Here is a 55,758-nt window from a genome sequence, read left to right as displayed (position 1 = left end):
TTTGCTGGTGGTATATAACAAAAACTTTCTCCAGGGGGTGCAAAGCGAGTATTCACTCTCCTTTGTGCTGTCGGTTCTGATCTCCTTTACTATCTGTTTGTTTTATATGGCCGACATCTATGCCCGCAGCGACCGCAACAAACGCCGCTGGCGTAGCCAGGCGGAAGAGGATCCGCTGACCGGCTTGCCTAACCTGCGCGCGCTGGAGAGCCATTTACAGAGCTGTCCTCAGCAGGCTATCTGCAGCCTGCGTATTGATAATCTCGACTTTCTCAGTCGGCATTATGGTCTGATGATGGGGGTGGACTGTAAACGGCAGATTATTCGGGCGCTGCAACCGCTGCTGGGAGCGGCGGATAAAGTCTTCCAGGTACCGGGCAGCGAACTGATCCTCGTGCTTGATGGACCGGAGCCGTCGTCCCGCTTGAATCATATGGTCGCGGTCCTCAACCACAAAAAGTTCAGCTGGCACAATCAGCCGCTGGATTTGGAGTTTGGCGCGGCCTGGGGCCGCGATGACGGCCAGGGTGAGGGACTTTACCAGATGCTGGGCCAGCTAAGCTGGCTTTCCGAACAGGCGGGCAGTGAACGTCGGGTGCTGGCGCTGGACGAGGAGCAGGATCTGGTGGTGGATCAAACTACCGAGCAGGTGCGCCTCCTTATGCGCGTCAAGCAAGTGCTCAAAGATCGCGCGCTGATGCTCTATGCGCAACCGATTCAGAATCCGGAGGGGGAGGGTTATCATGAGATCCTCACGCGCATGCGCTGTGGCGATAGCGTCATTATGCCCGACCGATTCATTCCGCTGATTGTGCAGTTTAACCTCAGCCAACGTTTTGACATGCTGGTGCTGGAGACCTTGTTCAGTATGCTCCATAAGCATCCCGGCCAGCGCTTCTCGGTCAACCTGCTGCCTGCAACTCTGATGCAAAAGAACAGCGCAGGGCAGATTATCGCGCTGTTTCAACGCTATAGCGTCTCGCCAGAACTTATAACTATTGAGGTGACCGAAGAGCAGGCCTTCTCTAATGCGGACACCAGTCGGCAAAATCTTGAAGCGTTGCGCGCGTTTGGCTGCGCCATCGCTATTGATGACTTTGGCACCGGCTATGCGAACTATGAACGTCTGAAACATCTACAGGCCGATATCATTAAGATTGACGGCTGCTTCGTCCGCGATATCCTCACGGACCCGCTGGACGCCATCATGGTGAAATCGATTGTCGAGATGGCGCGGGCGAAACAGATGAGCGTGGTGGCGGAATATGTCGAAAGCGAACCGCAAAAAGCGCGCTTGCTGGAGCTGGGCGTGAATTATCTGCAGGGTTATCTGATCGGTAAACCACAGCCTCTGGGTGAATGACGGGCAAAAAAAAGCCGGGCATTGCCCGGCTCAGATGACTGACGTCTGTTACAGAACCAGCGCCGCAATCGAGGCGGACAACACGCTAACCAGCGTGGAGCCGTACACCAGCTTCAGACCGAAGCGAGAAACTACGTTGCCCTGTTCTTCGTTCAGACCTTTGATCGCCCCGGCAATAATACCGATAGAGGAGAAGTTGGCGAAGGAGACCAGGAAGATAGAGATAATGCCTTCCGCGCGCGGGGAGAGCGTCGAGGCAATTTTCTGCAGATCCATCATGGCGACGAATTCATTGGAGACCAGTTTGGTAGCCATAATACTGCCCACCTGCAGCGCTTCGCTTGCCGGCACACCCATCACCCAGGCAACCGGGTAGAAGATATAGCCGAGGATACCCTGGAAGGAAATGCTATAGCCGAACCAACCGGTCACGGTGGCGAACAGGGCATTCAGCGCCGAGATCAGCGCGATGAAGCCGATCAACATCGCCGCCACGATAATCGCGACTTTAAAACCTGCCAGAATATACTCGCCCAGCATCTCGAAGAAGCTCTGACCTTCGTGCAGATTCGACATCTGCAGATTTTCTTCGCTCTCTTCCACGCGGTAAGGGTTAATTAATGACAGAACGATAAAGGTGCTGAACATGTTGAGCACCAGCGCCGCAACGACATACTTTGGCTGCAGCATGGTCATGTAAGCGCCTACGATGGACATGGACACGGTGGACATCGCCGTCGCCGCCATGGTGTACATGCGGTTGCGCGACATTTTGCCGAGAATATCTTTATACGCGATAAAGTTTTCCGACTGGCCGAGGATCAACGAGCTCACGGCGTTGAAGGACTCCAGCTTGCCCATGCCGTTAACTTTCGACAGGACGGTACCGATCGCGCGAATGACAATCGGCAGGATACGAATATGCTGCAAAATGCCGATCAAAGCCGAAATGAAGACGATAGGGCACAAAACCTTGAGGAAGAAGAAGGCCAGGCCTTTATCGTTCATGCCGCCGAACACGAAGTTTGTCCCTTCGTTGGCAAACCCGAGGAGTTTTTCAAACATCTCGGAAAATCCTTTCACAAAACCCAGACCAATATCGGAGTTGAGGAAGAACCAGGCCAGCAGGACTTCAATGACAAGCAGTTGAACAACATAACGAATACGGATCTTTTGGCGGTCATGGCTGACCAACAGGGCCAGTATAGCCACCACAACGATCGCGAGGACAAAATGCAAGACGCGGTCCATAGTTGCTCCAAATATGAGGCAGGTTAAATTTCCGTGCACATTCTATGCAACGGCTTTAAAGAAAACGAGATCAATTGCACACTATTGCAAGGAACTGTGACCAATGGCAAAAATAGTGATCCAACATCCACTTTTGTTATGTTACGTAAAGGTTTTAAAAGTTGCATTCTTGTACTACTCTTAATAGCGGGCTGGATCTCGTTTTCTGACGCCCGTATTTCATTTCCGGCCAGCTATTGTTCCCTTCTATCACAGCAATCATTATCTCCACTCTAAATGAACTTGATAATCATTCGCATTTTGATAGCATGAAACATAGCAAAGGCTATATTTCCAGAGGCAGAAGATGACTAGCAGTCGCGTTGAGAATAGCAGTAGTCGCGCCGCGCGCAAGGTGAAGCTCGCCTTAATGGGCCCGGCTTTCGTCGCTGCCATTGGCTATATCGATCCGGGTAATTTCGCCACTAACATTCAGGCCGGCGCCAGCTTTGGCTACCAGCTGCTGTGGGTCGTGGTGTGGGCTAACCTGATGGCGATGCTGATCCAGGTGCTTTCTGCCAAACTGGGCATTGCCACCGGCAAAAACCTGGCCGAGCAGATCCGCGACCATTACCCGCGTCCTGTTGTCTGGTTTTACTGGGTACAGGCGGAAATTATCGCTATGGCCACCGATCTGGCTGAATTTATCGGCGCCGCGATTGGCTTTAAGCTGGTGCTCGGCGTGTCGCTTCTGCAGGGGGCGGTGCTGACCGGGGTGGCGACTTTTCTGATCCTGATGCTGCAGCGGCGCGGACAAAAACCACTGGAGAAGGTGATCGGTGGATTGTTGCTGTTTGTCGCCGTGGCCTATGTCGTGGAGTTGATCTTTTCCCAGCCCGCGCTGGCTCCTCTGACGAAAGGGCTGGTGATCCCCACACTGCCCAACGGGGAGGCGGTATTCTTAGCCGCCGGGGTACTGGGTGCGACAATCATGCCGCACGTTATCTACTTACATTCCTCGCTTACCCAGCATCTGCATGGCGGAACGCGAAAAGAACGCTATAACGCGACCCGCTGGGATGTGGCGATCGCTATGACCATTGCCGGGTTCGTCAATCTGGCGATGATGGCGACCGCTGCGGCGGCATTCCACTTTAATGGCCATACCGGCGTCGCCGATCTCGATCAGGCCTACATGACGCTGGAGCCGCTGCTGAGCCACGCGGCGGCGACCATCTTTGGCCTCAGCCTGATTGCCGCCGGTTTATCGTCGACCGTGGTGGGCACTCTGGCAGGTCAGGTCGTTATGCAGGGGTTTATCCGCTTTCATATTCCGCTGTGGTTTCGCCGGGCGATCACCATGCTGCCGTCGTTTGTCGTCATTCTGCTGGGGCTGGATCCTACGCGCATCTTGGTAATGAGTCAGGTGTTGCTCAGCTTTGGCATTGCGCTTGCCCTGGTGCCGCTGCTGATATTTACCAGCAATGCGAAGCTGATGGGGGACCTGGTGAATACCCGTTGGGTGAGAGGCATCGGCTGGGCGATAGTCGCTATTGTGGTGAGCCTGAACGGCTGGTTAATTGTGGGGTCGCTGCTCGGGGTGGATTAATTGATTCCTGATGCTGAATAAAGTAAAGGGGAGCCGATGGGCTCCCCTTTTCGTTTGTTAGTGATGGCCATGACCGTGCCCGCCCGGGCCGCGTCCCCAGCCGCCGCGGTGGTCATCGCGGTCGTTCCAGCCAGCACGATAGCCGCGCTCCCAGGCTTTATCTCTGCCTTTGTACCAGCCTTTGTGCCAGCCGTTGTCATGACGATGCCAACGGTTATCACGCCATTCATAGTGACGACGCCAGTAATCACGGTCGCGCCAGCTGCCACCGTCCCAGTAGTTACCGTAATTGTCACGATCGCCTATTTGTAATTTTACCGATGGCAGCAGGGTGATTTCACCAGCGTTAGCGACCAGTGGCCCTGCGGCCAGCAGTACTGCTGCCAGAATCAGTGACCTGAACATACTCTTCTCCTTCACGATCGGGGCCGTAAGCGGCCTGTTAACCTGATATTACGGGCCGGTAAAGACCCGCCGCATCGGACGAACTCCGAAAGCACAGGAAAGAGCACTTTTTGCTAAAGTAACATTTGCTTTACAGCGCAAGGATGGCGTCAATGGCCGCGCACTCCTCGGTGGTGAAATGGCGATTCTGCAGCATGCCGACGGCATCATCCAGTTGCGCGGTTTTGCTGGCGCCGATCAGCACCGAGGTGACTTTCTCTTCGCGCAACACCCAGGCCAGCGCCATCTGCGACAGCTTCTGCCCACGCGCTTCCGCCTGCCTGTTAAGCTGACGAATTTTTTCTAATCGGGCAGGAGTCAGTTGTTCCGGCTGCAGAAAACGACTGCTGCTGGCGGCGCGCGAGTCGGCCGGAATGCCGTTGAGATAGCGGTCGGTAAGTTGCCCGCCGGCCAGCGGTGAAAACGCTATGCTTCCAATCCCTTCCGTCTGCAGAAAATCCAGCAGTCCTTCTTCCACGCCGCGTTCGAACATCGAGTAGCGAGGCTGGTGAATGATGCAGGGGGTGCCGAGGTCGTTAAGGATCTTCACCGCCTCCCGCGCCTGGGCCAGAGGATAGTTGGAGATCCCGACATATAGCGCTTTACCCTGATGAACCAGATGATCGAGCGCACGCATCGTTTCCATCAGCGGCGTCTGTGGATCAGGCCGGTGATGATAAAAAATATCAACGTATTCCAGCCTCATGCGTTTAAGGCTCTGGTTAAGACTGGCTACCAGATATTTTCGCGATCCCCAGTCGCCGTAAGGGCCGTCCCACATCGTGTAACCTGCTTTAGTGGAGATGATTAACTCATCGCGATAAGGCAGGAGCGACTCTTTCAGGATGCGGCCAAAGTTGCTTTCCGCCGAGCCCGGCGGCGGCCCATAGTTGTTGGCCAAATCGAAATGGGTTATACCGAGGTCAAAAGCGTGCAGGAGCATCTGCCGGCTAGTTTCCACTCGCGTTTCATCGCCAAAGTTATGCCACAGGCCAAGGGAAATGGCCGGTAGCTGCAGACCGCTGCGGCCGCAGCGACGGTACTCCATCGTTTGATATCGCGTGGTGCTTGCCTGGTAAACCATTCTTCCTCCGCCGACAAAACAGGTTGTGTATACGTTTACACTAAACAATGTTCTGCGTGGAGTACACTGCTTTTTCTGCGTAATTATTGCTTTACACTGCCATTATCAGCTCCCATCTGGACAGGCGGATCGCTTATTCAATACTCAAATTACACCTGCACCAAAATGAGGATAATGGATATGCAACCGACCTACACTATTGGGGATTATCTGCTGGATCGCCTTGTCGACTGCGGTATTGACCGCTTGTTCGGCGTGCCGGGAGATTACAACTTACAGTTTCTCGATCGCGTCATCGCGCACAGCGCCTTGGGGTGGGTCGGCTGCGCCAACGAGCTGAATGCGGCATATGCCGCTGACGGCTATGCGCGCATCAAAGGGGCCGGTGCGCTGCTGACCACTTACGGCGTCGGCGAATTGAGCGCGCTGAACGGCATTGCGGGTAGCTATGCGGAACATATTCCGGTATTGCATATTGTCGGTGCGCCCTCTACCGGCGCCCAGCAGCGCGGCGAACTGCTGCACCATACCCTCGGCGATGGCGATTTTCGCCATTTCGCCCGCATGAGCGAGCAGATCACCTGTAGCCAGGCGCTGCTGACCGCCGGCAACGCCTGCCATGAAATCGACCGTGTGCTGCGCGATATGTTGACGCATCATCGCCCCGGCTATTTGATGCTGCCAGCCGATGTCGCCAGAGCGGCAGCGATTGCCCCAGCCCAGCGCTTGCTGGTGGAGCCCGCTCCGGCGGATGAAAACCAGCTTGCCGGGTTCTGCGAACATGCCAGCCGCCTGCTGCGGGGCAGCCGACGCATTTCCCTGCTGGCGGACTTCCTGGCGCAACGTTATGGCCTGCAGAAGACGCTCCGGGAGTGGGTGGCGAAAACGCCTGTCGCCCATGCGACGATGCTCATGGGCAAGGGATTGTTTGATGAGCAGCAGAGCGGGTTTGTCGGCACCTACAGCGGGATTGCCAGCGCGCCGCAGACCCGGGAGGCGATTGAAAACGCCGACACCATCATCTGCATTGGCACGCGCTTCACCGACACCATCACCGCAGGATTTACCCAACATCTGGCGCGGGAAAAGACTATTGAGATCCAGCCCTTCGCCGTCAGGGTGGGCGATCACTGGTTCAGCGGGGTGCCGATGGATAAGGCTTTGGCCGCGCTGATGACGCTTTCCGCCCCGCTGGCGGCGGAGTGGGCTACACCTCAGATCGTGGCGCCGGAGGCTGAGGAGGGCGCTGAAGGCGAGTTGACCCAGAAAAATTTCTGGGCGACGGTGCAGGGCGCCCTGCGTCCGGGGGATATTATTCTCGCCGATCAGGGGACGGCCGCCTTTGGCATTGCGGCGCTGAAGCTGCCCTCTGAAGCATCGCTGATCGTCCAGCCGCTGTGGGGCTCGATTGGTTTTACTCTCCCGGCCGCCTATGGCGCACAAACCGCGGCGGCGGAGCGGCGGGTGGTGCTAATTGTCGGCGATGGCGCGGCCCAACTGACCATTCAGGAGATGGGCTCCATGCTGCGTGATAAGCAAAAGCCGCTTATTCTGCTGCTGAATAACGAAGGGTATACCGTGGAACGGGCGATTCATGGTCCAGAGCAGCGCTACAATGACATCGCTCTGTGGGACTGGCAGCGGCTGCCGGAAGCCTTCGCCCCTGACGTTGCTTCGCGCTGCCGGCGGGTCACTCAGACGTCTGAACTGCGGGAGGTGATGACGGAGAGCATCACCTCCGATACACTCACCCTGGTAGAAGTGATGCTGCCGAAAATGGATATCCCCGATTTCCTGCGCGCGGTGACGCAGGCCCTTGAGGAGCGAAACAGCCGCGTTTAATCGGTATGCCGTTTGGCAATCATCAACGGTCTCCCGGCCAGCAACAGCCAGGCCGGGAGCATCACCATACACAACAGCGGCAGCAGAGTCGTATCCGGGACCACCACGGCGGCCATAAACAGGCTCAACCAGCCGTCGCGAGTGACGACCAGCACCATGCCGAGGATCGCGCAGGAAACGGTGATTGCCGCCGGCACCGCGTCAACATGAGCATGCAGCATCAGCCCCAGCGCTACCCCGACGAACACCGCCGGGAAAATTCGCCCGCCGCGAAAGCCGCTGGCTGAGGCAAGAACCAGGGCTGCCAGTTTGACCAGCGCGATAAGCAGAAAATCCGCGGCGGTTAGCGTCTGGCTGAAGGCCAGCTGCTGCATCTCATCCAGCCCTTTAAAGAGCGTTAAGGGCCCGCCTATCGTCCCCACGATCCCCAGCAGCAGCCCGCCGATACCGAGGGTCAGGATTGGATTTTTCAACCGATGCATCAGGGCATGCAGTCGCGGCAGACACCAGACGGCCACCATGCCGACGGCGATAGCGATCAGGGCGACGATAATGCCGCTGAGAATATCAACGAAGCGCATCTGACCATAGTGCGGGATCGGCAGCGAAAAATGGGGATGGAAAAACAGACCCGTCGTCAACGCGCCGGCGGCGGCGGCGAGGAGGGGAGCAAAGAGGCGATCCCACAGTGGCGTATCGTTGCTGCTATTGAGGGTTTGCGAAAAAATCAGCGCGGCGGCAACCGGGGTACCGAAGAGGGCGCCGATGGTGCCTGAGGCCGCGAGGATGGTCCAGTCCAGCGAGCTGACGCGCGGAAACAGTCGGGAGCCGACAGCGACAGCCAGCGCGATATTCACCACCATAATCGGATGCTCCGGGCCGAGGCTGACGCCGCCGGCGAGGCCGAGGATCAGCGCGGCCAGGAGTCCGGGCAGCGCGCCGGTGGCAATGGGAGCGCCGATTAACGACTCGGTCGCTGGATCCGGCCCGGCGTGCCCGGGGCTGTAACGAATGACCAGACCCACCGCGATGCCTGTCGCCGTCAGCATGGCGATGACCCACAGCGGGCTGTCGGCGCTCACCCCCAACTGCGCGGGCAGATTGCTCCACAGCACGCGCTGCAGCAGCGCGGCAACCTTCATCGCCACGATCAGGATCAGGCTGCAGGCGATACCTATCAGGATGGCCGGCACCGACAGGATCAGCATTGTTCTGGCGCGAGGATGGAGCATGGAAATGTCCTTGTAAAAGTGCTGGAGCACTACTTTGCCTTCGTCAGCGGAGACCGTCGATGCAAATGGTGCTGAAACGATAAAGTTAAGGTGACATCTGATATCCGGCGCGTCCTTTACAGGCTACCTTGCATAGATTACAAACTAAATGTGACCTGTGTCGCTAAACAAGGGGCGTCTGCGCGTTGGACGTTGTTGTTAAGCCGCCATGAATTTACAGTGTGCCAAAAGATTTATTTTGACTTTAGCGGAGCCGTAACGGAATGACAAAATTTGCTTTAGTAGGAGATGTCGGGGGGACCAACGCCCGCCTGGCGCTATGTGATCTGGCGAGTGGAGAGATCTCTCGCGCAAAGACCTATTCCGGGCTCGATTACCCCAGTCTGGAGGCAGTGGTGCGCGTCTATCTCGAGGAGCACCAGGTAACGGTCAACGAAGGTTGTATCGCCATCGCATGCCCGATTACCGGCGACTGGGTGGCGATGACCAACCATACCTGGGCTTTCTCTATCGCCGAAATGAAGCGTAACCTCGGCTTTGCCCATCTGGAGATAATTAACGATTTTACCGCTGTTTCAATGGCCATTCCGATGCTGAAAGCTGAGCACCTTATTCAGTTTGGTGGCAGTGCGCCGGTAGAGGGCAAACCGATCGCCGTTTATGGCGCCGGGACCGGGCTCGGCGTGGCGCATCTGGTCCACGTTGATAAGCGTTGGGTCAGCCTGCCGGGCGAAGGCGGTCATGTTGATTTTGCCCCGAACAGCGAAGAAGAAGGGATCATTCTGGAAGAGCTACGCGCCGAGCTGGGGCATGTTTCCGCAGAACGCGTGCTCTCAGGTCCTGGGCTGGTCAACCTGTATCGCGCGATTGTCAAATCGGACGGCCGACTGCCGGAGAATCTGCAGCCGCGTGAGGTGACCGAGCGAGCGCTGGCGGACAGCTGCACTGACTGTCGTCGGGCGCTGTCGCTGTTCTGCGTCATTATGGGACGCTTCGGCGGTAACCTGGCGCTGACCCTCGGGACGTTTGGCGGGGTGTATATCGCCGGCGGCATCGTGCCGCGCTTCCTGGAGTTCTTTAAAGCCTCTGGTTTCCGCGGCGGTTTTGAAGACAAAGGCCGTTTTAAAGCTTATGTTCAGGATATCCCGGTTTACCTGATTGTGCATGATAACCCAGGCCTGCTGGGCTCCGGCGCGCATCTGCGTCAGACGCTGGGCCAGGTGCTTTAAGCATTCTTCTCCCGGGCTACCGTCGTAGCCCGGATGGCGGCGCTTTCCGCTCTCTACAGATTCATCAGCTGGCGAAACTCTTTCACTTTACTGCGACTGACCGGAACCTGAAACTCCAGGTCACGCAGGCGCAGCACATAGGTGTTGTTGAACCACGGCTCAATTTCCCGAATTTTGCTGAGATTTACGCAATACGAGCGGTGGCAGCGGAAGAAATGCGCGGTGGGCAGTTTGCTGCAGAATTCAGTAATGTTCATCGGCATGACGAATGACTCCCGGCGGGTATAGACGAATGTCATCTTTTCATGCGCCTCGGCATAATAAATATCATGAATACTGGTGACGATGATCCGCTCATCTTTGATCAGATTGATGGTGTCGTTTTCCCGTGGCGCCGCGCTGGCTAATCCTGAAGCAGCGTTATTTTGCTGCTGCCAGGCGGTGGTCAGCTTTTGCAGCATATTGATGATGCGCGACTCCTGGTAGGGTTTCAGGATGTAGTCAAAGGCTTCCAGCTCAAAGGCTTCCACCGCATGTTCTTTCCACGCGGTGATAAAGACGATAAAAGGTTTATGGGCAAACTGGCTGATGTTTTGCGCCAGCAGAACCCCGTCGAGCGACGGAATATTGATATCGAGAAAGATGGCGTCGACCTTGTTGTGCTGGAGAAATTTCAGCACGTCCAGGCCGTCGTCAAAGCTGCCGACGATCTCCATCTGGCTATGGGTGTTAATAAGCCAGGAGAGCTCCTGCTGGGCCAGAAACTCATCCTCCACAATGATAACTTTCATCTTTTCTCCGCTCATGACAACAGCGACTCCGTCAGCGCCTGCGGCGTAGAGTTATTGGGGACATAAAAGGCAATTTCGGTTTCCGGCGTCAGATTGCGGATATGCAAACCCTCGCCGTAGAGAAGTTTCACCCGATGATGCACATTGAGCAGGCCGATTTTGTTACCCGGCATCTCATCGGCTTCCACGCGGGCGACCACGGCGGGATCGATACCGTTGCCCGTATCGCGAACGCTGATGCGTACCCGATTGCCGCACTCGTTAATGCCGATCGTCACCACGCCTTTGCCTTTACAGGGTTGAATACCGTGAACAATGGCATTTTCCACCAGCGGCTGGATAAGCAGGCTCGGGATCACGCAGCTGACGTCGTCGTCAATATCGTAGATGACCGTCAGCTTGTCGCCGAATCGCGCCTGTTCAATAGCGATATAATCTTTGATCTGATACAGCTCTCGTTTGATATCAATCTGCTCATCGTCTTTTAATTCGATGTTATAGCGCAGGTAGCGCGACAGATTAAAAATGAGCTGGCGCGCGGTGTCCGGATTAAGGCGAATCGAGGAGGAGATCGCGTTCAGCGCATTAAATAAAAAATGCGGGTTAATTTTGCTTTGCAGGGCGCGCAGCTCCGCTTTGTTGGCCATCTCCCGCAGCTGTTCGGCGCGGGAGACTTCCAGCTGGGTGGAGATTATTTGCGACAGGCCAATCGCCATCTCCTGCAGCGTCGAAGTGATGCGATGGGCGTGGCAGTAATAGATTTTTAGCGTGCCGGTCACCACCCCTTTTTCCCACAGCGGGATCACCATCAAGGAGTGGATCTCCGGGGTGCGGTGGGCTTCGTCATTGTTTTTTATGATGATTTTCCCATAACGAATCGCCTGCCGGGTGGTGGGGCTAATCATATCGTCGTGGCGTTGATAGTTGGCTTCACCGACGCCCACGTAGGCCAGCACGTGCTCGGTATTGGTGATCGCCACCGCGTCGGCGGTAATGTCGCGGCGGATAATCTCGCAAACCTGGCGCAGAGAATCGCTGTTAACGTGTCGAAACAGCGGCAGGGTTTTGTTGGCGATATCGAGCGCCAGTTTCGCCTGCCGCGCCGCGCTGGCCTCCTTTTCCCCTTCAACGCTCTGCACCAGCAGCACGATAAAGCCGATGCAGACGCTGCCGAGGATCATCGGGATACCAATTTTCGAAACAATATCTACGCCGAGACTCAGGGAAGGCGCCCAGACCACCACCAGGATCATGGTCAGAGTTTCACACATCATCCCCGCCAGAATGCCGATTTTCCACCGTTGTTCGCGGGCCACTTTACGATTAATCAACCCCGACAGCAGGCCGGCGACAATGCTGGTGATAAAGCAGGGCACCGCGGTCACGCCGTCGATATCAATCAAATAGCGGTGCACGCCGGCAATCGCCCCGACAATCGCGCCCACCCAGGGACCAAACAGGATCCCACCGGACATCACGGCGATAATGCGGACGTTCACCAGGGACCCCTCAACCGGGACGCCGGACCAGGTACTAAATAGCGCGAACAGCGAGAAAATGGCTGTCACCGCCAGCAGCTCTTTCGGAGTATGGGCCGACTTATGCAACAGTTCGCGGAACAGGCGCAGGCGAATAAGGAAAAAGAGGCAAATAAGCATCAGGGCCGCACGATCATAGACCGCCAGCATCATAGTAAAGATTTCGTGCATGGGTGCGCCGCGTCAGTGGCCAGAAAGGGACATGATAAAAAACCTGACGGCAGAAGACCAGCCGTGGAACCATAAAGCGGAAAAGTCGCACTTTTTAAAGGGGATTAATTAAAAAGCATCGCGATAGCGGCGGTCTTCGTCATTAACGATAATATTCTGTGTTAAGAAAGATATCAGTGTGTTACCACCTTTATACAACCCGGGATTATTCCGCCAATGAACTGCCGCATTTAGCGCAGTCGATACCCGTTTTATATGCCAGGGAATATTTTTTAACGGGCCTCTCGACAACATGAATTTTTTCAGGTTATTTTCTAAACGAGCCGCAACAGCGGCAGCGTCGCTCGGACGGTCCGGGCGCTAACGTTAATTAGAGGAACCTATGGCTGAATCCAGTCCTGAACGCCGTTTTACGCGTATCGATCGTCTCCCTCCGTACGTTTTTAACATTACTGCTGAACTGAAAATGGCTGCGCGTCGGCGCGGCGAAGATATTATCGATTTCAGTATGGGTAATCCCGATGGCGCGACGCCGCCGCATATCGTGGAAAAACTTTGCACCGTTGCTCAACGGCCTGACACCCATGGTTACTCTACCTCGCGGGGGATCCCGCGCCTGCGTCGCGCCATTTCACGCTGGTATGAAGAACGCTATAACGTCGATATCGATCCGGAATCGGAAGCGATCGTCACCATTGGTTCGAAAGAGGGGCTGGCGCACCTGATGCTGGCGACGCTGGATCATGGCGACACCGTACTGGTGCCGAACCCCAGCTATCCGATTCATATCTATGGCGCGGTGATTGCCGGGGCGCAGGTGCGCTCGGTGCCGCTGGTGGAAGGGGTGGATTTCTTTAACGAGCTGGAACGCGCCATCCGCGAGAGCTATCCGAAGCCGAAGATGATGATCCTTGGCTTTCCCTCAAATCCGACCGCGCAGTGCGTCGAACTGGATTTCTTTGAAAAGGTTGTCGCTCTGGCGAAGCAGTATGACATTCTGGTCGTCCACGATCTGGCCTATGCCGATATCGTGTATGACGGCTGGAAAGCGCCCTCCATCATGCAGGTGCCCGGCGCGCGGGATGTCGCCGTCGAGTTCTTTACCCTGTCGAAAAGCTATAACATGGCCGGCTGGCGCATTGGCTTTATGGTGGGTAATAAGACTTTGGTGAATGCCCTCGCTCGTATCAAAAGCTATCATGACTACGGGACTTTTACTCCGCTGCAGGTGGCGGCGATAGCTGCGCTGGAGGGCGATCAGCAGTGCGTGCGCGATATTGCCGAACAGTATAAGCGCCGTCGCGATGTGCTGGTCAAAGGGCTTCATGAGGCCGGCTGGATGGTGGAGTGTCCGAAAGCGTCTATGTACGTGTGGGCGAAAATACCGGAACCTTACGCCGCCATGGGGTCGCTGGAGTTTGCGAAAAAGCTGCTTAATGAAGCGAAGGTTTGCGTCTCGCCGGGGATTGGCTTTGGCGACTATGGTGATACCCACGTCCGCTTCGCGCTGATCGAGAACCGGGACCGTACGCGCCAGGCGATCCGCGGTATCAAGGCGATGTTCCGCGCGGATGGTCTGCTGGCCTCCGCGAGCTAGCGCTGCGGGCAGCACGGCAAAATAAAAACGGGAGCATGAAGGCTCCCGTTTTTTTTGACACCGCTGCAGTCTAGATCATCAGGGCAAAAGTACCGGCCCAAACGATGACCATAAAAGAGAGGCCCATAAAGAAGTATTTCACGACTCATCACTCCACGCGCTTGTGCGACGTTCAAATGAATTAATTGTTCTGTTTTTCAAGGGCTGTCGCCAGTGTAACTTCACCCTGCAGCAGCCCGTAATTCTGTGCGTTTAGTGCTCCAGATGGCGCTAATGTACGCCTAAAAAATCAGGGAAACAAGAGGCATTTTTTTATTAATTTTTAGTTACTTACGAGTGTCGTGATTCGGCGACACATTAATTTCACAGGGTAATAAATTTAGCGCCAGCGACGCGAAGGAAACGGGTTTTAGCGATGGGGCGGGCGGAGAAGGCCAACGAGAGCGCGCGGCATTATCTTTGCCACGCGCCGCCGTCGGTTCAGGGCAGGTCTGAGGCGCGCTGTCGCCACTCGGCCGGGTAGTGTGCCGGGATAAAGCGCAGCGTCAGCGCCATGAGTAGCAGGACGCAGATCGCATGCCAGGACCAGTCAAGCGTGTAGTTCCCGCTCAGGCTACGCAGCAGGCCGGAAAGCCAGGGCGACAGACCGGCGATGATAAATCCGATCCCCTGCATAAAGGCTACCAGCCTGCCGGCCACCGCCGGTTGTCCGGCGTGATCCAGCGCCAGCACCAGGCACAGAGGAAACGCGCCGCCCAACCCCACGCCGCAGGCAATGGCCCAGAGCGCAGAGAAATGCTCTGGCAGCCAGATAAAGCCGCAGAAGCCAATCAGCTGTAGCGCCAGCGCTAGCAGAAGAAGCTGGCGCCGATCCTCCTGGCGAGCCAGCGCCGGGAGCAGCAGCGCGCCGGCGGTTTGCCCGACGGTCAGCAGCGCCAGCAGCGAACCGCTGTACTGGGCGCTATCGCCTAGCTGGATGTAGTAAGGAGGCAGCCAGGCGATCAGGCTGGCGTAACCGGCATTGATCAGTCCGAAATAGAGTCCCAGCGTCCAGGCGCGGCGCTGGCCAATAATCGCGATCCGGGGGGAAGCGCTGGTCTGATGCGGTGCGCGAGGCAATTGCCGACAAATCGCCAGCCAGCTGAGCAGAGCCAGGAGCGCAGGGAGCGCCCACCAGGCTAGCGCATCATGCCAGGCCGCGCTATGTGACGCCAGCCATGGGGTGAACGCGGCGCCTAACCCGCCGCCGCCCATCAGCGCCGCTGACCATAGTCCCATCACCAGCGGCGTCCGTCGGGGAAAGAGGTGCTTAATTACCGCCGGAATGGCGGCCTGAATAATGCCGATGCCAATTCCTCCGGCCAGAGCGCTGGTGAGCAGTAAGCCACTATTCGGGGCGATTTCCCGCAGCAGGGCGCCTGCCGCGATAATCAGCAGGCTCAGCGCAATACTGCGCTTTTGACCGATATAGCGATCGACCCAGCCAGCGGCCAGCGCCAGCACCCCCATCGCGATCACCGGCAGCGCGGTCAGGAGTGCGGCCAGGGTATAGCTCATGCCGCTGGCTGCGCGGATGTCCGGCAGCAAAGGACCAATGGAGGTAAGCAGCGGCCGCATATTGATCCCAGTCAGTACCAGGACTGCCAGCGTCAGGTTCTGTCGCAGCGCTGGTGTCATGACTGCCGTTCCGCCCAGCGCTGATAAAGTTCAGTTCCCTCCGGCTGCGGGCGATGATGGATCGGCAGCGTTTGCTGGGCCAGCGGCTGCTGCAGCTGCTGATAAATCGCGGCGGTCGAGAGCTGAAAAGGCTCCCCGTCCTGATTGCTATTGGCGAAAAACACTTCCCGCACACCGGTTAAATAGAGCGCGCTCAGGCACATAGGGCAAGGCTGTCCGCTGGCATAGATGACGCATTCGCGCAACGCCGCGCTTCCCAGTCTGGCGGCAAGATCGCGTACGGCGTTCAGTTCGGCATGCGCCGTTGGGTCACCGCTCAGATGAAAGGTATTGACGCTTTCAGCGACAATCTCATCATTCCGCACCAGCACGGCGCCGAAGGGGCGCCCACCGTCAGCAATGTTTTGTTTTGCCAGCACTAATGCGCGCTGAAGATAACGATCGTGAGCGGACATAGTCACTCCTGCATAAAACGATGTTAAAGGTGAAATATGTTGAGGGTCGTGCGAAGAGGGTACGTCTCTTGTTTCATAAGTTAAAAGACTTATTTATGATAATGCCTATTGGAATTTCTTATAGGTGGGCCGATGCTTCTGCGCCAACTTTCCTACTTTATCGCTGTGGCTGAACATTGTGGCTTTTCCCGCGCCGCCGCGGCGCTGCATGTCTCCCAGCCTGCGCTGTCACAGCAGATACGCCAGCTGGAAGCGATGCTGGAGGTTCAGCTTTTCGACCGCTCTGGCCGACGGATTCGCCTGACCGATGCCGGTGAGATCTGGCTGGAGTATGCCCGTCGCGCGTTACGCGAGCTTGAGGAAGGTCGGCGCGCCTTGCATGACGCAGAAGATCTCCAGCACGGTAAACTCCGCATTGCTATGACGCCAACTTTCACTACCTATATGCTGGGCCCGCTGATGGAGGCGTACTACCGACGCTATCCTGGAGTAAAAGTGCTTATCCAGGAGATGAACCAGGAGCGGATGGAGGCGATGCTGCTGGAGGATGAACTGGATGTGGGGATTGCCTTTGACGACAGCCGGTCACAGGAAATTGTGGTTCAGCCGCTGCTGACGGAAACGCTTGCGCTGGTGGTGAGCCGTGCGCATCCGCTGGCAGGAGAGCGCGACTTGCAACTGCAGGCTCTCGACGCCCAGCCGCTAATTTTACTGAGCAGCGAGTTTGCTACCCGCGAGCAGATTGATCGTTATTGCCGCCTTCATCGGCTCGAACCAGACGTGCGGATGGAGGCCAACTCCATCGGGGCCGTTCTGTCGGTTATTCGAAGCACAACGTTAGCAACGCTGCTGCCGGCGGCGATCGCCGGGCAGTTTGATGATGTGGTGGCGATTGAGCTAAGACCTGCGCTGCTGCAGCGCACGGCCTGTTTATTGCAGCGGCAGGGCGCCTGGCAGAGCGCCGCAGCGCGCGAATTCATCACCCTGGCCCGAGAGAACGCGATAACGATTGAGCAGGAAAACCGCCAGTCCCTTGCCTGAAGGACTACGTTACTCGCCGGCGAACTGCGACTCACGGCTGGCTTCGCTGCCGATATCGCCTTCATCGGGCTGGGCATTCTCTATAAGCATGCCTTCTTCCTTAAGCCTTTCCAGCACGTGATGAAAGAGCTGAGTCTTGTCTGGCTCAGCCATACTCTGCAACTTCTCATTAAATACAGTATGGGACTGAATAAGATAATGGATAAATTCCAGCAATACCTCACTTTGCGGCAGGACGGTTAATTCCTGCTGGATGTAACGGGTTTGATCCAGTAGCGGATTTTTCGTCACGTCCATAGGCCGGGCGCTAATACTGTGGGCGTATATTTTCTCAATGGCCTGGCTGGTGATATAGATGCGGTTCAATGATATCGAGGGGCGTTCGTCTTCCTCTGGAATGAAATGACAATAAACAAATGGTTTATCCGGCAGCATCATGCTGAGGCGGTTTTCGAAAAGAATATCATCTGGCGCCTCCAGCAGCGCCATTAGGTTCCGACAGTGTGGATGCCAGAGCCATGAAGCAAATACCTTTACGTTGAACTGGGTTACCGTATTTCCGCGCAGGGTTTCCATCGTCGGAATATCGCCTTCAAGCCGCAGAATGCTGCGGATATGGGAGTGATGCGACCAGACTGTTTCTCCTGCCTCGACTGAGGTAAATGGATTAAACGCGCTGGTTACCTCTTTTTCCTGATGGGAGAGGACGGCGATTTTTAATATTCCCGGCGTTGGGTTAAGCTTAAGACATAGATTGATTGCGCCTATATCATGCCAGTGAAGAATGTCTTCCAGTTCGCAGTTTAATAATTTTTGCGCCCGCGCCAGAGAGCAATACTCCATTGGCGGTAAATTATTTAGCTTCCAGATATTCCGTTCTGTAATATTCATAAGAATTGTATGTCGATGAAAAAATAAATCGCCATGGTGAGCAAAAGCATCAATAACAATGATTTATTTTTTCTGCTGACTTCCTTTACCTGATTAACAAAATCCATTCACATTGAGAATAATATATCGATAAATTGGCTGTTTTTATTGTTTTGCTGCCGATATTTACTCTTTCCCGTTATCTTATCATCTCTTATTCGTAGAGAAAAATAGTTTGCTGAATATAAGCGTTTCTTCCTGTTTAGCAGCAATATTTAAGGTGAGTATGAGCGGAGCACGAAAAAAGGGACGGTCAATTTGGCAAACTTTGTGGTCGGCAGGAAGTATCAAACAGACGCCTGCGGCGCCTGTCGAACCTACCTGTAGTTATTGCGGCATAGACAGGAAGCGGTCACCCGGTTGCGCGATGGCATACCAGGCCATCATTTCGGCAGTGCCTGGCTGGCCTTCAGCAGGCGCCCAGGCCATAGTGTCCATTTCGGCAAGCGGTTGATAAGCGCCTTGTTTGACTTCAAATACCATGCCGCCTGCGTCGAGCGAGAGCACCGTATGCCAGGTGCCAGCCTCCATTTCCAGCGCCGTACAGGTTTCACCCAGCACCACCCGGTTGGTGACCACGCCGTGGTCATCAAAATTCAGCACCACAAAACGGCCTTTCAGCGGCAGCAAAAGTTCGAAAGTATGCCTGTGCCGGTGGGGGCGGATATAGGTGCCGGGTTCCATGGCGATGGCCAGACGCTGTATCGGGTCGCTTAGTTCGGGATGAAAATTGCGATGGGCACGCAGGCGCGGAGCACTGGCTGCCGCTTCGCTCTGCTGCTGCATATCGCTGAGGGTGATCTGTTTCATATCAACGCCTGGCTCCTGTATCGTCCAGAGAAGGTTGTAAAAGGTCGCGGCTAGTGACTGAAAAATTCAGAAGGTATTGTACGCAGAAATGCGCGTTGCTGTCGGTTTATTGTGTGCGTGATCGACAAAGACACGTTCCTTTCTGGCAGGACTAACCATACTGAAATCGTTGGCTAATTATGATTACGAGAAGAATACGTTCTGGCTGGCGTTTAGGTCATCGTGGTGAATGGCGGGCAACGTTTATATGGTGTCCCCTGCAGGAATCGAACCTGCAACTAGCCCTTAGGAGGGGCTCGTTATATCCATTTAACTAAGGGGACAAGGCGGCACGAGTATAGCGTTTTTTGCCCGCCTGAGTAAGAGCCATACCGTCTGACTGCTTAAACCCTCGCCACTCAGGGCGCTTTTTTTATGCCCGGTCGGCCTTTTTCCCTTTCTCCGCCGCCTGGGCGCGGGCTTCCGCTTTTCGCTTGCTGCTCATATCGTTACGGATCTGCGCATGGCTCAGCAGTGCGAAGATGAAGGTCCCACCACAGATATTTCCCGCCAGGGTCGGCAGGGCGAACGGCCAGATAAAGTCGCTCCAGGGCAGATTTCCATTAAACACCAGATAAAGGATCTCGACCGAGCCCACCACAATATGGGTGGTATCCGCCAGGGCGATAAGCCAGGTCATGAGAATAATCACCACGATTTTGGCGGCGCCGGCGACAGGAAACATCCAGACCATGGTGGCGACCAGCCAGCCGGAAATAATCGCATTAGCGAACATCTCTGTCGGACTGTTCTTCATTACGTCTTCGGCGATGCTGACAAAGGCCTGACGGGTTGGCTCATCAAAAATAGGCATATAATTGAAGGCCCATGCGGCCACCGCGGTACCGATGAGATTGCCCGCCAGCACCACCGACCATAGCCGCATCAGCAAACCGACGTTACCGAGGGTGGGATTATGCATCACTGGCAGAACGGCGGTGACCGTATTTTCAGTGAACAGCTGCTGGCGGGCCATAATTACGATAATAAAGCCGAAGGTGTAGCCGAGGTTTTCCAGCAAAAAACCGCCCGGGATCCCCTCCAGTTTGACGTGAAAAATTCCCTTCGCCAGCAGGGAGGCCCCCATCGACAGGCCGGCCGCAATCGCTGACCATAGCAGGGCCAGCGCATCGCGCTCCATCTCTTTTTCCCCTTCCTGGCGAATATGTTCATGGATCGCCATCGCCCGCGAGGGAAGGCGATCTTCATTTACTTCGATCTCTTCACCACGCTGATTTTCCTCACTTTCCACTTCTCTTTCGTCATCCTCTGCCTTTAATTTGTTATTGTCTAGTTCATCCATTTCGTGGCCCTCGCTATCAATCTGTATAGTTATAGCGTAGCGGCTTTCCCTGCCGTCTGGCTGGGCATACTCTGAAATCGCAAAAATGGTAACGTCAGATTTTTGTCGCTCCGGTAGAATAGGAGCCCCGCGATTTCGTTATTCCCAGGCTAAGATCAAATCAACAACTTGGGTGATATAGACATCGTTCAACGTGCTGTTACAATCGCTCACATCTTTACGGGCGGAAGCGTTGTCTTTCCGTCATGGATGGCAACTCGCGATAGCCATAAAAACCAGGGAGACATCTATGAATTATCGCCTGTCGGCGCTTGCGCTTGGCGCCACATTGCTGGTGGGATGTGCCAGTTCCAGCTCTGGCGATCGGCCGCAGGGGCGCTCAGACCCGTTAGAAGGGTTTAACCGCACGATGTTTAACTTCAACTTTAACGTGGTTGATCCTTACGTGCTTCGCCCCGTCGCGGTGGCATGGCGCGACTACGTCCCACAGCCGGCACGCAACGGGTTAAGCAATTTTACCAGTAACCTGGAAGAGCCGGCAGTGATGGTGAACTACTTCCTGCAGGGCGACCCCTATAAAGGTATGGTGCATTTTACCCGCTTCTTCCTTAACACCATTCTCGGTATGGGTGGGCTTATCGATGTGGCCGGGATGGCGAATCCGCAGCTACAGCGGGTTGAGCCACATCGTTTCGGCAGTACGCTTGGGCATTATGGCGTTGGCTATGGCCCGTATGTTCAGTTGCCGTTCTATGGAAGCTTTACCCTGCGCGACGAAGGCGGCGATATGGCCGATGGCTTGTATCCGGTGCTCTCCTGGCTGACCTGGCCGATGTCGATCGGTAAATGGGCGGTGGAAGGGATTGAGACACGTGCTCAGCTGCTGGATTCCGACGGCCTGCTGCGCCAGTCTTCCGACCCTTACATTCTGATGCGTGAAGCCTACTTCCAGCGTCATGACTTTATCGCCAACGGCGGTAAGCTGACCCCGGCGGACAACCCGAATGCTCAGGCTATTCAGGATGAGCTGAAGGATATCGATTCACAGTGATCGGCGAATGATAAAAAAAGGGTGAACATAATGTTCACCCTTTTTTGTGGCGCGCTGCTTATCAGAAGCGGTAGTTGAAGTTAGCGCCGTACAGCCAGGCGGTTCCTTCGGAACGGAAGGTATACGGGCCTTCCTTAATTTCAACATGCTGCCCGTGCATGTATGAAACGCCGACGTCAACCGAGGCATCTTTATTGAACGCGTAGGTGGTACCCGCGCTCAGCCACAGGCGATCCTGGTCCGGAATAGAGATAGAGCGGTTATTAGCCGGCACCGGGCTGTCATCGAAGGCGATACCGGTACGGAAGGTCCAGTTATCGTCATAATAATAGGTGGTCCCCAGCGCAAGACGATAGGCGTCCTTGAAGCCTTCCTCTTTATAGAACAGCGTCTGGCCGTTGCTGCCGGTGGCTTTCAGCTCCTGGAACTGACTCCAGCTGGTGTAGGTCAGGCTATAGTGGACCGCCCACTGCGGCGCCACGCGGTTATAGCCGGACAGCTCCCACATTTCCGGCAGGTTAAGGGTTAGCGAACCATTTGTCGTCTGGCCGCTGGTGCCCGCCGGCAGGCCGAAGTTGCCGAGGATCTGGTTATAGGCCGCCGGCAGGCTGCTGCGGTAGTTACCGTCGAAGTCGATCTTGACCTCAGAACGGTAGGTTAAACCGTAGCGGTTATTCTTATCCAGCTCATAGAGGATCCCGGCGTTCCAGCCGAAGCCCCACGCGTTGCCATTAAGATGGGCGATCTGCGTGTCGGCCGGGATCTTCGCTACCTGGCCCGCCAGCGCCGGCGGCAGCGCGCCAGAGCCTGCGACAATCTGCCCCAGATCGCCTGCATAGCGCTCGATCTTCGCCTTGGCGTAGACCGCGTCAAAGCCTAAGCCGAAGCTCCAGTTGCTGTCGAGGCGGTAGGCGCCGCTCAGGTTGAAGTTCGCGGTGGTCAGGTCGGTTTTACCGCCCATGCTGCCGGCCGCATAATCATCGTTATACTCTGTTGCCAGACCATAGTTAGAGGTGATAGACGCCCCCCAACCAAATTGGTCGTTAATCGGCGCGACAAAGTGGAAGTTGGGCACCCACGCCGTCGGGGCGATATTGTCTGCTTTCAGGCTCTTGCCGGTGGGAGAGGTGCCCGAAACATTAACGCCCGGGTCGACAAACACGGCGCCCGCCGACATGGTCGGGCGGTCGAACATCATAATTAATGCCGGGTTACGACTGGCATTACCAGCATCGTCAGCGATCGCCCCTTCACCGGAATAGGCACGACCCAGCCCCGATGCAGAGAATTCGTTGAGCTGGAAGCCTGCTGACCAGGCCTGGGTGGAAACAAGTGCGACAGCCACTGCAAGGGCAGATTGGGTAAAGCGGGTTTTCTGGCTCATGCCCATAACCTCATTGAGTTATTTTTTTTTAAACTATGTTACATGCCGTAACAGAAGCGCGGGAGTGTAGGGTCTGCGGTACAACCAAGAAATCAGACCAGTGCGCTGAGTATAGGTCTGACCAGATGATTTGTTGCAAGTATGTTTATGAAGTTTTTCAATTGTGATAACAGAAACGCGATCCAGCTGGCAAAAATCTCGGAGAGAGCAAGGGGGACAGAAGGGGATTTTTGTTTTAGATCATTTTTAAGTGTGATTTCTGTCACTTAACGCCGGCAGAGCGATTCTCGGCTGGAGGCTCACTGGGGACAGGGCGTAAAATAGGCACATCATTTTTCTGGCACCGAAGGTGCATCTCCAGAGGAAATCTACGATGAGTAAATGTAGCGCTGATGAAACCCCGGTTTGCTGCTGTATGGATGTTGGCACGATTGTTGACAACACCGACTGCATCGCCTCCTACAGCCACGTATTCGCCAACCGCGCTGAAGCCGAGCAAACGCTCGCCGCGTTAAGCGAAAAAGCCCGCAATGTCGAATCTGAGCCGTGCCAAATTAACCCAACCTTCACTGACGTTGACGGCGGTGTGCAGCTGGATATCGATTTTGTTTTCAGCTGCGAAGCAGAATCCCTGATCTTCCAGCTGGGCTTACGTTAATCCTTCCCCCTCGACGCCCCTGATAAGGGGCGTTTCCTTTTCTTTTCACTGTGTTTTGGCTCGCAATTTTGCGCTTCTCCGATTGGCTTAATGTAAAAAATTAGTTAAGAATGTTATCAGGTCAGACCACTTGGTTGTCTTGGTTAACAGGGGAGTGTTATGAGTCAGGCATTACCGCTTATCACCCGTCAGGGCGATCGCATTGCCATTGTCACGGGGCTACGCACGCCATTTGCTCGTCAGGCTACGGCTTTTCATGGCGTTCCGGCCATTGATTTAGGAAAAATGGTGGTTGGCGAGATGTTGGCGCGCAGCGACATTCCTGCCGAAGTCATCGAGCAACTGGTCTTTGGCCAGGTGGTGCAGATGCCGGAAGCGCCGAACATCGCCCGGGAAATTGTGCTGGGTACCGGCATGAGCGTACATACCGACGCCTATAGCGTCAGCCGCGCCTGCGCCACCAGTTTCCAGGCCGTGGCGAACGTCGCTGAAAGCCTGATGGCCGGCACCATCCGCGCCGGTATTGCCGGCGGCGCCGACTCCTCCTCTGTCCTGCCCATTGGGGTCAGTAAAACGCTGGCCCGCACGCTAGTGGATGCCAATAAGGCACGCACGCTGAGCCAAAAGCTGAAGCTGTTTTCCCGTCTGCGGCCACGCGACCTGCTGCCGGTCCCCCCGGCGGTGGCTGAATATTCAACCGGATTGCGGATGGGCGATACCGCCGAGCAGATGGCGAAAAGCTGGGGGATCTCCCGCGAGCAACAGGATGCCCTGGCGCATCGTTCGCACCAGCTGGCAGCGAAAGCCTGGGAAGAGGGTAAACTGTCCGCAGAGGTGATGACCGCCTATGCTCCCCCTTTCCGCGAACCGCTCGAGCAGGACAACAATATTCGTAAAAATTCAACGCTCGCAGATTATCAGAAGTTACGCCCGGCCTTTGACCGCAAACATGGCACCGTCACCGCCGCCAACAGTACGCCGCTGACGGACGGCGCGGCAGCGGTGATCCTGATGACCGAGTCGCGGGCTAAAGAGCTGGGGCTGAGGCCGCTGGGCTATCTGCGCAGCTACGCCTTTACTGCCATCGACGTCTGGCAGGATATGCTGCTGGGGCCCGCGTGGTCCACGCCACTGGCGCTGGAGCGCGCTGGCCTGACGCTGGCGGATCTCACGCTTATCGATATGCACGAAGCTTTCGCCGCGCAGACGCTGGCCAATCTCCAGTGTCTGGCAAGCGACCACTTTGCCCGCGAGGTGCTGGGCCGCTCGCAGGCCACCGGTGAGGTAGATGAAAGCAAGTTTAACGTCCTCGGCGGCTCTATCGCCTACGGTCACCCCTTCGCCGCCACCGGCGCGCGGATGATCACCCAGACGCTGCATGAGCTGCGGCGACGGGGCGGGGGATTTGGTTTGGTGACGGCCTGCGCGGCTGGTGGTCTGGGTGCGGCGATGATCGTGGAGGCTGAATAATGGATACTGTTTCCGCTTTTAAGCTTGAGGTCCGTGCGGACAAAATCGCGGTGATCACCATTGATGCCCCGGGTGAAAAAATGAATACCCTGAAAGCCGAATTTGGCAGTCAGGTACGGGGATTGATACGCCAGTTACGTGACGATAAGTCAGTGCGCGGCGTAGTATTTATCTCCGCCAAAGCGGATAACTTTATCGCCGGCGCTGATATCAACATGATTGCCCGCTGCCGCAGCGCGCAGGAGGCGGAAGCGCTGGCGCGCCAGGGACAGCAGATTATGGCTGAGATCCATGGCCTGTCGATCCCGGTGATTGCCGCTATCCACGGCGCTTGCCTTGGCGGCGGTCTGGAGCTGGCGCTAGCCTGTCATGGCCGTATCTGTAGCGATGACGAAAAAACCCGACTCGGCTTGCCGGAGGTACAGCTTGGCCTGCTGCCGGGTTCCGGCGGGACGCAGCGTTTACCGCGGCTGATCGGGGTCAGCACCGCGCTGGATATGATGCTCACCGGTAAGCAGCTGCGGCCGCGGCAGGCGCTGAAGGCCGGTCTGGTGGACGAGGTGGTGCCGCAGGCGATTTTACTGCAGGCGGCGGTGAAGTTGGCGCTGAAGGGACGACCGACCAGCCGGGAGGTGCCTGTTCGTGAACGCGTACTGGCAGGGCCCCTGGGGCGCCATCTGTTATTCCAGTTTGTCGGTAAACAAACGCAGCGCAAAACGCAGGGAAATTACCCGGCGGTGAAGCGAATCTTGCAGGTCGTCGAGAATGGTCTGGCCCATGGCTGCAGCAGCGGATACGCTGAAGAGGCGCGCGCATTTGGCGAACTGGCGATGAGCCCGCAGTCGCAGGCGCTGCGATCGATCTTCTTTGCCAGTACCGATCTGAAAAAAGACCCTGGCGCCGAGGCGGGCCCCGGTCCGCTGAGAAGCGTTGCAGTACTGGGCGGTGGCTTGATGGGCGGGGGGATCGCCTATGTGACCGCCTGTAAGGGTGGGCTGCCGGTGCGGATTAAAGATATCCAGCCGCGTGGCATCAACCACGCCTTAAAGTACAGCTGGGATCTGCTGAATAAACAGGTTCGTCAGCGTCGACTGCGCCCAGTGGAGCGCGATCGTCAGATGGCGCTGATCTCCGGCACTACCGACTATCAGGGCTTTGCTCATCGCGATGTGGTGATCGAGGCGGTATTTGAAGACCTGGCTCTCAAACAGCGGATGGTCAGCGAAGTGGAACAATACGGCGGGCCGCAGACCATCTTTGCGTCGAATACCTCATCGTTGCCAATCGGCGATATTGCCGCTCACGCCAGCCGCCCGGGGCAGGTAATCGGCCTGCATTTTTTCAGTCCGGTGGAAAAAATGCCGCTGGTTGAGGTGATCCCGCACAAGGGAACCGACCCGCAGACTATCGCCACCGTGGTGCAGCTGGCTAAACGGCAGGGGAAAACGCCGATTGTTGTCGCAGATAAAGCGGGGTTCTATGTGAACCGTATCCTCGCGCCGTATATCAATGAAGCGATGCGCCTGCTGGTGGAAGGCGAACCGATTGAAGTCATTGATAACGCGTTGGTTAAATTCGGTTTCCCGGTGGGGCCGATTCAACTGCTGGATGAGGTGGGTATCGATACCGGCACCAAAATTATCCCCGTGCTGGAGGGCGCGTTTGGAGAACGTTTTAGCCCGCCTGCAAACATCATTGACGCGATTTTGAAGGACGATCGCAAAGGCAGAAAAAATAATCGTGGTTTCTATCTTTATGAGACAAAAGGGCGTAAAAGCAAAAAACGGCCCGACCCGGCAGTCTATCCGCTGCTCGGCATCGGCCGCCCGCAGTCGCGGCTCTCCGCGCAGCAGGTGGCGGAGCGCTGTGTGATGATGATGCTTAACGAAGCGGCGCGCTGCTTTGATGAGCAGATTATCCGGAGCGCGCGCGATGGCGATATCGGCGCCGTCTTTGGTATAGGGTTTCCGCCATTTCTTGGCGGCCCGTTCCGGTATATGGATACTATCGGCGCGGGTGAAGTTGCCGCGATCCTGCAGCGCCTGGCCGCCCAGTTCGGCCCACGTTTTACACCCTGTGACACTTTATTACGCATGGCTGAACAGGGGACCACCTTTTGGCCAGCGGATGAACGGCTGACCTAAGTTGTGGTCAAAGAAGGTAAATCCGGCTGCGGACGACGCTGTTGATTGGCTGTTTTGTAAACAATGATTGACTATACTTACGCCATTGAGGTAAAAAACAGCGTTTCATTCGTGGAATGGATCAGGCACAATGCCCGGCCACCGGGTCACCTGCGTATTGTCTTCGCAGGCCAAACTACGGTGCTTCTGGTTAACAAAAGCGGTGCAATATGCAAGTTTTTATTATGCGTCACGGCGACGCTGCCCTCGATGCAGCCAGTGACTCGGTTCGTCCATTAACCGTATGCGGTTGTGATGAGTCTCGTCAGATGGCAACCTGGCTGAAAGGTCAAAAAGTGGATATTGAGCGCGTTCTTGTCAGTCCCTATCTGCGTGCGGAACAGACGCTGGATATTGTTGGGGAGTGCATGAACCTGCCGAAACATGTCGACGTGATGCCGGAGCTCACGCCGTGCGGTGATGTGGGAATGGTGAGCGCCTATCTGCAGGCGCTGGCGAATGAAGGCGTGGCGACGGCGCTGGTTGTCTCCCACCTGCCGCTGGTGGGGTATCTGGTCTCAGAGCTGTGTCCGGGGGAAACGCCCCCGATGTTCACCACCTCGGCTATCGCCTGCGTGACGCTGGATGCCGACGGCAAAGGTGAGTTCCTCTGGCAAAAAAGCCCCTGCAACCTCAAGATGGCCAACGCCATCTGACGGCCCCCCGGAGCCCGCCGTTACGGCAGCTCCGGCGGTTGCCACTCCTCGACCTCAATCAATATCAGCAGTGCGGCGTCACCGCCGTACTCTTTTGGTGCCTGGTGAAACGCCATAATATGCGGATGTTGCGCCAGCCACAGCGGGGTTTGCTGTTTGAGGATGTGTTTCCCGTGCCCGTGCATCACGCAGGCGCAAAACACATGCTCGCGGCGGCAGGCGGCAATTAGCGCGCCCAGTTCCTGTTTGGCCTGCTGCTGGGTAAGCCCATGCAGATCGAGGAACAGCTCAGGCGAATAATCTCCACGGCGCAGCTTTTTCAGCTCGAAATGGCTGACGTCGGGGCGGACATATTTCGTCGAGCCTTCGGTATTCAGTAGCGGTTGAAACTCATCGGAAAAATAGTGGCTGTTATCGACCTGTTCCTGCAGCAAACGCTTAGGAGCAACCTCGGTAATTTTCTTGCGCTGCGGGCGGTGAACAATAGTGTCCTGTTTGATCTTCCGCGTGCCGGTCATCAGCTGACGGAACAGCGCCTGATCCTCCTCGCTAAGCGATGTCTTCTTTTTCATTGTCCGCTCTCATTCATACTTTGCGCTAGTTTACCCGACTCAATATCCCTTCGGGCAAGGAAAACCTGTTTTTTCCCCCGCCCCTTATCGCAAGAATGCTGATTTATCGCCGTCTTCATGGCACACTAGCCGCCGAATTTATAGCAGAGTGTGCCCTGGAGGATGTCGTGGATAAAATTTTTGTTGATGAGGCAGTCAATGAGCTGCATACCATTCAGGACATGCTGCGCTGGGCGGTAAGCCGTTTCAGCGCTGCTAATATCTGGTACGGTCACGGGACTGATAACCCGTGGGACGAGGCGGTACAGCTGGTGCTGCCTTCACTGTATCTGCCGCTGGATATCCCGGAAGACATGCGCACTGCGCGCCTGACCTCCAGCGAGAAACACCGCATTGTAGAGCGGGTGATTCGCCGCGTGAACGAGCGTATTCCCGTCGCCTATCTGACCAACAAAGCGTGGTTCTGCGGGCATGAGTTTTACGTTGATGAGCGGGTGCTGGTGCCGCGCTCCCCGATTGGCGAACTGATCAATAACCAGTTTGCCGGACTGATTAACCATAAGCCGCAGCACATCCTTGATATGTGCACCGGTAGCGGCTGCATCGCCATCGCCTGCGCCTATGCCTTCCCGGAGGCGGAAGTCGATGCGGTAGATATCTCCCCGGACGCGCTGGCCGTCGCCGAGCACAACGTTGAGTCCCATGGCCTGATCCATCACGTTACGCCGATCCGTTCCGACCTGTTCCGCGATCTGCCGAAGCTGCAGTACGATCTGATCGTCACCAATCCGCCGTATGTCGATGAAGAGGACATGGCCGATCTGCCGGAAGAGTATGAGCATGAGCCGGTGCTGGGGCTGGCCTCCGGAAGCGACGGCCTGAAGCTAACGCGCCGTATCCTCGGCAACGCGCCGGATTATCTCAGCGACGACGGGATTCTGATTTGTGAAGTCGGTAACAGCATGGTACATCTGATGGAGCAGTATCCGGATGTGCCGTTTACCTGGCTTGAGTTTGATAACGGCGGCGACGGGGTCTTTATGCTGACCAAACAGCAGCTGATTGACGCCCGTGCGCACTTCGGTATTTATAAAGACTAAAAAAACAACACGCCAACATAACGAAAAAGATTGGAGCCGTGATGGCAGGAAATACAATTGGACAACTCTTTCGCGTCACTACCTTCGGCGAATCGCACGGTCTGGCGCTGGGCTGCATCGTTGACGGCGTGCCGCCGGGCATCCCGCTGACCGAAGCCGACCTGCAGCGCGACCTCGATCGTCGTCGCCCGGGTACCTCGCGTTACACCACGCAGCGTCGCGAGCCGGATCAGGTCAAAATCCTCTCCGGCGTCTTCGAAGGCGTTACCACCGGGACCAGTATCGGTCTGCTGATTGAGAACACCGATCAGCGTTCGCAGGATTACGGCGCGATCAAAGATCTGTTCCGTCCGGGCCACGCCGATTACACCTACGAGCAAAAGTATGGTCTGCGCGACTATCGCGGCGGCGGTCGTTCTTCTGCGCGCGAAACCGCGATGCGCGTAGCGGCCGGGGCGATTGCCAAAAAATACCTTGCCGCGAAGTTCGGCATCGTCATTCGCGGCTGCCTGACGCAGATGGGCGATATTCCGCTGGCCATCAAAGACTGGGATCAGGTTGAGCAGAACCCCTTCTTCTGTCCGGACCCGGATAAAATCGACGCCCTGGATGAACTGATGCGCGGCCTGAAAAAAGAGGGCGACTCCATTGGCGCGAAAGTGACGGTAGTGGCTGACGGCGTACCGCCAGGCCTCGGCGAGCCGGTCTTCGACCGTCTGGATGCCGATATCGCCCACGCGCTGATGAGCATCAACGCCGTGAAAGGGGTGGAAATTGGCGACGGCTTCGAGGTGGTGAAGCTGCGCGGCAGCGAAAACCGCGATGAGATCACCAAAGCCGGGTTCCAGAGCAACCACGCCGGCGGCATTCTTGGCGGCATCAGCAGCGGCCAGCAGATCGTTGCCAACATCGCGCTGAAGCCTACCTCCAGTATTACCGTTCCCGGTCATACGATTAACCGCTTTGGCGAAGAAGTGGAGATGATCACCAAAGGGCGTCACGATCCGTGCGTCGGCATCCGCGCCGTACCGATCGCTGAGGCGATGCTGGCGATCGTTCTGATGGATCACTTTATGCGTCAGCGCGCGCAGAATGGCGACGTGACGACGACAATTCCACGCTGGTAACCATGAAAAACACCGTTATCGCACTGCTTGCGCTGTTGGCTAGCGCCGGTAGCCTGGCCGCCACGCCATGGCAGAAAATAACCCAACCGATCGGCGGCAGCGCCCAGTCAATCGGCGCGTTTTCCAATGGCTGTATCGTTGGCGCCGAGGCGCTCCCCCTGAGTGCCCCCGGCTATCAGGTGATGCGTACCGATCAGCGTCGCTACTTCGGTCATCCGGATCTGGTTCAGTTTATTCAGCGCCTGAGTAATCAGGTGCACAATAAAGGTATGGGAACCGTGCTGATTGGCGACATGGGGATGCCGGCGGGCGGGCGCTTTAACGGCGGGCACGCCAGCCACCAGACGGGCCTCGATGTCGATATCTTCCTTCAGCTGCCGCAAACGCGCTGGACATCGTCCCAGCTGTTGAAGCCGCAGGCGCTGGACCTGGTCGCCAGCGATGGCAAGCATGTGGTGCCGTCGCTATGGAGCCCGCAAATCAGCCAGCTTATCAAGCTGGCGGCGGAAGATAGCGAAGTTACCCGCATCTTCGTCAACCCGGCGATTAAACAGCAGCTGTGCCTGGACGCGGGCAGCGACCGCCAGTGGCTGCGTAAAGTCCGTCCCTGGTTCCAGCATCGCGCTCATATGCACGTCCGACTGCGTTGCCCGGCGGGAAGTCTGGAGTGCGAGGATCAGGCGCCGCCGCCGCCCGGCGATGGCTGCGGAGCGGAGCTGCAGAGCTGGTTCGAACCACCTAAACCCGGGTCTACCCCCCCTGTGAAGAAGACGCCGCCGCCGCTGCCGCCTTCCTGCCAGGCGCTACTGGATGAGCATGTGCTGTAATGGATAGTTTTATCGAGTTGTTTGCCGTATCGCCGCTGGTGCTGGTGGTACTCTTCTTTGTCGCCATCCTGGCCGGTTTTATTGACTCACTGGCGGGAGGTGGGGGCTTATTGACTGTCCCTGCGCTGATGGCGGCCGGCATGCCGCCAGCCCAGGCGCTGGCGACCAATAAGCTGCAGGCCTGCGGCGGGTCGCTATCGGCGACCCTCTATTTTGTCCGCCGCAAGGTGGTTAATCTGGCCGATCAGAAGCTGAATATTCTGATGACCTTTATCGGCTCAACCGCCGGAGCGCTGCTGGTGCAGCACGTGCAATCCGATATTCTGAAGCAGATCCTGCCGTTGCTGGTGATTGGCATCGGCCTTTATTTCCTGCTGATGCCGAAACTGGGCGAAGCCGACCGGCAGCGTCGGCTTTACGGTCTGCCGTTTGCGCTGGTCGCCGGCGGTAGCGTAGGGTTTTACGATGGCTTTTTCGGCCCCGGCGCCGGTTCGTTTTACGCCCTGGCTTTTGTCACCCTGGCCGGATTTAACCTTGCCAAGTCGACGGCCCATGCCAAGCTGCTGAACGCCACCTCAAACGTCGGCGGCCTGCTGCTGTTTATCATCGGTGGAAAGGTTATCTGGGCCACCGGCTTTGTGATGATGGCCGGCCAGTTTATTGGCGCCCGCGCCGGGTCCCGGCTGGTGCTGAGTAAAGGGCAGTCGCTGATCCGGCCGATGATCGTTATCGTCTCGGCGGTGATGAGCGCGAAACTTCTTTATGACAGCCACGGGGCTGAGATTTTGCAGTGGTTGGGAATTCATTAATGCAACAGCAACACCATTATCAGCAGCTGATAGACCTTTTCGACAGCTGCTTTGCCGAAGAATTTAATACCCGCCTGATTAAAGGCGACGATGAGCCGATCTACCTTCCGGCTGACGATGAAACGCCCTATCACCGTATCGTGTTTGCGCACGGATTTTTTGCCAGCGCCCTGCACGAGATCTCTCACTGGTGTGTCGCCGGCAAGGCGCGTCGCGAACAAGTAGATTTTGGCTACTGGTACTGCCCGGACGGCCGCGATGCGATGACCCAAAGCCAGTTTGAGGATGTCGAGGTGAAACCGCAGGCCTTTGAGTGGCTGTTCTGCGTGGCGGCGGGATTTCCGTTTAACGTCAGCTGTGACAATCTGGACGGGGACGTTGAGCCCGATCGCATCGCCTTCCAGCGCCGGGTGCATGCTCGGGTGATGACTTTACTTGAACAAGGGATCCCCGAACGTCCGGCGCGCTTTATTCGCGCGTTACAACACTATTATCAAACGCCGCCATTGACGGCGAAACACTTTCCGTGGCCGGAAGACCTGCACTAAGGCCGCACATTACATGACAAGAGGTAAGATGATGATCGCGGAGTTTGAATCACGCATTCTGGCGCTGATTGACAACATGGTAGACCACGCCAGTGATGATGAACTGTTTGCCGGCGGTTATCTGCGCGGCCACCTGACGCTGGCGGTGGCTGAGCTGGAAGGTGAGGGCGAGCATTCTGCTGACGCGGTACACAGCAGAGTTAGCCAGAGCCTGGAGAAAGCCATCAGCGCTGGCGAACTGTCGCCGCCGGACCAAATTCTGGTGCAGGGGATGTGGCATAACCTGTATCAACAGGCGAAAAATCAGGCCTGAGCCATGTTGTAGCCCGGGTCAGGCGTCAGCCGTACCCGGGAAATTGCCTGCCTTCATGGTTTTATTTCACCGCTTTTCCCTTCAGCAGTTTTCTCACCCACAGCCGATTCGGATTCAGCGCCGCCAGGGTGTCGCTATCCAGCGGCAGCGGTTCCGCGCTCATTTGCGCCGCCAGCAGCTCAGCGCTTAACGGCGCGGTGCAAAGTCCGCGCGACCCGAGCGCGCCAAGCATAAACAGGTTACGACAGACCGGCGCGCTATCGGCGATATCCGGTTGTTCGTGGAGGCTGGCGTATTGCGTCAATGTTGCCGCGTAGTCCGGCACGTTGCCGACCATCGGTAGATGATCGCGGGTGGCGCAGCGCACGCCGCAGCGAGCGTCGTTGGCGCTGATATCCACGTCCTGTGGCCACTCCGCGCCCGGGAAGCAGTCGATCAGCCGTTGCCGGTTGTGCTGCTGATCTTCTTCGCTGAAGTTGGTGTCGGTTTTCCCGCGGTGGTAGCTGGCGCCAATGCAGTGCTGCTGATTTTGCGGATTCTGTGGCGTCAGGTAGCCGTCGTAGCACAGCACCTGGCGCAGGGCGGCAAGCCGCGGGGTGGTGGGAATATGGCTGACCTGGCCGCCAACCGGGTAGACCGGCAGTTGGGCGGTTTGCGCAAAACCAGTGATGCGGTGGCCGTTCGCCAGAACCACCGCCTGATGATAGCGCTGCTGATTGAGCAGCCAGCCATCGCCCTCCGCGCTGAGCGTTTCGACGGGATAACCATAGTGCACGTGCAGTCCGCGCGTGGCCGCCAGCGCCAGCAGCTCGGCGGTGAGCTGCTGCGGGCACAGCCAGCCGCCGGCCGGATAGGTGATGCCGCCGCAGCCGGTATCGACGCCGGTCAGCCCGGCAACCTGTTCCGCCGTCACCGCGCAGGCGATGTCCGGGGGTAAATTCAGCGCCAGCATCTGGGCGATTTTATGCGTGCTTTTCTCATCCCAGCCGAGCTGGGTAACACCGCACCATTGGTGATCGAACATCACCGGCAGCGCGTCATACATTCGGCGGGCGAAGGTAAAGGCGGCCGGAAAAAAGCGTGCCAGCGCCGGATCGTGCTGACTTAACAGCGGATACAGCGCGCCCTGGCGATTGCCGGAGGCACCCTGCGCTGGAGCCTCATCGGCGCAGTAAAGGGTCACCTGCCAGCCGCGGCGCAGCAGCGCCAGGGAGAGCAGGGCGCTGGAGATCCCGCCGCCGATGATGGCCGCCTCGCGGGCATCGCTGCTACTGCGAGCGAACCAGGGGACGCGCGCAGGAAAGCTCAGCGTTTGCGCCATCTCGCCGGTCAGCATCTCCCGCTTGCGGCCGAAGCCTTTGCTTTTACGCATGGTAAAGCCGGCCTCCTGCAGGCCACGGCGGACAAAACCGGCGGAGGTAAAGGTGGCCAGCGTCCCGCCGGGTCGCGCCAGGCGCGCCATGGCGCTGAACAGATCCTGAGTCCACATGTCGGGATTTTTCGCCGGGGCAAAGCCGTCAAGAAACCAGGCGTCCACCTGCTGGTTCAGCGAATCATCCAGCTCCCTGGTCAGCTCATTGATATCGCCAAACCACAGATCGAGCGTCACCCGCCCGCCGTCGAGCAGCAGACGATGGCACCCGCCGAAGGCCGACGGCCATTGCGCCTGCAGCTGCTGCGCCCACGAAGCCAGCTCTGGCCAGCGCTGGTGCGCCAGGCGGAGATCCTCAGCCTTCAGCGGATATTTTTCAAAACTGATGAAATGTAACCTTTGCAAGGTAACGTCCGGGTTATCACGAACAAAAACGTCAAACGCCTGCCAGAGGGTGAGGAAATTGAGCCCGGTGCCGAAGCCGCTCTCCGCGACGATCATCAGCGGGCGAGGGTGGCTGGGGAAGCGCTCCGGCAGGCGATTTCCGCCGAGAAAAACGTAGCGAGTCTCTTCCAGACCGTTGTCATTGGAAAAGTAAACATCGTCGAAATCTCGGGAAACAGGTGTACCCTCAGCGTTGAATTCCAGGTTGGCGGGTTGTATGGCGTTTTGTTTCACGTAAGTTACTCGAATCACAAGGCGTAGCACGATCTTAACGATGTGTGCCTGAGGGCGCAAATTTATACACAAAATGTCTGATCGGACTTGTTCGGCGTACAAGTGTACGCTATTGTGCGACACGAAACTTAAAATAGTGCGACTTACAGAGGTATTTAATGAAACGTGCAGTGATTACTGGCTTGGGCATCGTTTCCAGCATCGGTAATAACCAGCAGGAAGTCCTGGCATCTCTGCGTGAAGGACGTTCAGGGATCACTTTCTCTCAGGAGCTTAAAGATTCAGGGATGCGCAGCCACGTATGGGGCAACGTCAAACTGGATACCACTGGCCTCATTGACCGCAAAGTAGTGCGCTTTATGAGCGACGCCTCCATCTATGCTTACCTGTCCATGGAACAGGCTGTTGCCGACGCAGGTCTGGCGCCTGAAGCATATCAGAATAACCCGCGTGTCGGCCTGATCGCAGGCTCCGGCGGCGGTTCCCCGAAATTCCAGGTCTTCGGCGCCGATGCCATGCGTAGCCCGCGTGGTCTGAAAGCCGTGGGCCCGTATGTGGTCACCAAAGCGATGGCTTCCGGCGTTTCCGCCTGCCTCGCTACGCCGTTCAAAATTCACGGCGTTAACTACTCCATCAGCTCGGCCTGCGCCACTTCCGCCCACTGTATTGGTAACGCGGTAGAGCAGATCCAGCTGGGCAAACAGGACATCGTCTTTGCCGGCGGCGGCGAAGAGCTGTGCTGGGAAATGGCCTGCGAATTCGACGCCATGGGCGCGCTGTCCACTAAATACAACGACACCCCGGAAAAAGCGTCCCGTACCTATGATGCTAACCGTGACGGCTTCGTTATCGCCGGCGGCGGCGGTATGGTCGTGGTGGAAGAGCTGGAACACGCCCTGGCGCGTGGCGCGCACATCTATGCCGAAATCGTCGGCTATGGCGCGACCTCCGATGGCGCGGACATGGTCGCCCCGTCTGGTGAAGGCGCAGTGCGCTGCATGCAGATGGCGATGCATGGCGTTGATACGCCGATCGACTATCTGAACTCCCACGGTACCTCCACTCCGGTCGGCGACGTGAAAGAGCTGGGCGCCATCCGCGAAGTATTCGGCGACAACAGCCCGGCTATTTCGGCAACTAAAGCGATGACCGGCCACTCGCTGGGCGCGGCGGGCGTACAGGAAGCCATTTACTCCCTGCTGATGCTGGAGCACGGCTTTATCGCGCCGAGCATCAACGTTGAAGAGCTCGACGAGCAGGCTGCCGGCCTGAACATCGTCACCAAACCGACGGACGCTAAGCTGACCACCGTAATGTCCAACAGCTTCGGCTTCGGCGGCACCAACGCCACGCTGGTGATGCGTAAATACAACGCCTAATCAGCATGTGATGCGCAAAGGGGAGCCACCGGCTCCCCTTTTTTGTCATCTTGACAGGGTAAGAGCCCACAGGCACACTGCTCGCGGATCCATTAGTCTCTCCACTAATGCGTAAGCGTTTAACGTCAACCAACGCGCCTTAACCCTGATAATCAGGTGGAGGGGGCGTGTCGTTTTGCTCGCCTTACTCTGCGAATCTGGAGTAATGCATGTCCGCAGTTACTGAAACAACATCCAATTCTTCGGCGAATTTTTCGCTTTTCCGTATTACGTTTGCCGTCTTTTTGACCTATATGACCGTTGGTTTGCCGCTGCCGGTGATCCCGCTCTTTGTCCATCAGGAGCTGGGGTTTGGCAACACCGTGGTTGGCGTGGCGGTAGGGATCCAGTTCCTCGCCACCGTTCTGACCCGGGGGTACGCCGGGCGCCTGGCAGACCAGTACGGCGCCAAACGTTCCGTCCTGCAGGGGATGCTGGCCTGCGCCCTGGCGGGCGCGGCATGGCTGGCCGCTGCGCTGCTGCCGCTGCCGGTGCTCGCCAGGCTCGGCCTGCTGCTGCTGGGCCGCTTGATCCTCGGGTTTGGCGAAAGCCAGCTGCTGACCGGAAACCTGAGCTGGGGGATGGGCCTGGTGGGACCGGCCCGTTCCGGCAAAGTGATGTCATGGAACGGCATGGCGATGTACGGCTCGCTGGCGGTGGGCGCCCCGCTGGGATTATTGATCTATAGCCATTTTGGCGTGGCGGTGCTGGCCTGTGTCACCATGGGACTACCGCTCGTCGCCTGGCTTATTAACGGTACCGTGCGCAAAGTGGCGGCCCACGGAGGCGAGCGGCCTTCACTCTGGAGCGTCATCGGCATGATCTGGCGGCCGGGTATTGGCCTGGGCCTGCAGGGTGTCGGCTTTGCGGTGATCGGCACCTTCGTCTCCCTCTATTTCGCCAGCCATAGCTGGCCAATGGCCGGCTTTACCCTGACGGCGTTTGGTGGCGCCTTTGTGCTGATGCGAGTGCTGTTCGGCTGGATGCCGGATCGGTTTGGCGGCGTTAAGGTGGCGATGGTCTCGCTGCTGATAGAGGCGGTTGGTCTGACGCTGCTGGGACTGGCGCCGAATGCCTGGCTGGCGCTGGCCGGTGCAGCGCTGACCGGGTGCGGCTGTTCGCTTATTTTCCCCTCACTTGGCGTGGAAGTAGTGAAGCGCGTCCCGGCGCAGGTGCGCGGCACCGCGCTCGGCGGCTATGCGGCCTTTCAGGACATCTCCTATGGCCTGACCGGGCCGCTGACCGGCCTGCTGGCGACCTCGCTGGGCTACTCGTCGGTGTTCCTTGCCGGCGCCCTCTGCGCGGCGCTGGGGATCCTCGTCACCCTTATCTCATTTCGCCGCTAGGTTATTGTCCGGTCTGAAATCGCTGTAGGAAACACCGCGGCGTTTGGCATGAAAGAGAGCCGTAAACGCCGCTGGTGGCTGCTGGGCTACAGCAGGAGCCACAGCACAAGGAGCAGGACAACCGCGCCCAGCGCCAGCTGCCACGGCTTAGCGCTCCACGTCCGCCTGGCGACTGGCTCCTCCTGCGGGATGGCCAGCGTCTCCTGGGCGCGGGCCACCCGCAGCACAAACACCTTGTTCAGCAGCGCCAGGATCTGCGCCGGGCTCAGCGTGGTCTGCGGCGTGACCTGCCAGCTGCGACTGGCAAAGTCGACAATTTTCTGCCACTCCGCGGCCTCCAGCGGCTGCTTGAGCGCTCCCTGCAGCGAGGTGAGCGTCGGCGCGCTTTGCGCACTCAGCGTTTGCCGCGCCTGCAGCCAGTACGAAAGCGGCAGGAAGTGCGTCGCCGGGATCAGCTCCCCGGACTTGACGCCGCAAAGCTCCAGCATGGATTGCCAAATCAGCTTGCTTGGTTCGCCGGTGGCGGCCGCCAGCTTAGTCACCAGCTGATTGAGCGTATTATGCTCGGCTGGCAACAGCGGGCGCAGGGTCGGCGGGCGCTGCTGCGGCTGCGGGATCGACAGCTGGCCATGCTGCAGCAGATGCAGAATGTTCTCCAGCTGCGTCTGGCTAAGGGCATGCAGCGCCGTTTGCCCATAATGCTGACGAATATAATCGCTCACCGCCTGGCGGTTATTGCCCTGACCGAGCAGATCGCTGAGCTGCGCTAAGGTCTGGCGATGATGATGATTATCCTGAGCGGCGGCTAAGCGCTGGTTGAGACTGGCCTCCGCGGCGCTGAAATGGCAGGCCAGCAGGGGCGAGTCACCTTTCAGTCCGAGGTCATGTTTGACGCAGGCCCACACTTCCGCGTTCTGCTGCGAGGTCAGCGCCACCAGGCGCGTGATCAGTCGCTCCAGAACGGTGCGTTGCTGCATGGAAAGCGAAGGTTCGCCGGTGGCGGCAGTGCCTGATGGGCCTCGCCCTGGAGGACGGTCTGGCATATCAGCAAGGGGGTGCGTCATGATTCATCCTTTCGATATCGCGGTGCTGGAACCAGGTGATGAGTATGCCTGGCGGCCAGATTATGGCACACTTCCCCAGTTAACTCTCGTTCTCAGACAGGTACTGAACTGTGAAAATCCTCGTTGATGAAAATATGCCCTATGCCCGTGAGCTTTTTAGCCGTTTAGGCGACGTGCAGGCGATCCCAGGCCGTCCGGTCCCGGCCGATGCCCTGACCGATGCGGATGCCCTAATGGTGCGTTCGGTCACCCGGGTCAATGAAGCATTGCTCGCCGGCAAGGCCATTAAGTTCGTCGGCACCGCTACCGCCGGCACCGATCACGTCGATCAGGCGTGGCTGCAGCAGGCGGGGATTGGTTTCTCTGCGGCGCCCGGCTGTAACGCCATTGCGGTGGTAGAGTACGTCTTTTCATCGCTGCTGATGCTGGCTGAACGCGACGGCTTTGCGCTGCGCGATCGCACCGTCGGGATCGTCGGCGTCGGTAACGTTGGAGGGCGACTGCAAAAGCGCCTGGAAGCGTTGGGGATCAAAACTCTGCTCTGCGACCCACCGCGCGCCGATCGCGGCGACGAAGGTGACTTCCGCTCCCTCGAGGCGCTGGTCCAGGAAGCCGATGTCATCACCTTCCATACGCCGCTGTATAAAGAAGGGCAATATAAAACCCTGCATCTGGCGGATGAGGCGCTGATAAGCCGCCTGAAGCCTGGAACGATTTTGATCAACGCCTGCCGCGGGCCGGTGGTCGATAACGCCGCACTGCTAAAGCGGCTGGAAGCTGGTCAGCCGCTGAGTGTGGTATTGGACGTCTGGGAGCCGGAGCCGGATCTAAACGTTGAGCTTCTCAAGCGAGTGGATATCGGTACCGCGCATATCGCCGGCTACACCCTCGAAGGGAAAGCGCGCGGGACGACGCAGGTTTTTGAAGCCTACAGCGCCTTTATCGGCCATCCGCAGCAGGTAGCGCTGGACACTCTGCTGCCGGCGCCGGAATTTGGCCGCATTACCCTGCATGGAACGCTCGATCAGCCGACGCTGAAAAGACTGGTCCACTTGGTGTATGATGTGCGCCGCGATGATGCGCCGCTGCGGAAGGTGGCCGGCGTCGCCGGTGAATTCGACAAGCTGCGTAAAAATTATCAGGAACGTCGCGAATGGTCTTCGCTGTATGTGCAGTGCAGCGATGAGCAGGCGGCGACGCTGTTGCGCCAGCTCGGTTTTAACGCCGTGCATCATCCTGTTCGTTAATGTCTTCTTAATGCCCCTGCCGGATACTCCGGCGGGGCCGCTTTATTTCTGGAGTTAACCACCATGTCTGAAGGCTGGAATATTGCCGTACTGGGCGCAACGGGCGCCGTAGGCGAAGCCCTGCTCGAAACTCTTGCTGAACGCCAGTTCCCGGTAGGAGAGATTTTTGCTCTGGCGCGCAACGACAGCGCGGGCGAACATCTGCGTTTTGGTGGCAAGTCGGTGATCGTCAAAGACGCCGCCGAATTTGACTGGACCCAGGCCCAGCTGGCTTTCTTCGCCGCCGGCGTCGAAGCCAGTGCAGCGTATGTCGAAGAAGCGACCAACGCCGGGTGTCTGGTTATCGATCTCAGCGGCCTGTTTGCGCTGGAGCCGGACGTACCGCTGGTGGTGCCGGACGTGAACCCGTTCGTATTAGGCGATTACCGCAACCGCAACCTGATTGCGGTGCCTAATAGCCTGACCAGTCAGCTGTTGACGGCGCTCAAACCGCTGATCGATCAGGGCGGGTTGTCGCGCATTAGCGTCACTAACCTGCTCTCCGCCTCGGGGCAGGGGAAAAAAGCGGTGGATGCGCTGGCGGGGCAGAGCGCTAAGCTGCTGAACGGCATCCCTATCGATGAAGACGATTTCTTTGGTCGCCAGCTGGCGTTCAACATGCTGCCGCTGCTGCCGGATCGTGAAGGTAGCGTGCGCGAAGAGCGCCGGATCGTCGATGAAGCGCGCAAAATTCTTCAGGATGACGGGCTGATGATCTCCGCCAGCGTCGTTCAGTCGCCGGTCTTCTACGGCCATGCGCAGATGGTGAGCTTCGAAGCGATGCGCCCGCTGGCGGCGGAGGAGGCGCGCGACGCTTTTACCCGCGGCGAGGATATCGAACTTTCTGAAGAGGGCGAATTCCCGACTCAGGTTGGTGATGCCTCAGGCAATGCCCGCCTCTCCATCGGCTGCGTGCATAACGATTACGGTATGCCGGAGCAGATCCAGTTCTGGTCGGTAGCGGATAACGTGCGCTTCGGCGGCGCGCTGATGGCGGTGAAGATCGCCGAGAAGCTGATTGAGGAGTACCTGTACTGATGTCTGAGATGGAGCAACAGCCGATCTGTAAAATCGCGCTGGGCATCGAGTACGACGGCAGCAGATATTACGGCTGGCAGCGGCAAAACGAAGTGCGCAGCGTGCAGGAGAAGCTGGAAAAGGCGCTCTCGCAGGTGGCGAACGAACCGATTACCGTTTTTTGCGCCGGCCGCACCGACGCCGGCGTCCATGGCACCGGCCAGGTGGTGCATTTCGAAACCCGGGCGCAGCGGAAAGATGCCGCCTGGACGCTGGGGGTAAATGCGAATTTACCTGGTGACATCGCGGTGCGTTGGGTCAAACATGTACCGGCGGATTTTCACGCCCGGTTCAGCGCCACGGCGCGCCGCTATCGCTACGTCATCTATAATCATCGCCTGCGTCCGGCGGTGTTAAGTCATGGCGTAACGCATTTTCACCAGCCGCTCGACGCCGAGCGTATGCAGCGCGCCGCGCAGTGTCTGCTGGGAGAGAATGACTTTACCTCGTTTCGCGCGGTACAGTGCCAGTCGCGTACCCCGTGGCGCAACGTGATGCATATTAACGTTACCCGCTACGGCGCGTATGTGGTGGTGGATATCAAAGCGAATGCCTTTGTACATCATATGGTCAGGAATATTGTAGGCAGCCTGATGGAGGTCGGGGCCGGAAACCAGCCGGAGAGCTGGATGGCAGAACTGCTGGCAGCAAAAGACAGGACGCTCGCTGCGGCAACGGCAAAAGCGGAAGGGTTGTATCTGGTGTCGGTGGATTACCCGGCCCACTATGATTTACCGGTGCTGCCAATGGGCCCGCTGTTTCTGGCGGACTAATAGGGTCATTAAGGGTAAAGACAAACATGGACTTGATTCACTTTTTAATTGATTTCATCCTGCATATTGATGTGCACCTTGCCGAACTGGTTGCCCAGTATGGCGTCTGGGTTTATGCCATTCTGTTTTTGATTCTGTTCTGCGAAACCGGGCTGGTGGTGACGCCATTCCTGCCGGGCGATTCCCTGCTGTTCGTCGCGGGCGCGCTCTCGGCCTTGCCAACCAACGATCTCAATGTCCACCTGATGGTACTGCTGATGGTCATCGCGGCCATCGTCGGCGATGCGGTCAACTACACCATTGGCCGGCTGTTCGGCGAAAAGCTGTTCAGCAATCCGAACTCAAAGATATTCCGTCGCAGCTATCTGGATAAAACCCACAGCTTTTACGAACGTCACGGCGGGAAAACCATTATCCTGGCGCGCTTTGTGCCGATAGTCCGAACCTTCGCGCCGTTTGTGGCGGGAATGGGGCATATGTCCTATCGTCATTTTGCAGCCTATAACGTGGTTGGGGCGCTGCTGTGGGTGCTGCTGTTCACCTATGCCGGCTATCTGTTTGGCGATTTGCCGGTGGTGCAGGAGAACCTGAAGCTGCTGATCGTGGCGATCATCGTGCTTTCCGTCCTGCCGGGCGTGATTGAGATTATTCGCCACAAGCGGGCGGCGGCGAAGCAGGCGAAGTAGTTTAGCCTGTGTTGCGCGTGGCGGTGCAGAGCGTCACGCGCAGCGGTTTGACCACTTTTTTATCCCATGTTCCGGGATGATATGATTTAATGTGCAACATTCATGGTCTGTAAGAGGCAAAAATGGCATTATGCGCCCCTTACGACAAAACTGGCATCGACCAGGTTCAGGCAGAAAGGTTATCAATGAGCTGGATTGAACGAATTAAAAGCAACATCACTCCCACCCGCAAGGCGAGCATTCCTGAGGGTGTATGGACCAAGTGCGACAGCTGCGGTCAGGTACTCTACCGCGCCGAGCTGGAGCGCAACCTGGAGGTTTGTCCTAAGTGCGATCACCATATGCGCATGTCGGCGCGTAATCGCCTGCATAGCCTGTTGGATGAAGGTTCTCTGGTAGAACTGGGTAGCGAACTTGAGCCAAAAGATGTGCTGAAGTTCCGCGATTCAAAAAAATACAAAGACCGCCTGGCGTCCGCTCAGAAAGAGACGGGCGAGAAAGACGCGCTGGTGGTGATGAAAGGTACGCTCTACGCGATGCCGGTGGTTGCCGCCGCCTTTGAATTCTCCTTTATGGGGGGATCGATGGGTTCCGTCGTCGGCGCACGCTTTGTACGCGCGGTGGAGCAGGCGCTGGAAGATAACTGCCCGCTGATCTGCTTCTCCGCCTCCGGTGGCGCCCGTATGCAGGAAGCGCTGATGTCGCTGATGCAGATGGCGAAAACCTCCGCGGCGCTGGCGAAAATGCAGGAGCGCGGACTGCCGTACATCTCCGTGCTGACCGACCCGACCATGGGCGGCGTATCGGCGAGCTTTGCGATGCTGGGCGATCTGAACATTGCCGAGCCGAAAGCGCTGATCGGCTTTGCCGGTCCTCGCGTTATCGAGCAGACCGTACGCGAGAAGCTGCCGCCGGGATTCCAGCGCAGTGAGTTTCTGATTGAAAAAGGGGCGATCGATATGATCGTTCGCCGTCCGGAAATGCGTCTCAAGCTGGCCAGCATTCTGGCGAAGCTGATGAACCTGCCGGCGCCGGTTGCCGTTTCGGAAGCGCCTCATGAAGGCGTGGTGGTGCCGCCGGCACCGGATCAGGAACCTGAGGCCTGATAAAGCAGAGGGCAGGGCCTGGCGGCGCTGCCCTTTTTTATTCATACGCGTTAACCGTCAATTCTTACGGGCATCATGGAAAAAGATCCTATTCCTCAGGCCACGTCGCCCCTGGCTACGTGGCTTTCTTATCTGGAACATCTGCACAGTAAAACCATCGACCTTGGGCTGGCGCGCGTCAGCGAGGTCGCCGGGCAGATGGATATCGTTAAACCGGCGCCGTTCGTTTTTACCGTCGCGGGCACCAATGGCAAAGGCACCACCTGCCGCACGCTGGAAACCATCCTGATGGCGGCCGGTTATAAAGTGGGGGTCTACAGCTCTCCGCATCTGGTGCGCTACACCGAACGCGTGCGCATTCAGGGGGCTGAACTGCCGGAGGCGGCGCATACGGCTTCGTTTGCTGAAATCGAAGCGGCGCGGGGTGACATCTCGCTGACCTATTTTGAATACGGCACGCTCTCGGCGCTGTGGCTGTTTAAGCAGGCGCAGCTGGATGTGGTGATCCTTGAGGTCGGGCTCGGCGGGCGTCTCGACGCCACCAACATCGTTGATGCCGACGTCGCGGTGGTCACCAGCATCGCCCTCGATCATACCGACTGGCTGGGCCCGGATCGCGAAAGTATCGGCCGGGAAAAAGCGGGCATCTTTCGCGCCGGTAAACCGGCGGTGGTGGGGGAGCCGGATATGCCGCTCACCATCGCGGAAGTGGCTAGCGAGAAGGGCGCGCTGCTCCAGCGCCGCGGCGTCGACTGGCGCTATGAGGTGGAGGGCGAAACGTGGTCCTTCCGCGATACGGCAGGGGCGTTAAGCCACCTGCCTCTGCCTCAGGTGCCGTTGCCGAATGCGGCGACGGCCGTGGCGGCGCTGCGCGCCAGCGGGCTTGCCGTGGATGACGCTATCCTGCGCGCAGGGATCCGCGATGCGATGCTCCCGGGACGCTTTCAGATAATCAGCGACGCCCCGCGAGTGATCCTCGATGTGGCGCACAACCCGCACGCGGCGGCCTATCTCGCCGGGCGTCTCAAAACGTTAGCGAAAACGGGACGCGTGCTGGCGGTTATTGGTATGCTGCATGATAAGGACATCGCCGGCACGTTGGCCAATCTGGCTCCGGAAGTCGATGCCTGGTACTGCGCGCCGCTGGAAGGCCCGCGCGGCGCGACGGCAGAGCAGCTGGTGGAACATTTGCGCTGCGGTACAGTCTATAGCAGCGTGGCGCAGGCGTGGCGTGCGGCCATGGCTGACGCTAAAGTGGAAGATACCGTGCTGGTGTGTGGTTCGTTTCACACCGTAGCGCAGGTTATGGAAGAGATAGACGCGGGGAGAATCGGTGGCGAGTAAGTTTCAGAACCGTTTAGTCGGGACAATCGTGCTGGTGGCGCTGGGGGTGATTATCCTGCCAGGGCTGCTGGACGGGCAGAAAAAGCATTACCAGGATGAGTTTGCCGCGATCCCGCTGGTACCGAAACCAGGCGATCGCGATGAACCGGATATGTTGCCGGCGGCAACCCAGGCGTTGCCTTCGCAACCGCCGGAAGGGGCGGCGGAAGAGGTGCGGGCGGGCGATGCCGCCGCGCCATCGTTAGATCCATCGCGTATTCCGGTGAACAGCAACAGCTTCGATGACGTTCAGGAGCCGGTGGTGGCCGCGAAACCGCAGCCGAAACCGCAGCCGCAACAGCAGGCCGCGACGCCAACGCCGCCGCCGGCTAAGCCACAGCAGCAACAGCCATCGCAGCAGCAGGCGGCCCTGCCGGCGCCGACCGGCAAAGCCTATGTGGTTCAGCTGGGCGCGTTGAAGAACGCCGATAAGGTGAATGAGATTGTCGGTAAACTGCGGGCCTCGGGTTTCAAAGTCTATACGTCGCCTTCGACGCCGGTACAGGGTAAAATTACCCGCATCCTCGTCGGCCCGGATGCGTCAAAAGACAAGCTGAAAGGCCAGCTGGGCGATCTGCAGCAGATCTCCGGGCTTAGCGGGGTGGTGATGGGCTTCACCCCGAACTGATTGTTTTTTCCGCCATGCGGAGAGAACGTGGCGGGGAGAAACGCCCCGCAAACCCTGTCTCAGCCGCCCTGAAGAGGCGAAAGGCAGTCTGGCGTTGAATGTTTTTTCAGCGCCATTTTTATTTCTGTAGGGCATGGAAATCCCTACGCAAACGTTTTCTTTTTCTGTTAGAATGCGCCCCGAACTGGACGACAGGGCGTAAATCGTGGGACGTATATGGTCTGGATTGATTACGCCATTATGGCGGTGCTGGGTCTTTCTTGCCTGGTCAGCCTGATCCGCGGCTTTGTTCGCGAAGCTTTATCGTTAGTCACGTGGGGTTGCGCGTTTTATGTCGCCAGCCATTACTACGCTGACCTGTCTGTCTGGTTTACGGGCTTTGAGGATGAACGAGTTCGAAATGGGATTGCTATTGCGGCGCTGTTTATCGTGACGCTCATCGTTGGCGCTATCGTGAACTATGTGATAGGCCAGCTGGTGGAGAAGACCGGTTTGTCAGGAACCGACAGGGTATTGGGGATCTGCTTCGGCGCGCTACGTGGGGTGCTGATCATCGCCGCTATCCTGTTCTTCCTGGACACCTTTACCGGGATGGCGAAGAGCGATGACTGGCATCAGTCGCAGTTTATTCCCTATTTTACCCCCGTCATCAGATGGTTTTTTGAATACCTGCAAAGCTCGTCAAGTTTCTTGCCTAAAGTATAGACTTTGGGTCGTTGCTGAACGAGGAAAAGACGTATGTGCGGTATTGTCGGTATCGCCGGTGTTATGCCGGTTAACCAGTCGATTTATGATGCGCTAACGGTGCTCCAGCACCGTGGACAGGATGCCGCTGGCATCATCACCATTGATGCCAACAACTGCTTCCGGTTGCGTAAGGCTAACGGGCTGGTAAGCGACGTATTCGAGGCCCGCCACATGCAGCGTATGCAGGGCAATATGGGTATTGGCCACGTGCGTTATCCTACGGCGGGCAGCTCCAGCGCCTCCGAGGCGCAGCCGTTTTACGTTAACTCGCCGTATGGCATCACATTGGCGCATAACGGCAACCTGACCAATGCGCACGAGCTGCGTAAAAAGCTGTTTGAAGAAAAACGCCGCCATATCAATACCACCTCTGATTCCGAAATCCTCCTCAATATTTTCGCCAGTGAGCTGGATAACTTCCGTCACTACCCGCTGGAAGCGGACAACATCTTCGCGGCGATTGCGGCGACCAACCGCCTGATCCGCGGCGCGTACGCGTGCGTGGCGATGATCATCGGGCATGGCATGGTGGCCTTCCGCGACCCTAACGGCATTCGTCCGCTGGTGCTGGGTAAACGTGACGTTGGCGACGGTCGCACCGAGTATATGGTGGCCTCGGAGAGCGTGGCCCTTGATACGCTTGGTTTTGAATTCCTGCGCGATGTGGCGCCGGGCGAAGCGGTCTATATTACCGAGAAGGGCCAGCTCTATACCCGTCAGTGTGCCGATAATCCGGTCAGCAACCCGTGCCTGTTCGAGTACGTCTATTTTGCCCGTCCGGACTCGTTTATTGACAAAATTTCCGTCTACAGCGCCCGCGTCAACATGGGGACTAAGCTGGGCGAAAAGATTGCCCGCGAGTGGGAAGATCTGGATATTGACGTCGTTATTCCGATCCCGGAGACTTCCTGCGACATCGCGCTGGAAATCGCCCGCATTCTCGACAAACCTTATCGTCAGGGCTTCGTGAAGAACCGCTACGTCGGCCGGACGTTTATCATGCCCGGTCAGCAGCTGCGTCGTAAATCTGTTCGCCGTAAGCTCAACGCCAACCGTGCGGAATTCCGCGATAAGAACGTGCTGCTGGTCGATGATTCCATTGTACGCGGCACCACCTCGGAGCAGATCATTGAGATGGCGCGTGAAGCAGGGGCGAAAAAAGTGTATCTCGCCTCCGCTGCGCCGGAAATTCGTTTCCCGAACGTGTACGGTATCGATATGCCGACCGCCAACGAACTGATCGCCCATGGCCGCGAAGTGGATGAGATCCGCCAGATCATTGGCGCCGACGGCCTGATTTTCCAGGATCTCAACGATCTGATCGACGCGGTGCGCGCGGAGAACCCGGATATTCAGCAGTTTGAATGCTCGGTGTTCAACGGCGTATATGTGACCCGGGATGTCGACCAGCAGTACCTCGACTATCTTGACTCCCTGCGTAACGATGATGCCAAAGCGGTCCAGCTGCAGAACGAAGTCGAAAACCTCGAGATGCACAACGAGGGTTAAGCCGTTCACGCGTCGCGGGCCTGCCGTACCGAAAGGACGGCGGGCTTTTTTTCGCCCCTCAACTGTGCGTCAATAGTTGCGCCAGAGGCTATAATCCGGCAAAGTCTGCGGCACACGCGCAAGGGGTAACAGAACGTGAAACGACTGATTATTGGCATTTCCGGCGCCAGCGGCGCCATTTACGGCGTGCGGATGCTGCAGGTGCTAAGAGATGTGCCGGATATTGAAACTCATCTCATCCTCAGCCAGGCGGCGCGCCAGACGTTGGCCATGGAGACCGACTACTCCGTACGTGAGGTGCAGGCGCTAGCCGATGTGGTGCATGACGCCCGCGATATCGCCGCCAGTATCTCTTCCGGTTCGTTTAAAACCGCCGGGATGGTGATTTTACCCTGCTCAATGAAGACGCTCTCGGGCATTGTCCATAGCTATACGGATGGCCTGCTGACCCGGGCGGCGGATGTCGTGCTGAAAGAGCGTCGTCCGCTGGTGCTCTGCGTGCGGGAAACGCCGTTCCATTTGGGCCATCTGCGTCTGCTGGTTCAGGCTGCAGAGCTGGGGGCGGTGATAATGCCGCCGGTACCGGCTTTTTACCACCGGCCACAAAGCCTGGACGATGTCATCAACCAGACCGTCAATCGGGTACTCGATCAATTTGATATTAGTCTGGAGCACGACTTGTTTACCCGCTGGCAGGGGGCCTAGCGTCGCACTATAGTGGTGCATGAAATGTACGCTTGCGCTGCGGTGGTGCAAATTTGTTGCCGCGATCAAATCCTCGACATTTATTTCGTCTTTTTGCGCTCAGGCGCTGCGGTTTCGCCAGTAATGCTGGTATCTTCCCTTTTAAGACAATCCTGCAACTTTATTTTAACAAATTTAACCCTGTTCCCGGCACGCACCTGGAAGATGGCACAAAAACTGCAGGATTGATCGGCAATCACCATAACAAGCAACGCACCACATCACGACACGACACTTAAGGGTACTGTATGAAGAAGACGATTCTGGCTCTCTCTTTACTCGTGGGAATGAGCAGCACGGCCAGCGTGTTTGCTGCTCTGCCGCAGAGCATTCGCATTGGCACTGACGCGACCTATGCGCCATTTTCGTCGAAAGACGCGAAAGGGGACTTTGTTGGTTTTGATATTGATTTAGGCAATGAGTTGTGCTCCCGAATTAAGGTGAAATGTACCTGGGTCGGCAGCGATTTTGACTCCCTGATCCCCTCCCTGAAGGCGAAGAAGATTGACGCCATCATCTCTTCCCTCTCTATTACCGAGAAGCGCCAGCAAGAGATCGCCTTCTCTGACAAGCTATATGCCGCTGACTCGCGTCTGATCGCCGCCAAAGGGTCGCCGATCCAGCCGACGCTGGAGGCGCTGAAAGGCAAGCATGTCGGCGTGCTGCAGGGTTCTACTCAGGAAGCCTATGCTAACGACCGCTGGCGCAGCCAGGGCGTTGACGTGGTGGCTTACCAGAACCAGGATCTGATCTATTCAGACCTCGCAGCTGGCCGTCTGGATGCGGCGCTGCAGGATGAAGTCGCCGCCAGCGAAGGCTTCCTGAAACAGCCTGCCGGGAAAGATTTCGCCTTCGCCGGCCCGTCCGTTAAAGACAAAAAGTACTTTGGCGACGGCACCGGTATCGGCCTGCGTAAGGACGACGCCGAGCTGAAAGCCGCGTTTGATAAAGCGCTGGGCGAAATGCGTAAAGACGGCACCTACGACAAAATGGCGAAGAAATACTTCGATTTTAACGTGTACGGCGACTAAGACTGCTGCAGGCCCGCACAATGGGGTGGGCCTGCCGCCAGGTTCGTATCCATGCCCCAAAAGGGTGCATCTAAACGCGCTATGGATCATTTCAGTGCAAAAGCAGCCAGTTTTTTGGCTAAAAAATGCATAGTTAAGCGTTTCTGATGCAAAAAATCGGCCTTTCTGGTGCATAAATCTTTGCTCTTAAGGGGCGAATAATGGCACGATAACTGGCGTAAATAGTTCTAATAAACCCGTTAGAATGACAGTCTGTCGAGGATAGTTATGAAAAAACTGGCGTTGTCTCTCTCTTTAGCGCTGGCCCTTTCCAGCGTTTCCACGGTCTTTGCCGCCATCCCGCAAAAAATTCGTATCGGTACCGATCCGACTTATGCTCCCTTCGAATCGAAGAATGCGCAGGGAGAATTGGTCGGTTTTGATATCGATCTGGCAAAAGAGCTGTGTAAGCGTATTAATACGCAATGTACCTTTGTTGAAAACCCGCTGGATGCGCTGATCCCCTCCTTAAAAGCGAAGAAAATCGACGCGATTATGTCTTCGCTGTCGATTACTGAAAAGCGCCAGCAGGAAATTGCCTTCACTGACAAGCTGTATGCGGCAGATTCGCGTCTGGTGGTGAAAAAGGGCAGCCCGGTAACGCCGGATCTCGCCACCCTCAAGGGTAAGCGCGTGGGCGTGCTGCAGGGGACGACTCAGGAAACCTATGGCAATGAGCACTGGGCGCCGAAAGGTATCGAAATTGTCTCCTATCAGGGGCAGGACAATATCTATTCCGACCTGACCGCCGGCCGGATCGACGCCGCGTTCCAGGATGAGGTCGCGGCCAGCGAAGGGTTCCTGAAACAGCCTATCGGTAAAGATTACCAGTTTGGTGGCCCGTCAATCAAAGACGAGAAACTGTTTGGTGTTGGCACCGGTATGGGGCTGCGTAAGGAAGACAAAGAACTGCGTGAAGCGCTGAATAAGGCGTTTGCAGAGATGCGTAAGGACGGCACCTACGACAAGCTGGCGAAAAAATATTTCGATTTTAACGTATACGGCGAATAATTCTCACGCCTCGCCATTGCGCGCGTTTCGCGCGCAATGGTGAATGACAGACAGGGTAGGCAGCATGCTGTATGGGTTTTCACAGGTTATTTTGCAGGGTGCGCTCGTCACCCTGGAGCTTGCGCTCAGCTCGGTCGTTCTCGCCGTCCTGATAGGGCTGGCGGGCGCTGGCGCAAAGTTATCGAGCAATCGTCCACTGGCGCTGGTGTTTGAAGGCTATACCACTCTGATCCGCGGCGTGCCCGATCTGGTGCTGATGCTGCTGATTTTCTACGGCCTGCAGATTGCGCTAAACAGCGTTACCGACGCGCTGGGCATGGCCCAGTTTGATATCGATCCGATGATCGCCGGGATTATTACCCTTGGCTTTATCTATGGCGCCTATTTTACGGAAACCTTCCGCGGCGCCTACCTGGCGGTGCCGAAGGGGCATATCGAAGCGGCTACCGCCTTTGGCTTTAGCGGCGGGCAGACGTTCCGGCGTATTCTCTTCCCGGCGATGATGCGCTACGCGCTGCCGGGGATAGGCAACAACTGGCAGGTTATCCTCAAGGCGACGGCGCTGGTCTCGTTGCTGGGGCTGGAGGATGTGGTCAAAGCCACGCAGCTGGCCGGGAAAAGCACCTGGCAGCCGTTCTACTTCGCCATCGTCTGCGGCCTGATTTATCTGGTGTTTACCACCGTTTCTAATGGCGTACTGCTGCTGCTCGAACGCCGCTATACCGTTGGCGTGAAGAGGGCTGACCTGTGATTGAAATTATTCAGGAGTACTGGAAATCACTACTGTGGACCGACGGCTATCGCTTTACCGGCGTGGCGATTACCTTATGGTTGCTGATCTCTTCAGTGGTAATGGGGGGCATCCTGGCGGTGTTTCTGGCCATCGGCCGCGTCTCGAGCAATAAGTTTATCCAGTTCCCCATCTGGCTGTTCACTTACATATTTCGCGGCACGCCGCTGTATGTGCAACTGCTGGTTTTTTACTCCGGCATGTATACCCTGGAAATCGTCAAAGGCACGGAGCTGTTGAACGCTTTTTTCCGCAGCGGGCTAAACTGCACGGTACTGGCGTTAACCCTGAATACCTGCGCCTATACCACTGAAATTTTCGCCGGCGCGATCCGCTCAGTACCCGCCGGAGAAATTGAAGCGGCGCGGGCCTACGGCTTCTCGTCAGTCAAAGTGTATCGCTGCATTATTCTGCCTTCCGCGCTGCGGATTGCGCTACCGGCCTACAGTAACGAAGTGATCCTCATGCTGCACTCTACCGCGCTGGCGTTTACCGCTACGGTACCGGATCTGCTGAAAATCGCCCGCGATATCAACTCGGCCACCTATCAGCCGTTCACCGCGTTTGGCATCGCCGCGGTGCTCTATTTAATTATCTCGTATGTGCTGATTAGCTTGTTCCGTAAAGCGGAAAAGCGCTGGTTGCAGCATATCAAACCTTCTTCGACGCATTGAGAACGCCATGTCCGACAATAAATTAAACGTTATCGATCTGCATAAACGCTATGGGGAACACGAGGTGCTGAAGGGCGTCTCGCTGCAGGCGAAAGCCGGGGACGTTATCAGCATCATCGGTTCATCGGGTTCCGGAAAAAGTACCTTTTTGCGCTGTATTAACTTCCTTGAAAAACCGAGCGAAGGCACGATCGTCGTCAGCGGCCAAAATATTGGTCTGGTACGGGATAAAGACGGCCAGCTGAAGGTGGCCGACAAGAACCAGTTGCGCCTGCTGCGCACCCGGTTGACCATGGTGTTTCAGCATTTCAATCTGTGGAGCCATATGACGGTGCTGGAGAACGTCATGGAGGCGCCGATTCAGGTGCTGGGCTTAAGCAAACAGGAAGCGCGCGAACGGGCGGTAAAATATCTGGCCAAGGTCGGGATAGACGAACGTCAGCAGGCGAAGTATCCGGTGCATCTTTCCGGTGGCCAGCAGCAGCGTGTCTCTATTGCCCGCGCGCTGGCGATGGAACCGGAAGTGCTGCTGTTTGATGAGCCGACCTCCGCGCTGGATCCGGAACTGGTGGGCGAAGTGTTACGCATTATGCAGCAGCTGGCAGAAGAGGGAAAAACCATGGTGGTGGTGACCCATGAAATGGGCTTTGCCCGCCACGTCTCTTCACATGTCATTTTTCTGCATCAGGGTAAAATTGAAGAAGAAGGGCATCCGGATGCGCTGTTTGGCGCGCCGAAAAGCCCGCGCCTGCAGCAGTTTCTGAAAGGTTCGCTGAAATAATCGGCTCATCCGGCGTCTGCGGACGCCGGATGAGCTTCCCGCTCCAGCCGATAGATCCAGTCATCGTAATCGACGCCGTTCAGATGATAGGCTTTCTCCAGCACCTGGGTGCGCACAAAGCCTTGCTTCTCCAGCAGGCGGTTTTCACCCAGCACCCAGGCATTGATGGCCTGCACCCCCAGGGTGGTGAAACCATACTCGCAGACCGCCCGCAGCGCTTCGCTGGCATAGCCTTTTCCCTGAGCCTGAGGCAGCAGCGCGTAGCCGACGTCAGCTTCGTGCGGATTTTTCGGACTGATGCGGAGCCCAATATCGCCCAGCGCCTCGCCGAATTTATCGCGCAATACAAACACCCCGGGATCGGCACAGCGACTGACGAAGACGCTGCGCAGCGCCTCCTCGCTTAACACCTCCCCCATAAAACGCATCACCTGCGGATCCTGGCGCAGGCGCAGAAAAAAGGGCCAGTCATCGGTAACAAAGCGGGTAAGCGAAAGGCGTGGTGTGGTGATGGTCGTCATAAAGCAGTCAATACGCAGAAAGAAAAGCCTACCTTAGCACTTTGCTTTGCCAGGTAACACCGGCGAACCGGCCGGCTGGCGGTGAATTCAGGCGATTAAGGGCGCTGGTTGTCCTGAATATGGCGATGCTGCAGCGCCAGGGTGAGGCCATCCAGGCGTGGAGCATGAGCCAGCAGAACGGAATCAGGGGAGCCAATGCTCCCCTGTGTCAGCCATTAACTCAGCACATCCTTTAGCGCTTCGTCCAGATCGTACCAGCGGAAGGCAAAGCCGGCGGCCTCCAGACGCTTTGGCAGCGCGCGCTGGCCGCCGAGCACCAGGACGGCGGATTCCCCCATCAACAGGGGGATAGCGGCGGCGGGAACGCGGAAAATCGCCGGTCGATGGAGCGCATGACCCAGCGCATGGGCGAACTGCTCGTTATGCACCGGGTAGGGAGAAACCATATTGAACGGACCGCGCAGATCGTTATCCAGCAGCCACAGAATGCCGTTAACCATATCGTCGATATGGATCCAGGCCAGGTACTGTCTGCCGTTGCCGATAGGCCCGCCGAGGCCGAGCTTAAAGGCGGGTGTCATTTTGCCGAGAATACCGCCCCGCGGAGCCAGTACCACGCCGGTGCGCAGCAGGCAGACGCGGGTGCGCTCGCTTTGCGCTTCGCAGGCAATTTGCTCCCAGCGGGCGCACAGCTTATGGGTAAACTCATTGTGCGGTGGCTCTTCTTCGGTCACCACCACCTCGCCGAGGTCGCCATAGTAGCCGATGGCAGACCCGCTGATCAGCACGGAGGGAGGGGTGTCGCTGGCGTGGATCAGGCCCACCAGCCGCTGCGTGAGATCCCAGCGGCTATGGCACAAGCGTTGTTTCTGCTCGGCCGTCCAGCGTTTATCAGCGATGGGTTCACCCGCCAGATTGATGACGGCATCAATGTCATTGAGGTGGTGATGGCCCTCGAAATCGCGCCACAGGGTGACGCGCGGATCGAGACGGGCGCGGGCGGTATCCGGATGTCGCGTGGAGACCGTGACGCTATGCCCGAGCTCCAGCAATCTGGGTATCAGATGTCGGCCAATCAGGCCGGTACCACCAGTAAGCAGGATCTTCATACCACCTCCCTGACATGGTTAGCGACGCCAGCTCATGGTCATGGACACCGAGTCGGCATAGCGCAGCGCATGAAGTTTATCAATCTCCACTTCAGCATATGTGACCCAGTGATGTTCGCATGCGATATTCAGCACATCCTGAGTTAATTTTTCCAGCAGCGAAAAACGGCCATTCTCAAGATGGCTGATTATGCGCTTGGTAATGGTGCGATAGTTCAGCGCATCATTGATGTCCTCGCTGTCGCGCGCTTTATCGGCAGGGTAGTGAATGGCTACATTCACTACCACGTCCTGGCGGTTGGCGATCTCTTCCTCTTTAATACCAATAAAAGTCCGCAGGCGCAGGTTCTTAATACGAATAATGGCGTCTGGTTGAGACATTGCAGGCTTCCTCCGTGGTGTAAGTCCTGCAATCATACAACAAAGAGCGACGGGCGAGCAGGGGGTTAATAAAGCTGAATTTTTAACATCGCTTCCGCCGTTGCCGGCCGCTGCTTAATGCGCTCATACCAGTTGTGCACCGCCGGATAGTTCGCCAGATCGATACGCTGTCGGACATGGCAGTTCACCCAGGGCCAGGCGGCGATGTCGGCGATACTGTAGTGGTCGCCGCCAAGCCACGGGCTGCATCCCAGACGCTGATTTAGCACCCCATACAGTCGTTGGGTTTCCACCTGAAAACGTTCAATAGCGTAGGGCACGGTTTGCGGCGCGGAGTGGGAAAAATGTTGATTTTGCCCCAGCATCGGCCCCAGCCCGCCGACCTGCCAGAACAGCCACTGCAGCGTGACGTAGCGTTCCCGCAGCTCGCCGCTCAGCAGCTTACCGCTTTTTTCCGCCAGATAGAGCAGGATGGCGCCGGACTCGAAAACGCTCAACGGCGCCCCGCCGTCAGCAGGCAT

At 57.2% G+C, this 55,758-nt stretch carries 58 protein-coding genes and 1 tRNA gene (2 of these 59 cut by a window edge); 36 read left to right on the top strand and 23 right to left on the bottom strand.

The window, feature by feature from the left end; translation table 11 throughout:
• Window positions 1-1,363 carry the 3' portion of an EAL domain-containing protein gene (locus tag BHE81_RS11835; RefSeq protein ID WP_023301631.1) on the top strand. The gene continues 809 nt to the left of window position 1, outside the view, so the window shows 1,363 of its 2,172 coding nt (coding positions 810-2,172); the start codon falls outside the window, past its left edge; it ends in the stop codon at window positions 1,361-1,363.
• Between the two features lie 48 nt (window positions 1,364-1,411).
• On the opposite strand, the gene nupC is transcribed toward BHE81_RS11835, so the two are convergent.
• Window positions 1,412-2,614 carry a nucleoside permease NupC gene (nupC, locus tag BHE81_RS11830; RefSeq protein WP_002913423.1) on the bottom strand — a complete coding sequence of 401 codons (1,203 nt, stop codon included), beginning with the start codon at window positions 2,612-2,614 and terminating at the stop codon, window positions 1,412-1,414.
• Window positions 2,615-2,960: 346 nt separating this feature from the next.
• Between nupC and BHE81_RS11825 the strand changes: the two genes are divergently transcribed.
• Window positions 2,961-4,202: an Nramp family divalent metal transporter gene (locus BHE81_RS11825; RefSeq protein ID WP_002913421.1), complete on the top strand. Its 1,242-nt coding sequence runs from the start codon at window positions 2,961-2,963 to the stop codon at window positions 4,200-4,202.
• Window positions 4,203-4,259: 57 nt separating this feature from the next.
• Here the strand turns inward: BHE81_RS11825 and BHE81_RS11820 are convergent, their stop codons facing one another.
• Window positions 4,260-4,607, bottom strand: coding sequence for a DUF2502 domain-containing protein (locus BHE81_RS11820; RefSeq protein WP_110246486.1), 348 nt, complete (start codon window positions 4,605-4,607; stop codon window positions 4,260-4,262).
• A 130-nt stretch (window positions 4,608-4,737) separates the two neighbouring features.
• The gene (locus BHE81_RS11815) at window positions 4,738-5,730 is read right to left on the bottom strand and encodes an aldo/keto reductase (protein ID WP_023301632.1); all 993 of its coding nucleotides are present in this window, start codon (window positions 5,728-5,730) and stop codon (window positions 4,738-4,740) included.
• A 180-nt stretch (window positions 5,731-5,910) separates the two neighbouring features.
• Here BHE81_RS11815 and BHE81_RS11810 point away from each other — a divergent pair, with 180 nt between their 5' ends.
• Window positions 5,911-7,572, top strand: coding sequence for an alpha-keto acid decarboxylase family protein (locus BHE81_RS11810; protein ID WP_023301633.1), 1,662 nt, complete (start codon window positions 5,911-5,913; stop codon window positions 7,570-7,572).
• Here BHE81_RS11810 and BHE81_RS11805 read toward each other — a convergent pair.
• A complete protein-coding gene (locus BHE81_RS11805) occupies window positions 7,569-8,804 on the bottom strand; it encodes an ion channel protein (RefSeq protein WP_004180794.1) in 1,236 nt (411 codons plus the stop codon). The genes BHE81_RS11810 and BHE81_RS11805 overlap by 4 nt on opposite strands.
• A gap of 263 nt (window positions 8,805-9,067) precedes the next feature.
• Between BHE81_RS11805 and glk the strand changes: the two genes are divergently transcribed.
• Entirely contained in the window at window positions 9,068-10,033 is a 966-nt protein-coding gene (gene glk, locus BHE81_RS11800; RefSeq protein WP_073545702.1) for a glucokinase, read from the top strand.
• 53 nt (window positions 10,034-10,086) lie between these two features.
• Here the strand turns inward: glk and BHE81_RS11795 are convergent, their stop codons facing one another.
• Together BHE81_RS11795 and BHE81_RS11790 are read right to left on the bottom strand one after the other, a co-directional pair.
• Window positions 10,087-10,824: a LytR/AlgR family response regulator transcription factor gene (locus BHE81_RS11795; protein WP_002913374.1), complete on the bottom strand. Its 738-nt coding sequence runs from the start codon at window positions 10,822-10,824 to the stop codon at window positions 10,087-10,089.
• 11 nt (window positions 10,825-10,835) lie between these two features.
• Entirely contained in the window at window positions 10,836-12,533 is a 1,698-nt protein-coding gene (locus BHE81_RS11790; RefSeq protein ID WP_110246487.1) for a sensor histidine kinase, read from the bottom strand.
• Between BHE81_RS11790 and BHE81_RS28220 the strand changes: the two genes are divergently transcribed.
• Window positions 12,532-12,645 carry a hypothetical protein gene (locus BHE81_RS28220; protein ID WP_004153200.1) on the top strand — a complete coding sequence of 38 codons (114 nt, stop codon included), beginning with the start codon at window positions 12,532-12,534 and terminating at the stop codon, window positions 12,643-12,645. The two genes, BHE81_RS11790 and BHE81_RS28220, sit on opposite strands and share 2 nt — an antisense overlap.
• On the opposite strand, the gene BHE81_RS11785 is transcribed toward BHE81_RS28220, so the two are convergent.
• A complete protein-coding gene (locus BHE81_RS11785) occupies window positions 12,642-12,827 on the bottom strand; it encodes a hypothetical protein (protein ID WP_032409803.1) in 186 nt (61 codons plus the stop codon). The genes BHE81_RS28220 and BHE81_RS11785 overlap by 4 nt on opposite strands.
• A gap of 88 nt (window positions 12,828-12,915) precedes the next feature.
• Here BHE81_RS11785 and alaC point away from each other — a divergent pair, with 88 nt between their 5' ends.
• A complete protein-coding gene (gene alaC, locus BHE81_RS11780) occupies window positions 12,916-14,130 on the top strand; it encodes an alanine transaminase (protein ID WP_002913372.1) in 1,215 nt (404 codons plus the stop codon).
• Between the two features lie 70 nt (window positions 14,131-14,200).
• Here alaC and ypdK read toward each other — a convergent pair whose 3' ends face one another.
• The 3 genes from ypdK to BHE81_RS11765 form a co-directional block, all read right to left on the bottom strand.
• Complete coding sequence (ypdK, locus tag BHE81_RS11775; RefSeq protein WP_099119320.1) at window positions 14,201-14,272, bottom strand: membrane protein YpdK; 72 nt, start codon at window positions 14,270-14,272, stop codon at window positions 14,201-14,203.
• Window positions 14,273-14,610: 338 nt separating this feature from the next.
• Entirely contained in the window at window positions 14,611-15,807 is a 1,197-nt protein-coding gene (locus tag BHE81_RS11770; protein WP_004185022.1) for a cyanate transporter, read from the bottom strand.
• Window positions 15,804-16,262 (bottom strand): nucleoside deaminase, encoded by a 459-nt coding sequence (locus tag BHE81_RS11765; RefSeq protein ID WP_023301635.1) that lies wholly within the window; start codon window positions 16,260-16,262, stop codon window positions 15,804-15,806. Before BHE81_RS11765 ends, BHE81_RS11770 begins: the two co-directional genes overlap by 4 nt.
• A gap of 132 nt (window positions 16,263-16,394) precedes the next feature.
• Between BHE81_RS11765 and cynR the strand changes: the two genes are divergently transcribed.
• On the top strand, window positions 16,395-17,303 hold the full coding sequence (gene cynR, locus BHE81_RS11760) for a transcriptional regulator CynR (RefSeq protein WP_004149227.1): 909 nt from the start codon (window positions 16,395-16,397) through the stop codon (window positions 17,301-17,303).
• A 9-nt stretch (window positions 17,304-17,312) separates the two neighbouring features.
• On the opposite strand, the gene BHE81_RS11755 is transcribed toward cynR, so the two are convergent.
• The 4 genes from BHE81_RS11755 to BHE81_RS11740 form a co-directional block, all read right to left on the bottom strand.
• On the bottom strand, window positions 17,313-18,194 hold the full coding sequence (locus BHE81_RS11755; RefSeq protein ID WP_023342668.1) for a hypothetical protein: 882 nt from the start codon (window positions 18,192-18,194) through the stop codon (window positions 17,313-17,315).
• A 366-nt stretch (window positions 18,195-18,560) separates the two neighbouring features.
• Window positions 18,561-19,043 (bottom strand): WbuC family cupin fold metalloprotein, encoded by a 483-nt coding sequence (locus tag BHE81_RS11750; RefSeq protein WP_004174945.1) that lies wholly within the window; start codon window positions 19,041-19,043, stop codon window positions 18,561-18,563.
• A 248-nt stretch (window positions 19,044-19,291) separates the two neighbouring features.
• Window positions 19,292-19,366, bottom strand: a tRNA-Arg gene (locus tag BHE81_RS11745).
• An 89-nt stretch (window positions 19,367-19,455) separates the two neighbouring features.
• Window positions 19,456-20,385: a formate/nitrite transporter family protein gene (locus BHE81_RS11740; protein ID WP_004149224.1), complete on the bottom strand. Its 930-nt coding sequence runs from the start codon at window positions 20,383-20,385 to the stop codon at window positions 19,456-19,458.
• A 289-nt stretch (window positions 20,386-20,674) separates the two neighbouring features.
• Between BHE81_RS11740 and mlaA the strand changes: the two genes are divergently transcribed.
• A complete protein-coding gene (gene mlaA, locus BHE81_RS11735) occupies window positions 20,675-21,436 on the top strand; it encodes a phospholipid-binding lipoprotein MlaA (protein ID WP_002913362.1) in 762 nt (253 codons plus the stop codon).
• Window positions 21,437-21,497: 61 nt separating this feature from the next.
• On the opposite strand, the gene fadL is transcribed toward mlaA, so the two are convergent.
• Window positions 21,498-22,820, bottom strand: coding sequence for a long-chain fatty acid transporter FadL (fadL, locus tag BHE81_RS11730; protein ID WP_002913360.1), 1,323 nt, complete (start codon window positions 22,818-22,820; stop codon window positions 21,498-21,500).
• A gap of 373 nt (window positions 22,821-23,193) precedes the next feature.
• Here fadL and BHE81_RS11725 point away from each other — a divergent pair, with 373 nt between their 5' ends.
• From BHE81_RS11725 to sixA, 4 genes are all read left to right on the top strand, one after another.
• A complete protein-coding gene (locus BHE81_RS11725; protein ID WP_004174950.1) occupies window positions 23,194-23,478 on the top strand; it encodes a YfcZ/YiiS family protein in 285 nt (94 codons plus the stop codon).
• Window positions 23,479-23,637: 159 nt separating this feature from the next.
• On the top strand, window positions 23,638-24,948 hold the full coding sequence (fadI, locus tag BHE81_RS11720; protein ID WP_004185010.1) for an acetyl-CoA C-acyltransferase FadI: 1,311 nt from the start codon (window positions 23,638-23,640) through the stop codon (window positions 24,946-24,948).
• Complete coding sequence (fadJ, locus tag BHE81_RS11715; RefSeq protein ID WP_023301690.1) at window positions 24,948-27,092, top strand: fatty acid oxidation complex subunit alpha FadJ; 2,145 nt, start codon at window positions 24,948-24,950, stop codon at window positions 27,090-27,092. Before fadI ends, fadJ begins: the two co-directional genes overlap by 1 nt.
• Window positions 27,093-27,301: 209 nt before the next feature.
• Window positions 27,302-27,787 (top strand): phosphohistidine phosphatase SixA, encoded by a 486-nt coding sequence (gene sixA, locus BHE81_RS11710; RefSeq protein ID WP_002913355.1) that lies wholly within the window; start codon window positions 27,302-27,304, stop codon window positions 27,785-27,787.
• Window positions 27,788-27,807: 20 nt separating this feature from the next.
• Here sixA and smrB read toward each other — a convergent pair whose 3' ends face one another.
• The gene (gene smrB, locus BHE81_RS11705) at window positions 27,808-28,359 is read right to left on the bottom strand and encodes an endonuclease SmrB (protein ID WP_002913348.1); all 552 of its coding nucleotides are present in this window, start codon (window positions 28,357-28,359) and stop codon (window positions 27,808-27,810) included.
• A gap of 167 nt (window positions 28,360-28,526) precedes the next feature.
• Between smrB and prmB the strand changes: the two genes are divergently transcribed.
• Genes prmB through BHE81_RS11675 form a run of 6 tightly spaced genes read left to right on the top strand, consistent with a single transcriptional unit; the run spans window position 28,527 to window position 33,083 of the window.
• Window positions 28,527-29,459, top strand: coding sequence for a 50S ribosomal protein L3 N(5)-glutamine methyltransferase (gene prmB, locus BHE81_RS11700; protein ID WP_002913346.1), 933 nt, complete (start codon window positions 28,527-28,529; stop codon window positions 29,457-29,459).
• A 41-nt stretch (window positions 29,460-29,500) separates the two neighbouring features.
• The gene (gene aroC, locus BHE81_RS11695; protein WP_023287874.1) at window positions 29,501-30,586 is read left to right on the top strand and encodes a chorismate synthase; all 1,086 of its coding nucleotides are present in this window, start codon (window positions 29,501-29,503) and stop codon (window positions 30,584-30,586) included.
• Window positions 30,587-30,588: 2 nt separating this feature from the next.
• The gene (mepA, locus tag BHE81_RS11690; protein ID WP_004174960.1) at window positions 30,589-31,413 is read left to right on the top strand and encodes a penicillin-insensitive murein endopeptidase; all 825 of its coding nucleotides are present in this window, start codon (window positions 30,589-30,591) and stop codon (window positions 31,411-31,413) included.
• The gene (locus tag BHE81_RS11685; protein WP_002913340.1) at window positions 31,413-32,222 is read left to right on the top strand and encodes a sulfite exporter TauE/SafE family protein; all 810 of its coding nucleotides are present in this window, start codon (window positions 31,413-31,415) and stop codon (window positions 32,220-32,222) included. The genes mepA and BHE81_RS11685 overlap by 1 nt, the downstream gene beginning before the upstream one ends.
• Entirely contained in the window at window positions 32,222-32,770 is a 549-nt protein-coding gene (locus BHE81_RS11680; RefSeq protein ID WP_021440519.1) for an elongation factor P hydroxylase, read from the top strand. Before BHE81_RS11685 ends, BHE81_RS11680 begins: the two co-directional genes overlap by 1 nt.
• 31 nt (window positions 32,771-32,801) lie before the next feature.
• A complete protein-coding gene (locus tag BHE81_RS11675) occupies window positions 32,802-33,083 on the top strand; it encodes a YfcL family protein (protein ID WP_002913338.1) in 282 nt (93 codons plus the stop codon).
• A gap of 61 nt (window positions 33,084-33,144) precedes the next feature.
• On the opposite strand, the gene mnmC is transcribed toward BHE81_RS11675, so the two are convergent.
• Entirely contained in the window at window positions 33,145-35,133 is a 1,989-nt protein-coding gene (gene mnmC, locus BHE81_RS11670) for a bifunctional tRNA (5-methylaminomethyl-2-thiouridine)(34)-methyltransferase MnmD/FAD-dependent 5-carboxymethylaminomethyl-2-thiouridine(34) oxidoreductase MnmC (RefSeq protein ID WP_023301691.1), read from the bottom strand.
• Between the two features lie 158 nt (window positions 35,134-35,291).
• Here mnmC and fabB point away from each other — a divergent pair, with 158 nt between their 5' ends.
• Together fabB and BHE81_RS11660 are read left to right on the top strand one after the other, a co-directional pair.
• Window positions 35,292-36,512 (top strand): beta-ketoacyl-ACP synthase I, encoded by a 1,221-nt coding sequence (fabB, locus tag BHE81_RS11665; protein ID WP_002913291.1) that lies wholly within the window; start codon window positions 35,292-35,294, stop codon window positions 36,510-36,512.
• Window positions 36,513-36,721: 209 nt separating this feature from the next.
• Window positions 36,722-37,897, top strand: a complete 1,176-nt coding sequence (locus BHE81_RS11660) for an MFS transporter (protein WP_004149211.1) — start codon at window positions 36,722-36,724, stop codon at window positions 37,895-37,897.
• A gap of 86 nt (window positions 37,898-37,983) precedes the next feature.
• Here the strand turns inward: BHE81_RS11660 and flk are convergent, their stop codons facing one another.
• The gene (gene flk / locus BHE81_RS11655) at window positions 37,984-38,961 is read right to left on the bottom strand and encodes a flagella biosynthesis regulator Flk (RefSeq protein ID WP_023282884.1); all 978 of its coding nucleotides are present in this window, start codon (window positions 38,959-38,961) and stop codon (window positions 37,984-37,986) included.
• 110 nt (window positions 38,962-39,071) lie between these two features.
• Between flk and pdxB the strand changes: the two genes are divergently transcribed.
• From pdxB to BHE81_RS11605, 10 genes are all read left to right on the top strand, one after another.
• Window positions 39,072-40,208: a 4-phosphoerythronate dehydrogenase PdxB gene (gene pdxB, locus BHE81_RS11650; RefSeq protein ID WP_009307374.1), complete on the top strand. Its 1,137-nt coding sequence runs from the start codon at window positions 39,072-39,074 to the stop codon at window positions 40,206-40,208.
• Between the two features lie 63 nt (window positions 40,209-40,271).
• Window positions 40,272-41,285, top strand: a complete 1,014-nt coding sequence (locus BHE81_RS11645; protein WP_002913227.1) for an aspartate-semialdehyde dehydrogenase — start codon at window positions 40,272-40,274, stop codon at window positions 41,283-41,285.
• Window positions 41,285-42,097: a tRNA pseudouridine(38-40) synthase TruA gene (truA, locus tag BHE81_RS11640; protein ID WP_009307375.1), complete on the top strand. Its 813-nt coding sequence runs from the start codon at window positions 41,285-41,287 to the stop codon at window positions 42,095-42,097. The genes BHE81_RS11645 and truA overlap by 1 nt, the downstream gene beginning before the upstream one ends.
• 26 nt (window positions 42,098-42,123) lie before the next feature.
• Window positions 42,124-42,783 (top strand): DedA family protein, encoded by a 660-nt coding sequence (locus tag BHE81_RS11635; protein ID WP_002913221.1) that lies wholly within the window; start codon window positions 42,124-42,126, stop codon window positions 42,781-42,783.
• A 185-nt stretch (window positions 42,784-42,968) separates the two neighbouring features.
• A complete protein-coding gene (accD, locus tag BHE81_RS11630) occupies window positions 42,969-43,889 on the top strand; it encodes an acetyl-CoA carboxylase, carboxyltransferase subunit beta (protein WP_002913220.1) in 921 nt (306 codons plus the stop codon).
• Window positions 43,890-43,964: 75 nt separating this feature from the next.
• Window positions 43,965-45,233 carry a bifunctional tetrahydrofolate synthase/dihydrofolate synthase gene (gene folC / locus BHE81_RS11625; protein WP_002913219.1) on the top strand — a complete coding sequence of 423 codons (1,269 nt, stop codon included), beginning with the start codon at window positions 43,965-43,967 and terminating at the stop codon, window positions 45,231-45,233.
• Complete coding sequence (gene dedD / locus BHE81_RS11620) at window positions 45,223-45,900, top strand: cell division protein DedD (protein WP_023342669.1); 678 nt, start codon at window positions 45,223-45,225, stop codon at window positions 45,898-45,900. The genes folC and dedD overlap by 11 nt, the downstream gene beginning before the upstream one ends.
• 216 nt (window positions 45,901-46,116) lie before the next feature.
• Window positions 46,117-46,605, top strand: coding sequence for a colicin V production protein (gene cvpA / locus BHE81_RS11615; protein ID WP_002913214.1), 489 nt, complete (start codon window positions 46,117-46,119; stop codon window positions 46,603-46,605).
• A 33-nt stretch (window positions 46,606-46,638) separates the two neighbouring features.
• A complete protein-coding gene (gene purF, locus BHE81_RS11610) occupies window positions 46,639-48,156 on the top strand; it encodes an amidophosphoribosyltransferase (RefSeq protein ID WP_002913213.1) in 1,518 nt (505 codons plus the stop codon).
• A gap of 135 nt (window positions 48,157-48,291) precedes the next feature.
• Entirely contained in the window at window positions 48,292-48,861 is a 570-nt protein-coding gene (locus BHE81_RS11605; RefSeq protein ID WP_002913212.1) for a UbiX family flavin prenyltransferase, read from the top strand.
• An 80-nt stretch (window positions 48,862-48,941) separates the two neighbouring features.
• Here BHE81_RS11605 and BHE81_RS28215 read toward each other — a convergent pair whose 3' ends face one another.
• Window positions 48,942-49,103, bottom strand: coding sequence for a hypothetical protein (locus BHE81_RS28215; RefSeq protein ID WP_032412013.1), 162 nt, complete (start codon window positions 49,101-49,103; stop codon window positions 48,942-48,944).
• Window positions 49,104-49,148: 45 nt separating this feature from the next.
• Between BHE81_RS28215 and argT the strand changes: the two genes are divergently transcribed.
• From argT to hisP, 5 genes are all read left to right on the top strand, one after another.
• A complete protein-coding gene (gene argT / locus BHE81_RS11600; RefSeq protein WP_002913210.1) occupies window positions 49,149-49,931 on the top strand; it encodes a lysine/arginine/ornithine ABC transporter substrate-binding protein ArgT in 783 nt (260 codons plus the stop codon).
• Window positions 49,932-50,198: 267 nt separating this feature from the next.
• Window positions 50,199-50,981: a histidine ABC transporter substrate-binding protein HisJ gene (gene hisJ, locus BHE81_RS11595; protein ID WP_023301695.1), complete on the top strand. Its 783-nt coding sequence runs from the start codon at window positions 50,199-50,201 to the stop codon at window positions 50,979-50,981.
• Between the two features lie 64 nt (window positions 50,982-51,045).
• Window positions 51,046-51,732: a histidine ABC transporter permease HisQ gene (locus tag BHE81_RS11590; protein ID WP_002913208.1), complete on the top strand. Its 687-nt coding sequence runs from the start codon at window positions 51,046-51,048 to the stop codon at window positions 51,730-51,732.
• Entirely contained in the window at window positions 51,729-52,445 is a 717-nt protein-coding gene (hisM, locus tag BHE81_RS11585; protein WP_023301696.1) for a histidine ABC transporter permease HisM, read from the top strand. The genes BHE81_RS11590 and hisM overlap by 4 nt, the downstream gene beginning before the upstream one ends.
• 7 nt (window positions 52,446-52,452) lie before the next feature.
• Window positions 52,453-53,226, top strand: coding sequence for a histidine ABC transporter ATP-binding protein HisP (gene hisP / locus BHE81_RS11580; protein ID WP_002913206.1), 774 nt, complete (start codon window positions 52,453-52,455; stop codon window positions 53,224-53,226).
• Window positions 53,227-53,231: 5 nt separating this feature from the next.
• Here hisP and BHE81_RS11575 read toward each other — a convergent pair whose 3' ends face one another.
• The gene (locus BHE81_RS11575; protein WP_110246490.1) at window positions 53,232-53,747 is read right to left on the bottom strand and encodes a GNAT family N-acetyltransferase; all 516 of its coding nucleotides are present in this window, start codon (window positions 53,745-53,747) and stop codon (window positions 53,232-53,234) included.
• A 119-nt stretch (window positions 53,748-53,866) separates the two neighbouring features.
• Between BHE81_RS11575 and BHE81_RS28210 the strand changes: the two genes are divergently transcribed.
• Entirely contained in the window at window positions 53,867-53,983 is a 117-nt protein-coding gene (locus BHE81_RS28210; RefSeq protein WP_004217247.1) for a hypothetical protein, read from the top strand.
• Here BHE81_RS28210 and BHE81_RS11570 read toward each other — a convergent pair.
• The 3 genes from BHE81_RS11570 to yfcG all read right to left on the bottom strand — a co-directional run.
• Window positions 53,963-54,856, bottom strand: a complete 894-nt coding sequence (locus tag BHE81_RS11570) for a TIGR01777 family oxidoreductase (protein ID WP_149888804.1) — start codon at window positions 54,854-54,856, stop codon at window positions 53,963-53,965. The two genes, BHE81_RS28210 and BHE81_RS11570, sit on opposite strands and share 21 nt — an antisense overlap.
• Window positions 54,857-54,874: 18 nt before the next feature.
• On the bottom strand, window positions 54,875-55,237 hold the full coding sequence (gene folX, locus BHE81_RS11565; RefSeq protein ID WP_002913200.1) for a dihydroneopterin triphosphate 2'-epimerase: 363 nt from the start codon (window positions 55,235-55,237) through the stop codon (window positions 54,875-54,877).
• Window positions 55,238-55,302: 65 nt separating this feature from the next.
• Window positions 55,303-55,758, bottom strand: partial view of a GSH-dependent disulfide bond oxidoreductase gene (gene yfcG, locus BHE81_RS11560; RefSeq protein ID WP_004174988.1) — the 3' portion only. Its footprint extends 174 nt past the window's final position; 456 of the gene's 630 nt are visible here — the last part of the coding sequence; the start codon falls outside the window, past its right edge; its stop codon occupies window positions 55,303-55,305.

The sequence above is a fragment of the Klebsiella sp. AqSCr genome, from assembly GCF_008452795.1.
GTDB lineage: Bacteria > Pseudomonadota > Gammaproteobacteria > Enterobacterales > Enterobacteriaceae > Klebsiella > Klebsiella pneumoniae.
The sequence above is the reverse complement of the archived record's forward strand: the minus strand, read 5'-3'. Positions and strand labels throughout refer to the sequence as shown.

Excerpts from the sequence above, each read along its gene's own strand:
- nupC (WP_002913423.1), bottom strand. The coding sequence starts at position 2,614 with ATGGACCGCGTCTTGCATTTTGTCCTCGCGATCGTTGTGGTGGCTATA.
- BHE81_RS11825 (WP_002913421.1), top strand. The coding sequence starts at position 2,961 with ATGACTAGCAGTCGCGTTGAGAATAGCAGTAGTCGCGCCGCGCGCAAG.
- BHE81_RS11820 (WP_110246486.1), bottom strand. The coding sequence starts at position 4,607 with ATGTTCAGGTCACTGATTCTGGCAGCAGTACTGCTGGCCGCAGGGCCA.
- BHE81_RS11815 (WP_023301632.1), bottom strand. The coding sequence starts at position 5,730 with ATGGTTTACCAGGCAAGCACCACGCGATATCAAACGATGGAGTACCGT.
- BHE81_RS11810 (WP_023301633.1), top strand. The coding sequence starts at position 5,911 with ATGCAACCGACCTACACTATTGGGGATTATCTGCTGGATCGCCTTGTC.
- BHE81_RS11805 (WP_004180794.1), bottom strand. The coding sequence starts at position 8,804 with ATGCTCCATCCTCGCGCCAGAACAATGCTGATCCTGTCGGTGCCGGCC.
- glk (WP_073545702.1), top strand. The coding sequence starts at position 9,068 with ATGACAAAATTTGCTTTAGTAGGAGATGTCGGGGGGACCAACGCCCGC.
- BHE81_RS11795 (WP_002913374.1), bottom strand. The coding sequence starts at position 10,824 with ATGAAAGTTATCATTGTGGAGGATGAGTTTCTGGCCCAGCAGGAGCTC.
- BHE81_RS28220 (WP_004153200.1), top strand. The coding sequence starts at position 12,532 with ATGGGTGCGCCGCGTCAGTGGCCAGAAAGGGACATGATAAAAAACCTG.
- BHE81_RS11790 (WP_110246487.1), bottom strand. The coding sequence starts at position 12,533 with ATGCACGAAATCTTTACTATGATGCTGGCGGTCTATGATCGTGCGGCC.
- BHE81_RS11785 (WP_032409803.1), bottom strand. The coding sequence starts at position 12,827 with ATGTTGTCGAGAGGCCCGTTAAAAAATATTCCCTGGCATATAAAACGG.
- alaC (WP_002913372.1), top strand. The coding sequence starts at position 12,916 with ATGGCTGAATCCAGTCCTGAACGCCGTTTTACGCGTATCGATCGTCTC.
- BHE81_RS11770 (WP_004185022.1), bottom strand. The coding sequence starts at position 15,807 with ATGACACCAGCGCTGCGACAGAACCTGACGCTGGCAGTCCTGGTACTG.
- BHE81_RS11765 (WP_023301635.1), bottom strand. The coding sequence starts at position 16,262 with ATGTCCGCTCACGATCGTTATCTTCAGCGCGCATTAGTGCTGGCAAAA.
- cynR (WP_004149227.1), top strand. The coding sequence starts at position 16,395 with ATGCTTCTGCGCCAACTTTCCTACTTTATCGCTGTGGCTGAACATTGT.
- BHE81_RS11755 (WP_023342668.1), bottom strand. The coding sequence starts at position 18,194 with ATGAATATTACAGAACGGAATATCTGGAAGCTAAATAATTTACCGCCA.
- BHE81_RS11750 (WP_004174945.1), bottom strand. The coding sequence starts at position 19,043 with ATGAAACAGATCACCCTCAGCGATATGCAGCAGCAGAGCGAAGCGGCA.
- BHE81_RS11740 (WP_004149224.1), bottom strand. The coding sequence starts at position 20,385 with ATGGATGAACTAGACAATAACAAATTAAAGGCAGAGGATGACGAAAGA.
- mlaA (WP_002913362.1), top strand. The coding sequence starts at position 20,675 with ATGAATTATCGCCTGTCGGCGCTTGCGCTTGGCGCCACATTGCTGGTG.
- fadL (WP_002913360.1), bottom strand. The coding sequence starts at position 22,820 with ATGAGCCAGAAAACCCGCTTTACCCAATCTGCCCTTGCAGTGGCTGTC.
- BHE81_RS11725 (WP_004174950.1), top strand. The coding sequence starts at position 23,194 with ATGAGTAAATGTAGCGCTGATGAAACCCCGGTTTGCTGCTGTATGGAT.
- fadI (WP_004185010.1), top strand. The coding sequence starts at position 23,638 with ATGAGTCAGGCATTACCGCTTATCACCCGTCAGGGCGATCGCATTGCC.
- fadJ (WP_023301690.1), top strand. The coding sequence starts at position 24,948 with ATGGATACTGTTTCCGCTTTTAAGCTTGAGGTCCGTGCGGACAAAATC.
- sixA (WP_002913355.1), top strand. The coding sequence starts at position 27,302 with ATGCAAGTTTTTATTATGCGTCACGGCGACGCTGCCCTCGATGCAGCC.
- smrB (WP_002913348.1), bottom strand. The coding sequence starts at position 28,359 with ATGAAAAAGAAGACATCGCTTAGCGAGGAGGATCAGGCGCTGTTCCGT.
- aroC (WP_023287874.1), top strand. The coding sequence starts at position 29,501 with ATGGCAGGAAATACAATTGGACAACTCTTTCGCGTCACTACCTTCGGC.
- mepA (WP_004174960.1), top strand. The coding sequence starts at position 30,589 with ATGAAAAACACCGTTATCGCACTGCTTGCGCTGTTGGCTAGCGCCGGT.
- BHE81_RS11685 (WP_002913340.1), top strand. The coding sequence starts at position 31,413 with ATGGATAGTTTTATCGAGTTGTTTGCCGTATCGCCGCTGGTGCTGGTG.
- BHE81_RS11680 (WP_021440519.1), top strand. The coding sequence starts at position 32,222 with ATGCAACAGCAACACCATTATCAGCAGCTGATAGACCTTTTCGACAGC.
- BHE81_RS11675 (WP_002913338.1), top strand. The coding sequence starts at position 32,802 with ATGATCGCGGAGTTTGAATCACGCATTCTGGCGCTGATTGACAACATG.
- fabB (WP_002913291.1), top strand. The coding sequence starts at position 35,292 with ATGAAACGTGCAGTGATTACTGGCTTGGGCATCGTTTCCAGCATCGGT.
- BHE81_RS11660 (WP_004149211.1), top strand. The coding sequence starts at position 36,722 with ATGTCCGCAGTTACTGAAACAACATCCAATTCTTCGGCGAATTTTTCG.
- flk (WP_023282884.1), bottom strand. The coding sequence starts at position 38,961 with ATGACGCACCCCCTTGCTGATATGCCAGACCGTCCTCCAGGGCGAGGC.
- BHE81_RS11645 (WP_002913227.1), top strand. The coding sequence starts at position 40,272 with ATGTCTGAAGGCTGGAATATTGCCGTACTGGGCGCAACGGGCGCCGTA.
- truA (WP_009307375.1), top strand. The coding sequence starts at position 41,285 with ATGTCTGAGATGGAGCAACAGCCGATCTGTAAAATCGCGCTGGGCATC.
- BHE81_RS11635 (WP_002913221.1), top strand. The coding sequence starts at position 42,124 with ATGGACTTGATTCACTTTTTAATTGATTTCATCCTGCATATTGATGTG.
- accD (WP_002913220.1), top strand. The coding sequence starts at position 42,969 with ATGAGCTGGATTGAACGAATTAAAAGCAACATCACTCCCACCCGCAAG.
- folC (WP_002913219.1), top strand. The coding sequence starts at position 43,965 with ATGGAAAAAGATCCTATTCCTCAGGCCACGTCGCCCCTGGCTACGTGG.
- cvpA (WP_002913214.1), top strand. The coding sequence starts at position 46,117 with ATGGTCTGGATTGATTACGCCATTATGGCGGTGCTGGGTCTTTCTTGC.
- purF (WP_002913213.1), top strand. The coding sequence starts at position 46,639 with ATGTGCGGTATTGTCGGTATCGCCGGTGTTATGCCGGTTAACCAGTCG.
- BHE81_RS28215 (WP_032412013.1), bottom strand. The coding sequence starts at position 49,103 with ATGGTGATTGCCGATCAATCCTGCAGTTTTTGTGCCATCTTCCAGGTG.
- argT (WP_002913210.1), top strand. The coding sequence starts at position 49,149 with ATGAAGAAGACGATTCTGGCTCTCTCTTTACTCGTGGGAATGAGCAGC.
- hisJ (WP_023301695.1), top strand. The coding sequence starts at position 50,199 with ATGAAAAAACTGGCGTTGTCTCTCTCTTTAGCGCTGGCCCTTTCCAGC.
- BHE81_RS11590 (WP_002913208.1), top strand. The coding sequence starts at position 51,046 with ATGCTGTATGGGTTTTCACAGGTTATTTTGCAGGGTGCGCTCGTCACC.
- hisP (WP_002913206.1), top strand. The coding sequence starts at position 52,453 with ATGTCCGACAATAAATTAAACGTTATCGATCTGCATAAACGCTATGGG.
- BHE81_RS11575 (WP_110246490.1), bottom strand. The coding sequence starts at position 53,747 with ATGACGACCATCACCACACCACGCCTTTCGCTTACCCGCTTTGTTACC.
- BHE81_RS28210 (WP_004217247.1), top strand. The coding sequence starts at position 53,867 with ATGGCGATGCTGCAGCGCCAGGGTGAGGCCATCCAGGCGTGGAGCATG.
- BHE81_RS11570 (WP_149888804.1), bottom strand. The coding sequence starts at position 54,856 with ATGAAGATCCTGCTTACTGGTGGTACCGGCCTGATTGGCCGACATCTG.
- folX (WP_002913200.1), bottom strand. The coding sequence starts at position 55,237 with ATGTCTCAACCAGACGCCATTATTCGTATTAAGAACCTGCGCCTGCGG.